Origin of the sequence: Massilia sp. ST3, assembly GCF_018119405.1 — a bacterium.
Taxonomy (GTDB): Bacteria; Pseudomonadota; Gammaproteobacteria; order Burkholderiales; family Burkholderiaceae_D; genus Telluria.
In genome coordinates this window covers 1-56,171 of sequence record NZ_JAGPWC010000017.1, presented here as the reverse complement: position 1 = coordinate 56,171, position 56,171 = coordinate 1, and the positions used below count along the sequence as shown (strand labels likewise).

Sequence of the window (56,171 nt, the reverse complement as noted above, 5' to 3'; positions counted from 1 at the left end):
CTGATCCTGTCGGCACTGCTCGTGTCCGGCTCCTCCTTCCTTGCCACACTGCCGGCCCACGCCACCGGCGCCGCGCCAGTCCCGACCCCGGTGGTCACCGGGCTGCCGGACTTCACCGACCTGGTCGACAAGGTCAGCCCGGCCGTGGTCAACATCCGCACCACCGAGCGCGTGCGCGCCGGCGGCGGGGTGCCGGGCGAGGAGGAGATGCAGGAATTCCTGCGCCGCTTCTTCGGCGGCCAGATTCCCCGTGGCGGCGGCCGCCGCGGGCCCCAGCAGGCGCCCGAGGAGCAGGAAGTCCAGCGCGGCGTCGGCTCCGGCTTCATCATCTCGGACGACGGCTTCGTGCTGACCAATGCCCACGTGGTCGAAGGCGCCGACGAAGTCACCGTCACCCTCAACGACCGGCGCGAATTCAAGGCCAAGGTGCTGGGCGCCGACCGCCGTTCCGACGTGGCCCTGCTCAAGCTGGCCGCCGGCAACCTGCCTTACCTGCGCACCGGCGACTCGAGCAAGATCCGGGTCGGCGAATGGGTGGTGGCGATCGGCTCGCCCTTCAACCTCGACAACACCGTCACGGCCGGCATCATCTCGGCCAAGTCGCGTGACACGGGCGAATACCTGCCCCTGATCCAGAGCGACGTGGCGGTCAACCCGGGCAATTCGGGCGGCCCCTTGATCAACATGCGCGGCGAGGTGATCGGCATCAATTCGCAGATCGCGACCCTGTCCGGCGCGTATAACGGCATTTCCTTCGCCGTGCCGATCGACGAGGTGATGCGTGTGGCCGACCAGCTCAAGAAGACCGGGCGCGTCACCCGCGGCCGCCTGGGCGTGCAGATCAGCGAAGTCACGCGCGACGTCGCCGAGTCGCTCGGCCTGGGCAAGGCGCGCGGCGCCGAGGTGTCGATGGTCGAGCAGGGCGGTCCGGCGGAGAAGGGCGGCATCAAGGTCGGCGACATCATCCTCAAGTTCAACGGCCAGCCGATCGAGACCACGCGCGACCTGCCGCGCCTGGTGGGCGCGTCGAAAGTCGGCAGCCGCGCCACCGTCACCGTGTGGCGCCGCGGCGCCCAGCTCGAGGTGCCGGTCACCATCGTCGAACTGCAGGACGAGAAATCGGCGCCGGCGCGCCCCGCGCCCAAGAAGCTGGCGCCGGGCGCCGCGCCGAACGCCCTGGGCCTGAACGTGTCCGGCCTCAGCGCCGAGCAGCACCGTGAGCTCGGTGTCGAAGGCGGGGTGCTGGTCGAGGAGGCGCAGGGCAATGCCGCCACCGCCGGCATCCGCCCGGGCGACGTCATCCTGCAGGTGAACAACACACCGGTGACGAGCGAAGCCCAGTTCAACGCCCTGGTCGGCAAGCTCGATCCCAAGAAACAGGTGGCCCTGCTGGTGCGGCGCGACACCGTCACCCAGTTCCTCGTGATCAAACCGCGCCAGTGATGGAGGCGATTCCGTTCACCCTGTACTCCCGGGTCTGGTGCCATTTGTGCGAGGACATGCTGGCGGCCCTCAAGGCCCTGGAGCAGCCCGGGCGGCCGTTCGCGATCACCGTGCTCGACGTGGATGCCGACCCGGCGCTGGAAGCCCGCTTCGACGAGCTGGTGCCGGTGCTGTACGGCGATCCGGACGGCGAAGAACTCTGCCATTACTTTCTCGATCGGGAGAAGGTCGAAGCCTATATTGCCGCGCAGATCGCCGAGGCGTAGGGTCGGCGGCTGCACCGCCGACGCGGTGATGGCTGCCGGCGAGATCATCCGGCGCGGTATCGAAGCCGCCACCTATCACCGCGTCGGCGGCAAAGCCGCCAACCCTACGCCTTGTTTCATGGGTTTCGGCCCGCAGATATCCCCGTCAGCGCCCCGGAAACCGGGCTTTCTGCCTCGAAATCCGGTAAAATGCCGGGTCGGAAAGCTTCTGCCCATGTGAGAACTGCTTTTCCCGCTTTCGATCAGGCGCTCGCCTGGGGACCGAACCGGCCCCGACGCGGCGCTTTTTTCCTATTCCGCTGCTTGATGGCAGCGCCCGGATGCCGGCCTTGTGCGGCCCTTTTGGTTTTGAGCTTTGTTAATGAACAACATACGTAACTTTTCCATCATCGCCCACATCGACCACGGCAAATCGACCCTGGCGGACCGCATCATCCAGCTGTGCGGTGGCCTGTCGGAGCGCGAGATGGACGCGCAGGTGCTCGACTCGATGGACCTGGAACGCGAGCGCGGCATCACCATCAAGGCCCAGACCGCGGCGCTGCAGTACAAGGCGCGCGACGGCCAGACCTACAACCTGAACCTGATCGACACCCCCGGCCACGTCGACTTCAGCTACGAAGTCTCGCGCTCGCTGTCGGCCTGCGAAGGCGCGCTGCTGGTGGTCGACGCCAGCCAGGGCGTGGAAGCCCAGACCGTGGCCAACTGCTACACCGCGCTCGACCTGGGCGTTGAAGTGGTGCCGATCCTGAACAAGATCGACCTGCCGCACGCCGACCCGGACAACGCCAAGAAGGAAATCGAGGACGTGATCGGCATCGACGCGTCCGACGCCACCACCTGCTCGGCCAAGACCGGCCTGGGCGTGGAAGACGTGCTCGAGACCCTGATCGCCAAGGTGCCGCCTCCCAAGGGCGACCCGGACGCGCCGCTGCAGGCCCTGATCGTCGACTCCTGGTATGACCCCTATGTGGGCGTCGTGATGCTGGTGCGCGTGGTCAACGGCACCCTGCGTCCGAAGGACAAGATCCTGCTGATGGCGACCGGTTCCGTGAACCTGGTCGAGAACATCGGCGTGTTCACCCCGCGCTCGGTCTCGCTGCCGGAACTGTCGGCCGGCCAGGTGGGCTTCATCATCGCCGGCATCAAGGAACTGACCGCCGCCAAGGTGGGCGACACCGTGACCCTGGCGAGCAAGCCGGCGCCCGCGCCGCTGCCGGGCTTCAAGGAAGTCCAGCCCCAGGTCTTCGCCGGCCTGTTCCCGGTCGAGGCCAACCAGTACGACGCGCTGCGCGACTCGCTCGAAAAGCTGAAGCTGAACGACGCCGCCCTGATGTACGAGCCGGAAGTCTCGCAGGCGCTGGGCTTCGGCTTCCGCTGCGGCTTCCTGGGCCTGCTGCACATGGAGATCGTGCAGGAACGCCTCGAGCGCGAGTTCGACATGGACCTGATCACCACCGCCCCGACCGTGGTTTACGAGGTCGAGATGCGCGACGGCTCGATCGTGCGCGTCGACAACCCGTCCAAGATGCCGGAGCCGTCCAAGATCAACGAAGTGCGCGAACCGATCGTCGACGTCAACCTGTACATGCCCCAGGAATACGTGGGCTCGGTGATGACCCTGTGTAACGGCAAGCGCGGCGTGCAGATGGATATGGCCTACCACGGCCGCCAGGTCAAGCTGCACTACGAGATCCCGATGGCCGAGATCGTGCTGGACTTCTTCGACCGCCTGAAGTCGACCTCGCGCGGCTACGCCTCGATGGACTACGAGTTCAAGGAAAACCGCGCCGCCGACGTGGTCAAGGTCGACATGCTGATCAACAGCGAGAAGGTCGATGCGCTGGCGATCATCGTGCACCGCGCCAACGCGCCTTACCGCGGCCGCCAGGTGGCCGCCAAGATGCGCGAACTGATCCCGCGCCAGATGTTCGACGTCGCGATCCAGGCCGCGATCGGCGCCACCATCATCTCGCGCGAGAACGTCAAGGCGCTGCGCAAGAACGTGCTGGCCAAGTGCTACGGCGGCGACGTCAGCCGCAAGAAGAAACTGCTCGAGAAGCAGAAGGCCGGTAAGAAACGCATGAAACAGGTCGGTTCCGTGGAGATTCCGCAGGAAGCCTTCCTTGCCATTCTCCAGGTGGAAGAAAAATAATGAACCTGCAACCCATCCTGGGCAACTTTGCCCTGATCCTGTTCGTCGCGATGGTCATCACGGGCGTTATCTGGTGCCTGGATGTGTTCTACCTGGCCAAGCAGCGCCGCCGCAAGGCTGACGCCGCCCTGGCCGAATACGATGCCCGCACCGCCAAGCTGGTGGCGGACGGCATCAAGGTCGACAGCAACGGCAGCCGCCACGCGATCGAGCAGGGCATCCTGCGCCAGCCGACCTGGATCGAGTACTCGGGCAGCTTCTTCCCGGTGATCGCCCTGGTCTTCGTGCTGCGCTCTTTCCTGTGGGAGCCGTTCAAGATCCCGTCCTCGTCGATGGTGCCGACCCTGCTGGTGGGCGACTTCATCCTGGTGAACAAGTACACCTATGGCATCCGCCTGCCGATCATTAACAAGAAGATTATCCAGATCAATGATCCCCAGCGTGGCGACGTGATGGTGTTCAAGTATCCGAAGGACATGAGCCAGGATTACATCAAACGCGTCGTTGGCGTGCCGGGTGATAAAATCACCTACGAGAACAAGCGCTTGACGGTGAACGGCAAGCCGGTCGAGTACACGCCGCTGGACGACTACCTGGACGACCAGCACCCGGTCTACCACAAGCAATTGGTGGAAAAGCTCCCGGGCAAGGAAGGCGAGACCGCGCACCGCATCCTGAACACCGAAAACCGGCCTACGCTCGATCTCGGCAATGTCGAGAACTTCCCGCATCGCGAAGCCTGTGACTATTCCTACGATAAATTTACCTGTATCGTACCGGAAGGCAACTATTTGATGTTGGGCGATAACCGAGACAACAGCCAGGACAGCCGCTACTGGGGCTTCGTTCCTGACAAGAACATCGTTGGCAAGGCGATCGTCGTTTGGATGAACTTCAGCCAGCCGAGCCGGGTTGGCGGCATCCGTTGACGCGGGGAGCGCAAACATGCAGGTAAGCAAGGTAAGCAGCAAGCAGTATGTCGTGGGCGCCGAGCGGGGCGTGTCCCTGACCGGCCTGATCCTGGTACTGGTCGTGATCGGCATCGTGGCGGTCTTCGCCCTCAAGTTGATCCCGGCTTATCTTGAATACAACGCGGTCAAGGACGCCATCGTCAAGGCCAAGGAAGCGGGCGGCACGGTGCGCGAGATGCAGGCGGCCTTCGACCGCAACGCCGGCATCAATGACGTCGACGCCGTGCGCGGCCGCGACCTGGTGATCACGCGCGACGGCGGCGAGCCGGAAGTCAGCTTTGCCTACGAAAAGCGGGTGCCGCTGGCGGGCAATGTCAGCCTCGTGATCGACTTCGCCGGGACCACCGACCCAAGCGGCGTGGCGGCGGCAGCCGACGCGCCCCAGTAAAAACACGAAAGGACCCGGCGCAGGCCGGGCGAGAGACGGCATCGACAATGAATCTTCAGTTATTGCAAACACGCTTGGGGTATACGTTTCGGGATGCCGGGCTGCTTCAGCAAGCCCTGACCCACCGTAGCCACAGCAGTTTGCATAACGAGCGCCTGGAATTCCTGGGCGACTCGATCCTGAACTGCGTCGTGGCATCGATCCTGTACGAACGCTTCACCACCCTCGACGAAGGCGATTTGTCGCGCCTGCGCGCCAACCTCGTCAAGCAGCAGGCGCTGTTCGAGATCGCCCAGAAACTGGAACTGTCGCAGTTCCTGCGCCTGGGCGAGGGCGAGCTCAAGTCGGGCGGCTTCCGCCGCCCATCGATCCTGGCCGACACCCTGGAAGCGCTGCTGGGCGCGATCTTCCTCGATACCGGCTTCGACGCCGCGCGCGACGTGATCCGCGCCTTCTACATTCCGCTGCTGGAAACGGTCGATCCGTCCACCCTGGGCAAGGACGCCAAGACCCTGCTGCAGGAATTTTTGCAGAGCAAGAAGATCTCGCTGCCGACCTATAACGTGGTCGCCACCCATGGCGCCGCCCACAGCCAGGAATTCGAAGTCGAATGCCTGGTGCCCAAGCTGAACATCCAGGTCTTCGGCCGCGGCGGCAGCCGCCGCGCCGGCGAGCAGGCCGCCGCGCGCCTCGCCCTCGAAGTCGCCCAGCAGGCCCTGAACAAGCCGGCCGGCGGCCGCAAGACCAAACCCCGCGCCGCCCAGCTCAAGCTGGCGGGCATCGCGACCGTCCAGAGCGACAGCCCGGCGCAAGCCGCGGCGCCACCAGAACAACCAGGAACCACCTCATGAGCAGCACCCAAGAAGCTTTCCGCTGTGGCTACATCGCCATCGTCGGCCGCCCCAACGTCGGCAAGTCGACCCTGATGAACGTGCTGATCGGCGCCAAGGTGTCGATCACCTCGCGCAAGGCGCAGACCACGCGCCACCGCATCACCGGCATCCAGACCCGCGACGACGCCCAGTACATCTACGTCGACACCCCGGGCTTCCAGACCCGCCATGCCAACGCCCTGAACAAGACGCTCAACAAGACCGTCTCGAACACGCTGACTTCGTCCGACGTGATCCTGTTCCTGGTCGAAGCCGGCACCTTCGGCCCGGCCGACGAGCAGGTGCTGAACCTCCTGCCGAAGAACGTGCCGGTGGTCCTGGTGATCAACAAGTCCGACCGCATCAAGGACAAGGCGGTGCTGATGCCCTTCGCGCAGAAGATCGCGGCGCTGCGCGACTTCGCCGCCGTGGTGCCGGTCTCGGCCAAGCTGCGCTTCCAGGTCGACGCCCTCGAAAACGAGATCAAGCGCCACCTGCCGGAGAACGAGCCGATCTTCGGGCCGGACGACATCACCGACCGCAGCGAGAAATTCCTGGCCGCCGAGATCGTGCGCGAAAAGGTGTTCCGCCTGCTGGGCGACGAGCTGCCCTATACCAGCACGGTCCTGATCGAACAGTTCGAGCAGGAAGGCAACCTGCGCCGCATCTTCGCCGCCATCCTGGTCGAGCGCGACACGCACAAGTCCATGATCATCGGTAACAAGGGCGCCCGCCTGAAGGAGATCTCGACCCAGTCGCGCCTGGACATGGAAAAGCTGTTCGGCGGCCCCGTGTACCTGGAGATCTGGGTCAAGGTCAAGTCCGGCTGGGCCGACAACGAAGCGGGCCTGCGCGCCTACGGCTACGAGTAAGCGCCGCAGGGGGACCGCCACGCACCCATGCCCACCAACGACGACCTCGACGACGCGCACGAACTGATGGCGCCGCCCGCGGCGGACGCACCTGTGCCCGCAGGACAGCCTGCGGCACAGACCGCCCAGCAGCCGGACCGGCGCATCAAGCCGCGCACCCCGGTGCGCGAGGGCAGGGTGGCGGGCCAGCCCGGCTTCGTGCTTCACAGCTATCCCTACAAGGAAACCAGCCTCATCGTCGACATGTTCACGCGCGACCACGGCCGCGTGGGCCTGGTGGCCAAGGGCGCCAAACGCCCGCTGTCGAAGCTGCGCGGCGTCCTGCAGACCTTCCAGCCGCTCTCGGTCTCCTTCAGCGGCAAGTCCGAGCTGCGCACCCTGATCGACGCCGAATGGGTGGGCGGCATGCTGCCCCTGGAAAAGACCGCGCTGCTGTGCGGCTTCTACCTGAACGAACTATTGGTCAAGCTGCTGGCGCGCGACGACAAGCATCCGGCCCTGTTCGACCACTACGTTTCTACCCTGAACCAGCTGGCCCACGGCGAACCCGCGCAAATCGTCTTGCGAAAGTTCGAAAGGGCCTTACTTAAGGAAACTGGCGTCGCCGCCGACCTGGGCCGTTGCACGACCACGCGCGCGCCGGTCGAGCCGGCCGGAAGCTACGTGATCGACCCCGAACGCGGTCCGCGCTCCGCGCTTGTCAGCGACGTCTGGCCCGTGGTGAGCGGAAAATGCCTGCTCGACATGGAGCGCGAAGACTACGAGGACCCGGCCACCCAGGCGCAAAGCAAGCAGCTGATGCGCTTCCTGCTGGCGCACCACCTGGGCGGGCAGCCGCTCAATACGCGCCAGATTTTGATCGATTTGATGCAGTTATAAACAATACTATGAGCTTCCTGCACCCCGCCGGCCCGGTAATCGACCTGGGCGTGAACATCGACCACATCGCCACCGTGCGCAATGCCCGCGGCACCGTGTATCCGGACCCGATCCGCGCCGCGCTGCTGGCCGAGCAGGCGGGCGCCGACCTGATCACCCTGCACCTGCGCGAGGACCGCCGCCACATCAAGGACGCCGACGTGCTGGCCCTGCGCCCGCAGCTGGCCACCCGCATGAACCTGGAAGCGGCGGTGACGCGCGAGATGATCGACTTCGCCTGCCAGGTGAAGCCCCAGGACGTCTGCCTGGTGCCGGAGCGGCGCGAGGAAGTCACCACCGAAGGCGGCCTGGACGTGGTGCGCCACTATAAGGAAGTCGAGGCGGCCGTCCGGCAGCTCAAGGCGGAAGGCATCCGCGTCTCGCTCTTCATCGACGCCGACGAACAGCAGATCGAGGCCTCGCGCGCGGTCGGCGCCACCGTGATCGAGCTGCACACCGGCCGCTATGCCGAAGCGGAGGGCGAGGAAGCCCTGCGCGAACTGGAGCGCATCAAGGCGGGCGTGCACGCCGGCGTCACGCGCGGCCTGCGCGTGAACGCGGGCCACGGCCTGCATTACACCAATGTGCAGCCGGTGGCCGCGATCCGCGACATCCACGAGCTGAACATCGGCCACGCGATCGTCGCTCACGCCCTGTTCGCGGGTTGGGAGAACGCGGTGCGCGAGATGAAGGCGATCATGGTCGCCGCCCGCCTCGGTGTTCAATATGCGGGAAAAGCGGGAGCCTGACGTGATCTACGGCATCGGCACCGACATCGTCCAGATCTCGCGTGTCGAGGCCGCCCTCGCACGCAGCGGCCCGCGCTTCGCCGAGAAGATCCTCGGCCCGCAGGAACTGGAAAAATACCACGCGCGCAGCGCCAAGAACGCCGTGCGCGGCCTGCGCTTCCTGGCCACCCGGTTCTCGGCCAAGGAAGCGTTCTCGAAAGCCATCGGCCTGGGCATGCGCATGCCCATGACCTGGCGCTCGATGCAGATGCTGAACGCCCCGAGCGGCAAGCCGATGATCGTCTGCAGCGGCGCCCTGGAAGAATTCATGCGCGCCAACCGCCTCAGCGCCCAGGTCTCGATCAGCGACGAAGCCGACTACGGCGTCGCCTTCGTGATCGTGACCCAGGCCCCAACCGAGTAGAACGCAAGTGACCAAGGAAGTACAGCCCCCAGTCCCGCCGGAGCAGCCGGCGCCATCCAAGGAAGTAGCGGAAGCGCCGGTCGCCTATGCGGCCGCCTCGGGCGCGGCCATGCCGGCCGTCCCCGCCAAGCCCGCACGCGCCGGCAAGGCCAAGGCCAAGGACGCCTCGGCGCCGCGCGTGCGTCCCGACGCATGGCAGGCGCGCAAGGAAGAAATGGCCGCCACCATCAGCAAGGACGCCAGCGAGGGCGTGCAGCCCAGCGCCTCGGCGCGCGAGCAGGTGCTGGCGACGGTCGCCAAGCTGCCAGACCTGCCGGGCGTCTACCGCTATCTCGACGCCAACCAGGGGGTGCTCTACGTCGGCAAGGCGCGCAACCTCAAGAAACGGGTGTCGAGCTACTTCCAGAAGACCCTGTCGAGCCCGCGCATCGCGATGATGGTGTCGCAGATCGCGAACCTGGAAACGACGGTGACCAGCAGCGAGGCCGAGGCCCTGATCCTGGAAAACAACCTGATCAAGACCCTCAAGCCGCGCTACAACATCCTGTTCCGCGACGATAAGTCCTACCCCTACATCAAGATCTCCGGCGGGGACGCGCCGCGCATGTCCTACTACCGCGGCGCGCTGGACAAGAAGAACCAGTACTTCGGGCCGTTCCCGAGCGGCTGGGCGGCCAAGGAATCGATGCAGCTGCTGCAGAAGGTGTTCATGCTGCGCACCTGCGAGGACAGCGTCTACAGCAACCGCACGCGTCCCTGCCTGCTGCACCAGATCGGCCGCTGCAGCGCGCCCTGCGTCAACCTGGTCGCCCCCGAGGACTACAAGCGCGACGTCGACAACGCCGCGCGCTTCCTGCGCGGGCGCCAGACCGAGGTGCTGCAGGACCTGGAGCAGAAGATGCAGGGCTTCGCCATGGAGCTCAAGTTCGAGAAGGCGGCCGCGATCCGCAACCAGATCCAGGCCTTGTCGAAGGTGCTGCACGCCCAGAGCATGGAGACTACCGGCGACGCCGACGTCGACGTGATCGCCGTCACCGTGCAGGGCGGCCGCGCGTGCGTCAACCTGGCCATGGTGCGCGGAGGACGCCACCTGGGCGACCGCGCCTACTTCCCGACCCATGTCGGCGAGTCGCTCGGGGAATGCCCGATCGAGGTCGAGGTGCTGTGCGCCTTCCTGGCCCAGCACTACGCGGGCCAGTTCATCCCCGGCACCCTGATCCTGAACATCGAGTTCGACCAGCCGGAGCTGATCATGGCCCTGGCCGAGCAGTGCGGGCACCGCATCAACCTGGTGTTCCAGCCGCAGGGCCAGCGCCGCCAGTGGCTGGAGATGGCCTGCAAGGGCGCCGAGATCGCACTGGCGCGGCTGCTGTCGGAACAAGGTTCGCAGCAGGCCCGCACCACGGCCCTGGCCGACGTGCTGGAAATCGAGAACGAGGACCTGGAAGCCCTGCGCATCGAATGCTTCGACATCAGCCACACGGCGGGCGAGGCGACCCAGGCCTCGTGCGTGGTGTTCCACCACCACCAGATGCAGAACGGCGAATATCGCCGCTTCAACATCAACGGCATCACCCCGGGCGACGACTACGCCGCGATGCGCCAGGTGCTCACCCGCCGCTATGAGCGCGTGGCCAACGGCGAGGGCGTGATGCCCGACATCGTGCTGGTGGACGGCGGCAAGGGCCAGGTCGAGATGGCGCGCCAGGTGTTCGAGGAGCTGGGCCTGGACATCTCGATGATCGTCGGCGTGGCGAAAGGGGAGGGCCGCCGCGTGGGCCTGGAGACCCTGATCTTCGCCGACGGCCGCGCGCCCAAGGAGCTGGGCAAGGAATCGGCCGCGCTGATGCTGGTGGCCATGATCCGCGACGAGGCGCACCGCTTCGCGATCACCGGCATGCGCGCCAAGCGCGCCAAGGCCCGCCAGGCTTCGCGCCTGGAAGAGATCGAAGGCATCGGCGCCAAGCGCCGCCAGAAGCTGCTGGCGCGCTTCGGCGGGCTGCGCGGGGTGATCGACGCCAGCGTGGAGGACCTGATGACTGTGGAGGGGATCTCGAGCACGCTGGCGGAGGAGATTTACCGGCAGCTGCATTGATGTCGGGGACCGGGGCGTATGCCCCGGTTTTTATTTGTCGGCTGCGCGACTAACCTGGGTCCCCGCCTGCGCGGGGATGACGGTTTCTAAGCTGTGGGCATGTACTACGTCCGTAGTCCGCTGCGTTCAAACGTCATCCCCGCGCAGGCGGGGACCCAGGTTTGCCAGCCCACCCACCCCGCATCCTTCCACCCCATACAGACGAGCTACCTAGTCCAACAAGCAATACCCATGTAGACTAGCGGCGCAAGCACTTTTCGCGGTATTCAGCCGTTACCATATGCCTTTCAACATCCCGATCCTCCTGACCTGGTTACGCGTCGCGCTCATTCCCCTGGTTGTTGGTGTCTACTACCTGCCCACCCACTGGCTGCCGCTGGCCGACCGCAACCTGGCCGCGACCCTGGTCTTCATCGTGGCCGCCGTCACCGACTGGTTCGACGGCTACCTGGCGCGCCGCTGGAACCAGACCTCGGCCTTCGGCGCCTTCCTCGACCCGGTGGCCGACAAGCTGATGGTGGCCGGTGCGCTGCTGGTGCTGGTCCAGCTGGACCGGGTCAACGCCATCATTGCCTTCATCATCATCGGCCGCGAGATCACCATCTCGGCCCTGCGCGAATGGATGGCCGAGATCGGCGCCCGCAAATCGGTGGCCGTCAGCTCGCTCGGCAAGATCAAGACCGCCGCGCAGATGACCGCCATCCCGATGCTGCTGTTCCACGACCGCCTGCTCGACACGCTCGACACCCACTACTGGGGCGAGTACCTGCTGTGGATCGCCGGCGTGCTGACGGTCTGGTCGATGCTGTACTACCTGCGCCGCGCCTGGCCCCTGATCAAGGAAAAAGCGGGGACCATGTAATTTGTTCCGTGGCATCCTTGACGTACAGAATAGAATCTCTATAATGCCTGCCTGTTGCGACAACATCGCAGCAGACGAAAGACAAAGCGGGAGTAGCTCAGTTGGTAGAGCGCAACCTTGCCAAGGTTGAGGTCGAGAGTTCGAGACTCTTCTCCCGCTCCAGATTGCAGAAGGCAGCAATCTTGAATAAATGTCAAAAGTCTGCGATAATCGGTGTCTTGTACGCGGGAGTAGCTCAGTTGGTAGAGCGCAACCTTGCCAAGGTTGAGGTCGAGAGTTCGAGACTCTTCTCCCGCTCCAGTTCAGGCTGGCGCTGCAATACAGTAAGACTCCAATGCGGGAGTAGCTCAGTTGGTAGAGCGCAACCTTGCCAAGGTTGAGGTCGAGAGTTCGAGACTCTTCTCCCGCTCCAAAGGTTTTACAAAAATACGTTGTACTCCTAAGCGGGAGTAGCTCAGTTGGTAGAGCGCAACCTTGCCAAGGTTGAGGTCGAGAGTTCGAGACTCTTCTCCCGCTCCAGAATTCCGAGAAGACTTTCACTTCTCCTGTTGATGCGGCACATAACCCGCCAGCTCAGCAGATCTACACTATCTTCTGGCGAGGTAGCAAAGCGGTTATGCAGCGGCCTGCAAAGCCGTCTAGACGGGTTCGACTCCCGTCCTCGCCTCCAGTTTAAACACATCCAGCTATTGGATGTTGATCCAAATCAGAATGAACAAATTGCCGGCTAATGCCGGCAATTTGCATTTCCGCTCCGGTATTTGAGTGCTGCTTATCCTCATGAATAGCAAAAGTCAGAGCGTCTGGGGAGCCGTCGCAATGATTGGCACTCAGCGTGAAGGTCGCTAGAACTTCGGTAGGACCGATCAGCCTGCTTCGCTTACGGTCAGAGTTTGTCCGGTGGCACCAGATTTTCAGGAACATTTCGCCCGCGCCGATGCTCGAGCGCCGAGGCCGAGCCGGCGGCCGGGGCAGGGACGACGCTTACCTGCGCGAACCGCAGGTTCTCATAGGTCTTGATCCGTCGCTTCAGTGGCCACCAGTCGTAGAGGAAGATCTGCACCGGGCGCCACATCGCCACCCAGCCGATGATGGTGAGGCTTTCGCGCGCAATCTTCCCGCCATGGCCGGGCACCAGGCCGGTGATCAGCTCGGCCAGCAGCAGGCAGGACGCGACGAAGCCGACGCCGATCGCGAGACTGGTCCGCCCCTGGCGCAGCAGCTGCCCAAGCTCACCTTGGACCAGTCCGATCTTGTAGGTGTAATAGTTATGCACGGCATCAGCGACCATCTCGCCGGCATCGTGCGGCAGGTCCGGATTCTCGACATGGATCGCCAGGCGCAGGTGGCTGTCGAGCGGCAGCGGCAGCGCCCAGCTCTCGATGAAGGCTTCGCACAGATGATCGAGGTCGCGGTTCAGGAAGGGTGCGGGATCGAGCGAATTGAACAGCTGCGCGAGCTCGCGCACGCGCAGGTCGAGCGTATGGGTGGGGTGCTGGGTGATGTGCATCGCTCAGGTCCAGCCGTGCGCCATGCTCGGCGGTCCCGCCGCTTAATGCGCCATCCAGAGCGGGATGGTCGAGGTCGCCAGGAGCGAGCGCGTCATCCCGCCGAGCATGATCTCGCTGAAGCGCGAGCGACCGTAAGCGCCCATGACGATCAGGTCCGCCTCCTTGGCGGCGGCAAAGGCTAGCAGCGCCCTGTCCTCGTCGCGTCCGGCCCCGGTGACGGTGACCTCGACCCGCAGGCCATGCTGCGCCAGGTAGGTGGCCATGTCCGCTCCCGGTTCCTGTCCATGCGCTCCGCGCGTGCTGACGGGATCGAACACGACCAGGTCGACCTGGCGCGCCTGTCGCAGGACGGGGAGGGAGCTTGCGATTGCCCTCGCCGCTTCCTTGCTGCCATTCCACGCCACCACCACCCGCGTGCCGGGAACGGCTCCGCTCCAGGCGCCCGGGAGGACCAGCACCGGCCCGACGGCGTTCAGCACCACGTAGTCGGGAAAGTCGCTGCGCTGGCGCGGCAGGAATTCATCGAGGGAGGCTTGGCTGATGACAACCAGGTCGCTGTAGCGCGACTGCAGGCTGATGGCGATGCCCGCATCCTCGTCCAAGCAGCGCCGTTCGACCGCGGTCACGCCCGCGCGCCGCGCCGCGGCCTCGAACAGGTCGAGCGAGCGTTCTGCCTGGCTGCGCACCTCTTCCAGCGGTACGATGTCCAGGGGGCCCGCGGCCACCATGCCGTCGGTGGGAAACAGATAGGCGGGAATCCCGGTCGTGGCGACGCCGATCAGCCGGGCATCGCTGGCCAGCGCCATGGCCGCTGCCACCTCGGTGCGCTGCGCCGAGCGGGCGGTTTCGTCGACGTGAACCAATATTGTCTTGTACATGGACTTCCTTTCTGTTGTGAAAGTGACGTCTGGACTGTACTTTGAGCGCCGCTGCGCAGTAATTGATGTGGATCAATTTAGGATCGCATCGGCCGCCGCATGCGTCAAGCCGCATGGCCCTCAATCGGCGCGCAGGGCCCGGATCAGCGGCTGGTCCAGTCCATAGATGTCGTCGGCGAACAAGGCGCGCCCGTCGCGGTCTGCGAGCGCGGTCGCGTAGAACAGGACCACCGACACCGGTGCGCGCAGCCTCACCGTGCGAGTCGGTCCCGGGCGCATCGCGTCGGCCACGCGCTCCGCGCTCCACTGTTCCGGATCGGCGAGTACGAATTGCGCCAGTTCCGCCGGACGCTCCACGCGGATGCAGCCGTGGCTCAGGTCGCGGCGTGTGCGGGCGAACAGCTCCTTCGAGGAGGTCGAATGCAGATAGATGTTCATCGGGTTCGGCATGGCGAACTTGACCTCCCCGAGCACGTTCGACGGGCCCGGGCGCTGCCTGGTGCGGGCGGTGCCGGCGCGCAGGCGGGCGAGCGCTTGGCTGCCCGCCGCCGGCAGCACCTGGCCGTCGGCCCCCACCAGCTCCATGTCGTGCTGTTCCAGGTAGGCTGGATTGCGCGCCAGCTTGGGGATGATTTCGCCAAGCTCTATGCTGCGCGGCACATTCCAGTAAGGGTTGAACTCGAGATAGCGCATCTGGCCGATGAACAGCGGGGTCGGCGTCCTGGCAGCCTTGCCGACGATGACCCGCATTTCGAGCGGGGCCGTCCAGGAGCGGCTGCCTAGGTCGAAGGCCCACAGGCGGTAGGCGGGCAGGTTGACCGCCACCAGCCGGCCGTCAGGCGGCGGCGGCATCCAGCGCAGGCGTTCCAGGGTCAGGCTAAGCTGGGCGACGCGGTGGGTGAGCGGCACCGACAAGGCGGCAAGGGTGCCCGGGCCCAGCACGCCGTCCTCGACCAGTCCGTGGCGCGACTGGAAACGCCGGACCGCGGCCGCAAGCGCGGGTGTGTAGGTCTGCTCGCCGTCGGGGGCGTCGTCCTCGCCGAGGTCGCCCAGCAGCTGCAGGCGTTCGCGCAGCAGCGCGCTGCCGGCGTAGGCGCTGCCGGCAGCGATACCTGCCTGGCCGGCGGGCGGCAGCGATGGCCATTCCGGATACAGCCGCGCCAGTTCCCGGTACTGTGCCAGCACCGACCTGACCCTGGCGTACAAGGGGATCGCCGGCGCGGCCTGGTCGACCGCCTGCGCCAGGCGCTTGGCGTCCAGCGCAAGGTGCAGCTGCAAGGCGGGGTCGAAGGCGGCCGCGGCGCCCGACGCGGGACGGTAGGGCGAGGCGGTGCGGCCGGCATGCAGGTCCGCCAGGTAGCGGCCCATTGCGGCGCCAAGGTCGCGCTCGAACGCCGTGGTGCCGGCGGAATCCTCCAGCATTTCCAGTGCGCCCAGCCTGCGCGTCAATGCGTCGGCGTCATAGTGCGCCGGGTCGAGGCCGTGCGAGGCGGCATCCAGCAGCAGGCGCAGCGCCTGGCGCGCCTGCTCCTGCCCGTTCGCCAGCCAGGGCAGCGGCAGGGCGGCGGCCGCGGCATGGATCAGCGAGAACAGGATGCCGCAAGCGATACGGCGGAAAGAGAAAGATGGCCGGGCCGAAGAAATGGAAAGCATGATACTGAGCAATCGTTGACGTCACTGCACGATAGAGGAGCGGTCCGCGCGCCGTCCTTGACCTAGGTCAAACCAGGGCGGAATCCTCCCGGAATGCCACCGGCTCCGTGCCGTCGCGGTCGCCGGCGACCCTGACACAGTTCCGGCCCGACTGCTTGGCGGCGTAGAGCGCCTCGTCCGCTTGCTTCAGCACCTCCTCCCATGTGGCGTGCGCGTCCTGCATGCGCGCCAGGCCGATACTGATGGTGACGCGCACAGTGCCGTCCTGGGCCGGGACTTCGAGCGCGGCGATGGCTTGCCGGATGCGTTCGGCGCAAAGGCGCGCGCTGGCGTCGGACGTCTGGGGGAAGATGCAGAAGAACTCCTCGCCGCCGAACCTGCCGGCATGATCGGTCTCGCGCAGGGCGCCCTGGATGGTGCGCGCCACGGCCTTCAAGACTTCATCGCCGGTCTGATGGCCGTAGGTGTCGTTGACGCGCTTGAAATGGTCGATGTCCAGCATGGCGAAGGCCAGCTCCGTCCTGTAGCGCCGGGACGACGAGAACGCCAGCGCAGCCGCTTGGCTGAGCCAGGCGCGGTTATGGATGCCGGTGAGCGGGTCGTGGCTGGCTTCCTGGACCAGCCTGGATTCGACCGCCAGCGCGTGGCGGCGGAGCGCGGCGGCGATGTGCATCTGCACGAAGGCCACGGCCAGCGCCGACGCGTACAGCAGGATGCCGCGCAGCAGTTCCGGCAGGGTGCAGGCAAGGGCGCTGCACGCCACGAACAGCAGGGCCGGGGGCGATACGATCTTGGCGAAGTGCGCGCTGCCGTTCGCGATGAAGGGCACCAGGAACAGGCCGATCACGATGCCGCCCACGCCCTGCACCAGACCGCCGTCGAGCTGGGCGCTGGCCAGGATGACACCGCTGGACAGCATCCAGTGCGCCCATGCCGCCCGCTGGTGCGCCGAGCAGTTGGGGACGGCGGGCCAGAAGGCGATGGCGGCCAGCGCGGCGAACGCCACCCGGGTCATGCCGGATTGCAGGACGTGTGCCGGGTCCAGCAGGAAGTCCCATGCCGTGTACACGATGAGCATGGCCGCCAGCACCGGGCCGACGCGCGGGAGCAGATGGCGCAGGTCGGCCTCGGCGCGCGCATGCAGGGTGAGCACGGAGGAAGGAGGGTTCGCGGGCGCTGGATTCATGGGCGGGCAAGCGCGCGGCGGCGCTCAGGGGCGGCCGCTTCCCAGCGCGCAAGCGCCGCTTCGTCCTGCTCGCGCGCCTCGACCCAGCGCGTGCCGGCCGCGCCGCATTCCTTCTTCCAGAACGGCGCGCGGGTCTTCAGGTAGTCCATGACGAATTCGCAGGCCGCGAAGGCGTCGCTGCGGTGCGGGGCCGCCACGGCTGCCAGCACGATCTGCTCGCGTGCCTGCAGGGCGCCGATGCGGTGCACGACCAGCACGTCCGTGACCGGCCAGCGGCGCATCGCCAGCGCGGCGATGCCTTCCAGTGCCGCTTCAGTCATGCCGGGGTAGTGCTCGAGCTCCATCAGCGTGACCACGCCGCCGGCTCCCAAGTCCCTGACCGTGCCCACGAAAGCGACCACGGCGCCGATTTCCGGGCGGCCGGCACGCAGCCGCTCCAGTTCGGCGTTCAGGTCAAAGTCTTCGTGCTGGAGACGTACCGGCATCGCTAGCCTCCCGTCACTGGCGGGAATACCGCCAGCTCGGCGCCGTCGTGGATGGCGCTGGCGAGGCCGCCCATGCGCTGGTCGACGGCGATCCGGTAGGCGCGCTCCGGCCCGAGCGCGGCGTCCCATGGGCTCCCGCGCCGGCGCAGCAGCGCCAGCACGTCGCCGGCCGTGGCGAGGTGCTGCGGTACCTGGATGCGCTCGCCCGACGTGCCCAGGGCTTCGCGCAAGCTTGCGAAGAAACGAAGTTGAATATGCATGGTGCGGTCCCGTAGTCGATGCTGGCGCCATTGTAAAGACGGCAAGCGGCGGGCGCAGTCGGCACGACGGACTAGAGAGACTAGGCATTCGGTACTAGATCGTCGGGAGGGCGGACGGCGCCGGCCGCGCTGTCTATACTCGGAGGGCGGCGACGTCGCCGCCAGGCAAAGGAAGAACCTATGCAAGACCCTCGCACCTCCCACGCGCTGCTTGCGCACCTGGCCGCGCGCCGCAACACGCTTCCGCGGCGCCTGGCGGCGCCCGGGCCGGACCAGGACGACCTGCACCGTATCCTGGAGGCGGCGGCCTGCGCCCCCGACCATGGGCGCCTGCTGCCATGGCGTTTCATCCTCATTCCGGACCACAAGCGCGCCGAGCTCGGCGCCGTGTTCGCCGCGGCGCTGGCCGAGCGCGACCCGGATTGCGGCGACGAGGCCCTCGCCGCCGCCCGCCAGCGCGCTTTCCACGCTCCCTGCCTGATAGCGGCGGTACTGGTCGATGATCCTGCCGCCGGAGCGCCTCCGCGTGCGGAAAAGCTGGTGTCGCTGGGCTGCGCGATCCAGAACATGCTGCTCGCCGCCCAGTGCCTGGACTTCGCCAGCGGCCTGGCCAGCGGAGGCGCGATGCACCACGCCGCGATGCGCGCATTGCTGGGCCTTGCATGCCATGAGGAAGCGGTGTGCTTTATCGCCTTCGGCACTCCGGCAACGGCAAAGGCCGCACCCGCAAGGGCGCAGCCGGGGCAATTCTATTCGGTCCTGTAAGGTCTAGTGCCCGCCGCACGAACCACAGCACCCGCCGCCTGAGTGCGGCGCGCTCGCAAGCAGCGGGAAACCCGAGCGGCTGACGCTGGTGCGGATCTCCTGCGCCGAGGTCAGGCTATCGTCGAACTGCACATAGACCCGGCTGCTGCCGGCCGTGGCTTCGACCGCGCGCACGCCCGGGACCGAGCGCAGGGTCTGAAACATTTTTTCCACGCCCGGATGGTCGAGCGTCGCGGAGAGTTGCAGGCTGTGTTCCATGTTGTTTCCTTGAGAAGTGAGGAGGAGCGATGGATTCATCTTAGCCGGACCGCGCGCCGCTTTCCTTGAACCAGTTTCAGGTTTCGGCAAGCGGCGCAGGAAGGGCGTCAGCCGCAGCTGCCGATGTAGTGGCATTCGGCGCAGCGCGCGCAGGCGTCGACCTTGTGCAGCGTCCTGGCTCCGCATTCGGGGCATTTTGCGGCGCTGCCGGCGTTAGGTCCTGGCACGGGCTGGGGCTCCGGCTGGTGCTGGACAGGCCCCTGGCCGCGCAGCGCGAGCTGCCGGTCCAGCTGCTGTACTGGGACCTGGTTGCCCCAGGCGTCGAGGAAGCCGCGCCGGATCAGGACACGCTGCAGCATGAAGGCGATCGCCGCGACTTCCGAGTCGTGGTAGACCGGGACCTGGACGCCGTCCTCGCGGGTCAGGAAGCCGCAGCGCACCGGGCCTTTTTCCCAGACTACTTCGCGCATGTCGGCCAGCGCCTTGGCGATCGAGCTGCCGGCGCGCGCGGCCAGCGACAACAGGCGCATGGTCGAGGTGATCCACTGCTGCCCGTCGCTGCGCTGGTTGGCCGGCATGAAGAACTCGAACGGCCGCTCGATCGCGACTTCGCGTCCGTCCAGTACCCCTTCGGCGCGGATGAAGCTGATGGTCAGGTAGACCGCTTTCTTGCCTTCCTGGGTCGTGTATTCAACCTTGGACGTCACCGACTCGAGTTCACCCAGGGGACGGCTCTCGAAGCGCTTGCGTAGCGGATCGACGTCGCCTGCAGCCGCGGGCTCTGGCGCCACGCTCAGCACGCTGCCGGTGACGCTGTTGGGGCGGTAGGTCGCCAGGCCCTTGAGGCCGGCGCGCCAGGCGTCGGTGTAGAGATCCTTGAACTGCTCGTAGGGATAGTCGGCGGGAACGTTGACGGTCTTCGAGATCGCGGTGTCGACGTAGGGCTGGACCGCCTCCATCATGCGCAGGTGGTCGTGGGCCGACATCGCGAGCGCGGTGACGAACTGCGGCGGCAGCGCGGCGTCGTCGCTCACGTCATGGCCGAGCTGGCGGTACAGGCGCCAGGCGTGGTCGGCCACTTCGTAGCTCCGCAGGCTGTCGTCCGGCATGCGCTTCTTGCGCTGGTAAACCCAGGAAAAGGCCGGCTCGATGCCGTTCGAGGCATTGTCGGCGAAGGCCAGCGAGATGGTGCCGGTCGGAGCGATCGACAGCAGGTGCGAGTTGCGGATGCCGTGGCGCGCGATCGCCGCGCGCAGCTCCTCGGGCAGGCGGCGCACGAACTGGCCCGCCAGGTAGGCGTCGGCGTCGAACAGCGGAAAGGCCCCTTTTTCCTGCGCCAGCGCGACCGAGGCGGCGTAGGCCGCATCGCGCAGTTCCTCGGCAATGCGGGCGGCCAACTGGCGGCCTTCATCGCTGTCGTAGCGCACCCCCAACATCACAAGGGCGCTGCCGAGTCCCATGAAACCGAGGCCGACGCGGCGCTTGCTGCGTCCTTCCTGTTCCTGCTGCGGCAGCGGCCATTGGGTGGCGTCCAGTGCCAGGTCGAGCATGCGCACTCCGATGCCCGCGACTTCGCGCATGGTGGCGAAATCGAAGTAGGCGCCCGGCGTGAAGGGCTCGCGCACGCAGCGCGTGAGGTTCACGGAACCGAGGTCGCAGCATCCGTAAGGCGGCAGCGGCTGCTCGCCGCAGGGATTGGTGGCGCACAAGCGCTCGGCGTAATAGAGGTTGTTCTCCGCGTTCATGCGGTCGACGAACAGCACGCCGGGCTCGGCATGGTCGTAGGTCGAGCGCATCACCTTGTCCCACAGGGCGCGCGCGCCTGTGCGGCGGTAGACCCACGTGCCGTCCTCGCGGCGCTCGGCGCCGGCGGCCAGCAGTTCCTCGCCCGGCTCGGCCTGGTGCCACAGCTCGACTTCAGCGTCGCCCAGCACGGCGTGCATGAAGTGGTCGGTGACACCGACCGACAGGTTGAAGTTGCTGAAGGCGCCGCCGTCCTTGGCGGCGATGAAGCGTTCGATGTCGGGGTGGTCGATGCGCAGCACGCCCATCTGCGCGCCGCGCCGCGCGCCGGCCGACTCCACCGTACGGCAGGAGGCGTCGAACACTTCCATGTAGGACACCGGTCCCGAAGCGCGCGAGCGGGTGCCCCGCACGGCGCTGCCGGCCGGCCGGATCGGACTGAAGTCGTAGCCGACCCCGCCGCCGCGGCGCATGGTTTCGGCTGCCTCGGCCACGGCGGTGTAGATGCCCGGCAGGCCGTCGTGCGCGCCGGTGATCGAATCGCCCACCGGCTGCACGAAGCAGTTCATCAGGGTCGCCTTGATGCCCAGGCCGGCGGCGGAATTGATGCGTCCGGCGGGTACGAAGCCGTGCTCCTGGGCCCACAGGAAGCGCTGCTCCATCTCGGCGCGCAACCCTTCGGGCTCGTAGGCGGCGAGGGCGCGCGCGACGCGGGCGCGCACCTCGGCGATAGTGGTCTCGTTTCCTTTCGCGTACTTCTCGCGCAGCACGTCGACGGATACCTCTTGCGCCGGCATCGTGGCTGCGAACATCTGGTCGTTTGCGTTCATGGTTCTCGGGTCAGAGGATCGCGTGGATCCGGTTGGGGAATGGTCTCGCCACTATCCGCCGGGTGCGGCGCGGGCGCATTAAACTGGTTCAAGCAAGCACGGTGCGAGGGCGGCGACACCCTCGGCCACCACATCCACCATCGCTTGCGCCTGCTCAGCCTCGAACCCCGCGTGATAGCGCTTGCGCACGCCGTGTTCGCCCAGCTGCCAGTGCAGGGTGGGGGCCACGCCGTGGCGCGCCAGGCAGCTCCTGGCGCACACCAGCGGGCAGCCGTCCACGACGACGACGGGACGTCCGGATTTCGCCAGCTTGACCAGCGAGGGCACGTCGCCGCCGACGCCGGCCACGCAGGACATCTCGGCCACGCCGAGGCGGTCCAGCTCGAGGGCGACGTGGTTCGCCATCTGGGCCGCGCTGGAGCAGCCAGAGCATGAATACACCAGGGGGAAACTGCTGCGGTCCTTGGCCACGGGGTCCTCCTTCAATGCCCGGTGGATGGGCGGCCGGGGCGGCGCGGCGGGAACAGCTTGCCGAGCACCCTGCGCGGCGCCAGCGCGGCCGGGTCGAACAGGGGCGCGTCGACCGCGTCCAGGGTGTTCTTGACCAGCAGGCCCAGCTCGGTGTCGCCTTCCATTACCAGGCGCCGGCTGAAGAACAGCGTGTCCGGATCCTCCTTGCGCCGGGCCAGCAGGGAAAAGTCGTGGGCACTGGCGCTGATGGTCAGGTCGGCGCCGGCGCCCGGCTTGACGGGACGGAAGGCGCGCCCGTCCCAGCTGAAGTCGACGGCGATGCCGGCGTCGCTGGTGCGCAGGCGCAGGCGCTTGCCGGCCAGCGTGGAGCGCACGTCCTCGGGCAGGTGGCGCACCACGGCCAGGTTCAGGGCGCAGGCGAACAGGCGCGAGCCGGGGTAGGCGGGAAGCAGGGAGAGCAGGCGGCCGAGCGGCGCCGGCAGGTGTTGCGCTTGTGTATGCATGAGCTGTCCTTTCGTGTACGGTCCGCCTTTCAGGCGGGGTGTTGTTCCAGTCCGGGCCGCCCGTGCCAGAAGCCGTCGCAGGCGGCGGCCGGCATCAGCGGCGCCATGCTGGCCGCGGCGTCGGCCGGGGCCAGCGCGCCGTCCACGGCGGCGCGCATCAGGGCCACGATCTCGCCCATGCGGGCGGACTGGGGACTGAGGCGCAGCACGTCGACACCGGCCGCGCGCATGGCCGGGATCTCGGCGGCCAGGTTATAGACCAGGGCCGACTGGGTCTGGATGCCGTTCAGCACCAGGAAGGGCTGCTTCTCCCGGGTTTCCATCAGGAGGCCATCGGGGTGGTCGATGCAGCTGAAGCGGCAGTCGTCCTTGGGCAGGTTGCGGTGGCGCGCGGTGAAGCAGCGCGCGGAGAAGGCGAGCGGCAGGCGGCCGTAGGCGAAGACCTCGGTCTCCAGGCCGGCAGGGCGCCGGGCCAGCACCTGCTCCAGGCAGGCGCGCGACATTTCCAGCGGCATGACCCAGCGCACTGCCCCTTCGCGTGCGACGATCGCCAGGGATGGTGCGTTGTACAGGTTCAGGTGGGGGCCGGCGACGAAGGGGCGCCCGGCCATGCACTGCAGCGCGCCCATGTCGTTGGCCTCGACCAGGTGGCGGCCGTTGGACGCGATGCGGCGCAGGGTGCCCAGGTCGGAGCCGGATTCGATCAGCACCTGGGTCGAGAGTACGACCTGCTTGCCGGCCTGCTCGAGGCGGTCGGCCAGCGCCAGCCAGTCGGGCAGGCGCAGTTCGTGGCGGCGCGAGCACACGGCTTCGCCGAGGTAGACGATGTCGACGGGAGCCGCGGCCATCTCCTCGTAGAAGGCGAAGACGGTGTCGCGCGGCCAGTAGTACTGGATCGGGGCGAGGGCGAGTTTCAAGTCGGTTGCTCCAGTCGGTTCATGTTCACTTCCAGGGGCGGTGATAGGCGCCGAGCGTGTGCTGCTGGCCCTCGGCCACCTTGTCCAGCTCGTTCATCCAGGCCGGCTTGACCGAGTAGCGCTGGTGTTCCGACAGGCAGCAGTCGATCGCCTCGCGCCACACGCGCGTGACCTGGGCCACGTAGGCCGGGCTGCGCTGGCGGCCTTCGATCTTGACGGCGCGGGCGCCCAGGGCGACCAGCTTGGGCAGGATCTCGAGGGTGTTCAGGCTGGTCGGCTCCTCGACCGCGTAATAGGTTTCGTCGCCTACGTCGAAGCGGCCTTTGCACAGAGTCGGATAACCGGCATGCTCGCCGTCGGCGTAGCGGTCGATCAGCACTTCGTTCAGGCGCGCTTCCAACCCTTTTGGCGTGGGCTGCCAGCGCACCGCCTTGGCGGGCGAGCACACGCCGTGGGTGTTGGGCGACTCGCCGGTGGCGTAGGAGGACAGCTGGCAGCGTCCTTCGACCATCACGCACAGGCTGCCGAAGCCGAACACCTCGATCTCGACCGGGGTGTTGCCGATCACCTGCTCGACCTGGGCCAGCGACAGGACGCGCGGCAGCACGGCGCGGGCGATGCCGAAGTGGCGGTGGTAGAAATTGATCGCCTCGGCATTGGTGGCCGAGCCCTGGACCGACAAATGCAGGCGCAGCTTCGGATAGGTGCGCGTGGCATATTCCATCAGTCCGGGATCGGCGAGGATTACGGCGTCGATGCCGAGGTCGGCGGCGTGGTCGACCGCGCCGCGCCATGTTTCCAGGGCGCCCGGCTGGGCATAGGTGTTCAGGGCCAGGAAGACCTGGCGGCCGCGCCGGTGGGCGTAGTCGATGCCGTCGGCGATGGCGCGTTCGCTGAAGTTCAGGCCGGCGAAGTTGCGCGCATTGGTGGCGTCGCGAAAGCCGAGGTAGACGCAGTCGGCGCCGTTGTCGACCGCGGCCTTCAGGGCAGGCAGGCTGCCGGCGGGGCAGACCAGGTCGAAGGCCGGCCTGGCCGCCGGGGCGGTGGTGGTATCGGTAAGGATGGAAGGCATGGATCTCCGTCTAAAAGGGGGAGCGGCATTCACCCTGGCCGGAGCATGGCCCCGGCGCCCGGGGAAGCGCCATGAACTGGTTCAAGAAGGGCGCGGCTAGTGGAATTGCACGGTCAGGCCATCGGGGTCGAAGGCCAGGAAGCGCTCGATGGCGCCGCGGTGGACCGCGTCGACCATCATGCGCAGCGCGCGCTCCACGTCGTTTTGCTCCGGGGTCTTGTCGTCGCGACCGGGCAGCGCGGCCACGAATACCATGTCCCAGGCTTGGCCGGTATGGCGCGATTCCGCCGCCAGCGCGGCGAAGCCGCCCAGGTCGGCAGGCGCCTTGTCGACGCACATGACCGGCGCCAGGGCGCCGCCGCGCCCGGCCTCGAAACGCTTCTTCTGGCCGGGAGAATGGGTCTGCGGAAGCTCGGCCACGGCGAACACGAACAGCAGCCGCTGCGGCTCGTCCTGCGAGCGGGCTGCGGCGAGGAAATCGGAAAAATCTGCGATCTGCATGGTGGGAAATGGCGCGTCAGCGCGCCAGATAGCGCCCCGGGCGGTGGTTGATCGCCAGGGACAGGTTGAGGACCGCGGTGCCGGCCAGCGACAGCAGCCAGGCGCGCAGCGGAATCACGGCCAGCGAGGCCAGCAGGATCAAGGCGTCCAGCGCCAGCTGCACCAGGCCGGCGCGCCAGCCGAAGCGCTCCTGCAGGTAGAGGCACAGGATGTTGAAGCCGCCCAGGCTGGCCTGGTGGCGGAACAGCATCAACAGGCCCACCCCGGCCAGGACCCCGCCCATCACGGCCGCGTACAGCGGATGCACGCGCTCCAGCTCCAGGGCGCGCGGCAGCAGCTCGCTGGCGAAGGAGAACAGCAGTACCGCGCCCAGGGTCTTGAGCGTGAAGCGCCAGCCCAGCTTGCGCAGGGCGAAGGCGTAGAAGGGCAGGCTGAGGGCGAAGAAGATTTTGCCGAAGCCGATGCCGCTCGCGTAATGCAGCAGCAGGCACAGGCCGGCGACGCCGCCGGTGACCAGGCCGGCCTTGCCCATCAGCCCGACGCCCAGCGACACCAGCATGGTGCCGGCCACGAGCGCCTGCAGGTCGTCGAGCACGGAATGCGGCGCCACGGGCGGGACGGGAAGCATCATGCGGGAATGCGCCATGGGACGGCCTACTGCACCAGCGGGGTGGAAGCGCCGTCCAGCGTGACGCCGCCGATCTCGGCGCGACCGACCAGCAGCTGCATGTACTGGTGGATGCCGCGCTGCCAGGCCGCCGTGCTCAGGTAGTCGGCGATCTGGGCGTGCACGGCGGCGAATGGCAGCAGCCTGCCTTCGACGCGACGCAGCACCTGCACGATGTGCAGGCCGAAGCGGGTTTCGACCAGGCGCGAAGCCAGTTCGCCTTCGCCCAGGCGGAACAGCAGCTTGTCGAACTCCGGCACGCACTGGCCGCGCGACAGCTGGCCCAACTGGCCGCCGACCGCGCCCGAGCTGCAGTTCGAGTATTGGCGCGCCAGTTCCTCGAAGCGTCCCGGCTCGGCCTTGAGGGCCTCCAGCACGCCTTCCGCGGTATCGCGCACCAGCTCCAGCGGCACGCTCGGCGTGACCTGGAACAGGATGTGGCGCGCTTCCAGCATCTCGCCGCTGGTGAAGCGCTGCGGATGCTGGCTGTAGAAGCGCGCGCAGGCGGCTTCGTCGGCCGGCGGCACCCGCACCTCGCGCTCGAACAGCGCCTCGATGAGGGCATCCTCATCCCGCCCGTCCAGGCCCAGTCGGCGCGCTTCCTGCAGCAGTACGGTGCGCAGCACGACTTCGTGCACCGTTTCCTTGAGCGGATTGGCGCTGCCCTGGTGGTGCGGCAGTTCCTGCGCGATCGCGCTGTCGTCGATGTCGACGCCGTTGACGGACAGTCCCATGATAGTCTCCTTGCTCGATCAACGTGGACGGACCAGCTGGAAGGCGCGGCCCAGGTAGGCGACGGCGCCGAAGCCGCTCCACACGTGCACCAGGCGGGTGAACGGGAAGATCACGAACAGCGACATGCCCATGAAGAGGTGCAGCTTGAACACCAGCGGCGCATCGAGGATGAAGTCGGGGGCGTCGCCGCGGAAGGTCACGATGTGCTGGGCCCACTGCATCAGCTGGACCATGGTGTGGCCGTCGAGGTGGTCGGCCGAGACCACGATGGAGTACAGGCCGAGCAGCAGGGTGGCCAGGATCCACAGCAGCACGATCTTGTCCTTGAAGCTGGTGACCTTGCGCAGGCGGTCGCTGGCGAAGCGGCGCGCCAGCAGCAGCAGGATGCCGATCAGGCACAGCGTGCCCATGACGCCGCCCGCGACCATCGCGAACAGCTGCTTGGCGCCGTGCGGCACGCCCAGCGTGTCCCAGACCCAAACCGGGGTCAGCAGGCCGGCGGCGTGGCCGAAGAACAGGCCGATCACGCCGATGTGGAACAGGGTGCTGCCCAGGCGCAGGCTGCCGCGGTGCAGCACCTGGCTCGATTCCGACTTCCAGGTGTACTGCTCGCGGTCGAAACGGATCAGGCTTCCCAGCAGGAAGATCGCCAGCGCGATGTAGGGATAGATCCCGAAGGTGAAGTGGTGCAGGTAGTTCATGGTGGTCTCCTAGTGCTGGGCGGCGGCCGCGCGGTGCGTGCCTTTCGGGTAGAAGTTGATCGGCTGCAGGCCCCCGGCCTGGGGCTTGAGCAGCGGTTCGACGCCGTCCACGCCCGGGCCGAAGGTTTCCAGGGCCTCGTCCATGTCCTTGACCGGCGGCTCGCTGAGCGCCTCGGCCGCGACCGGGCTGAGTCCTTCCAGCACCTCGAACACGCAGGCGTAGACGCTGCCGTTGGCGGACAGCTTGCGGCCGATGTGGGCCAGAACGTGCACCGCGTCGCCCAGCAGGCGCCCGGCGGCGTCCTCGGTCGGCAGCTGGGACAGGAATTCCAGGAACAGCGGCACGTAGTCGGGCAGTTCGTCCTCGGTCATGGCCAGGCCGTGCTTCTTGTATTCCTCCATCAGGTCGACCATGGCCTGGCCGCGGTCGCGCGATTCGCCGTGGATATGCTCGAACAGGTGCAGCGAGTGCGAGGGCGTACGGTCGAAGGTCTGGACGTAGACCTGCTGCAGGGTGATCAGGTCTGCGCGCGCCAGGTGCTCGAACACCGGGCGCAGCACGGCCAGCATGCGCGGGTTGTGTTCGAGGCCGGCCTCCAGCTCGGGCAGCGCGGCCACCAGTTCAGGCTCGGGATAGAGCAGCAGGGCCGACAGGATTTGAAAGTGTTGCATAGTGGTTCCTTGGACGGTGGCCGGGCTTACGCCTGCTCGGCTTCTTTTTTCTTGCGCGACTTGGGCATGGAGACGAACGTCACCGAACCCTGCTTCCTCTTGCCGAACAGGGAGGCGTCGCTGACGCCGTCCGAGCAGCCGTTGCCGAACGAGAAACCGCAGGAGCCCTTCTCGTTGAAGCTGTCCTCGGCCATCTCCTTGTGGCTGCTCGGGATCACGAAGCGGTCTTCGTAGTTGGCGATGGCCATGATGTGGTACATGTCCTCGACCACCGCCTGGCTCAGGCCCACCTGTTCCAGCACCTTCAGGTCGCCGGCGCCGTCCACCGACTTGGCGCGCATGTAGGCGCGCATCGCCAGCATGCGGTCGAGCGCATGGACCACCGGCGCCTCCTTGCCCGCCGTAAGCAGGTTGGCCAGGTAGCGCACCGGGATGCGCAGGCTGCGGGTGTCCGGCAGGATGCCGTTCATGCCCATCTTGCCGCTTTCCGCGGCGGCCTGGATCGGCGACAGCGGCGGGATGTACCAGACCATCGGCAAGGTGCGGTATTCCGGGTGCAGCGGGAAGGCGATCTTCCACTCGACCGCCATCTTGTACACCGGCGAGCGCCTGGCCGATTCCAGCCAGGCGTCGGGAATGCCCTGGCGCCGCGCCTCCTCGATCACCTTCGGATCGTGCGGGTCGAGGAACAGGCCAAGCTGGGCCTCGTACAGGTCCTGCTCGTCGGCCACCGAGGCCGCGGCCTCGATCTTGTCCGCGTCGTAGAGCAGCACGCCCAGGTAGCGGATGCGGCCCACGCAGGTTTCGGAACACACGGTCGGCTGGCCGGCCTCGATGCGCGGGTAGCAGAAGGTGCACTTCTCGGCCTTCCCCGAGGACCAGTTGTAGTAGATCTTCTTGTAGGGGCAACCAGAGATGCACATGCGCCAGCCGCGGCACTTGTCCTGGTCGATCAGCACGATGCCGTCGTCCTCGCGCTTGTATACCGAGCCGGACGGGCAAGACGCCACGCAGGCCGGGTTCAGGCAATGCTCGCACAGGCGCGGCAGGTACATCATGAAGGTGTTCTCGAAGGTCGAGTACATCTCCTTCTGCACGTTGTCGAACAGCTTGTCCTTGCTGCGCTTGGCGAATTCGCCGCCCAGGTCGTCCTCCCAGTTCGGGCCCCACTCGATCTTGTCCATCTTCTTGCCGGTCAAGACCGAGATCGGGCGCGCGGTCGGCGGCGTCTCCGACAGCGGCGCGTTCTGCAGGCGCTCGTAGTCGTAGGTGAAGGGCTCGTAGTACTCGTCGATCGCCGGCAGGTTGGGATTGGCGAAGATGTTCGCCAGGATCTTCAGGCGCGAACCCTGGCGCGGCTCGATCTTGCCCGAGGGGAGGCGTTTCCAGCCGCCGTTCCACTTGTCCTGGTTTTCCCATTCCTTCGGATAGCCGATGCCCGGTTTGGTCTCGACGTTGTTGAACCACGCGTACTCGACGCCGTCGCGGCTGGTCCAGACGTTCTTGCAGGTCACCGAACAGGTGTGGCAACCGATGCACTTGTCCAGGTTTAACACCATGCCGATTTGTGCTCTGATCTTCATATTGACTCCTGATTGATTCTCATGCGCCCTTGGGCGACGGCGCGAGGGCGATGGCGGGTTCGGTCTCGGCCGCCCTGGCCGGCTTCCTGGCCGCGTTCACCGCGCGCAGCGGACCCTGGCCGGTCTTCACATCGCCGTTCGGGCGCGATTCGTCGCGCGCGCCTTCCATCCAGTCGATGTCGCGCATCTTTCGCACCAGGACGAATTCGTCGCGGTTCGAGCCCACCGTGCCGTAGTAGTTGAAGCCGTAGGACAGCTGGGCGTAGCCGCCGATCATGTGGGTCGGCTTGGTCACGGCGCGGGTGACCGAGTTGTGGATGCCGCCGCGCTTCTTCGAGGTCTCGGCGCCCGGCACGTTGACGATCTTTTCCTGGGCGTGGTACATCAGGGTCATCCCTTCCGGCACGCGCTGGCTGACCACGGCGCGCGCGGTCAGGGTGCCGTTCACGTTGAACACCTCGATCCAGTCGTTGTCCTCGATCCCGGCCGCTTTGGCGTCGATCTCTGACAGCCACACGTGGGGGCCGCCGCGCGACAGGGTCAGCATGCGCAGGTTGTCCGAGTAGGTCGAGTGGATGCCCCATTTCTGGTGCGGAGTGATCCAGTTCAGCGCGATCTCCTTGTTGCCGTTCGGGCGGGCATTCAGCATCGCCTCCGTGGTCTTGGTGTTGATCGCGGCCTTGTACACGCACAGCCCCTCGCCGAAGTCGCGCATCCAGGCATGGTCCTGGTAGAACTGCTGGCGGCCGGTGAGGGTGCGCCATGGGATCAGTTCGTGCACATTGGTGTAGCAGGCGTTGTAGCTGACTTCCTCGCTCTCCAGGCCCGACCAGGTGGGCGAGGAGATGATCTTGCGCGGCTGGGCCTGGACGTCGCGGAAGCGCACGCTGTCGTGCTCGCGCGGGATCGCCAGGTGGGTGTGGTCGCGGCCCGTGATCTTGGACAGCGCGTCCCAGGCCTTGACCGCCACGTGGCCGTTGGTCTCGGGCGCCAGCGACAGGATCATCTCGGCGGCATCGATCGCCGTATCGAGGCGCGGCTGGCCCTTGGATACGCCTTCCTCGAGCACCGTGCGGTTGATGCCGCGCAGGATCTCGACCTCGTGTTCGGTCTTCCAGCCGATGCCCTTGCCGCCGTTGCCCGCTTTCTCGAGCAGCGGGCCGACCGAGGTGTACTTCTTGTAGACGTCGGCGAAGTTGCGCTCGACCACCGTCATGGCCGGCATGGTCTTGCCCGGGATCGGCTCGCACTCGCCGGCGCGCCAGTCCTTGGGATCGAAGGGTTGGCCCAGTTCGCCCGGGGTGTCGTGCATCAGCGGGGTCAGCACCAGGTCCTTGCCGGTGCCCAGGTAGGCGCCGCCGATCTCCGAGAACTTGGCGGCGATGCCCTTGTAGATCTCCCAGTCCGACTTCGACTGCCACAGCGGCTGCACGGCTTCCGACAGCGGGTGGATGAAAGGGTGCATGTCCGAGGTGTTGAGGTCGTCCTTCTCGTACCAGGTGGCGGTCGGCAGCACAATGTCGCCGTACAGGCAGGTGGTGGACATGCGGAAGTCCAGCACCACCAGCAGGTCGAGCTTGCCCTCGGCGGCCGGACGCACCTTGATGTCGCGCGGCTTGATGCACTCGTCCTCGTCGCTCATCAGGGCGTTCTGGGTGCCCAGCAGGTACTTCAGGAAGTATTCGTGGCCCTTGCCCGAGCTGCCCAGGATGTTGGAGCGCCACACGAACATATTGCGCGGGAAGTTGGCGGGGTTGTCCGGGTCGTCGCAGGAGAAGTTCAGCTTGCCTGTCTTGATCTGCTCGACCGCGTACTTGACCGGATCCTGGCCGGCGGCTTCGGCCGCCCGCACCACCTCGAGCGGATTGGTCTCGAGCTGAGGCGCGGACGGCAGCCAGCCCATGCGCTCGGCCTTGGCGTTGAAGTCGATCAGGGACATCTCGCCCAGTTCGCCGTCGGCGGTGGGGCAGAGGATCTCGTCGGTGTGCAGCTTCTCGTGGCGCCACTGGCTGGTGTGGGCGTAGAAGAAGGAGGTCGAGTTCATCTGGCGCGATGGACGGTTCCAGTCGAGCGCGAAGGCGAGCGGGGTCCAGCCGGTCTGGGGACGCAGCTTTTCCTGGCCAACGTAGTGGGCCCAGCCGCCGCCGCTCTGGCCGATGCAGCCGCACATCATCAGCATGTTGATGATGCCGCGGTAGGTCATGTCCATGTGGTACCAGTGGTTCAGCGCGGCGCCGACGATGACCATCGACTTGCCCCTGGTGCGGTCGGCGTTGTCGGCGAACTCGCGCGCCACGGTGATCACGTCGGCGGCCTTGACGCCGGTGTGCTTGACCTGCCAGGCCGGGGTATACGGGACGTCGTCCTCGTAGCTCTTCGCCGCGTTCGGGCAGATGCCGCGGTCGACGCCGTAGTTGGCCATCGAGAGGTCGAACACGGTGGTGACCAGGGCTTCGCTGCCGTCGGCCAGGGAGATTCTCTTCACCGGCACGTTGCGCAGCAGGAGGTCGTCGGCGTCCTTGCCGCCGAAGTACGGGAAGCCGACCGGGACCACGCCGTCATTGGCCTCGATCAGGGACAACTGCGGGTCGATGGCGGCGCCGCTCGTGCCTTCCTTCTGTTCCAGGTTCCACTTGCCGGATTCTCCCCAACGGAAGCCGATCGAGCCGCTCGGCGCGACGATGCGGCCGCTGGCCTGGTCGAGCACCAGGGTCTTCCACTCCGGGTTGTTGGTTTCGTCCAGGCTGTTCGCCAGGTGGGAGGCGCGCAGGAAGTAGTCGGGCACCAGGGTGCCGTCGCGTTCCTTGAGCAGGACCAGCATGGGGAAGTCGGTGTACTGCTTGGCGTAGGCGTTGAAGTAGGCCGACTTGCCGGTAGCGTGGTACTCCTTCATGATCACGTGGCCCATGGCCATCGCCAGCGCGGCGTCGGTGCCCTGCTTGGGCGCCAGCCAGATGTCGCCGAACTTGGCCATCTCGCCGAAGTCCGAGGACACGGCGACGGTCTTGGTGCCCTTGTAGCGCACCTCGGTGTAGAAGTGGGCGTCCGGGGTGCGGGTCATCGGCACATTCGAGCCCCACACCATCAGGTAGGTCGAGTTGTACCAGTCCGCCGATTCCGGCACGTCGGTCTGTTCGCCCCAGACCTGCGGGCTGGACGGCGGCAGGTCACAGTACCAGTCGTAGAAACTCATGGCGACGCCGCCGATCAGGCTCAGGTAGCGGGTGCCGGCGGCGTAGCTGACCATCGACATGGCCGGGATCGGCGAGAAGCCGATGATGCGGTCCGGGCCATACTTCTTGATGGTGAAGGCGTTCGCGGCGGCGATGATCTCGTTGACCTCGTCCCAGCTGGCGCGCACGAAGCCGCCCTGGCCGCGCACCGACTTGTAGCTGCGGGCGCGCTCCGGGTCCTGGCTGATGTACTCCCAGGCGCCTACGGGATCGCGGGTGATGCGCGCCTCGCGCCACATCTGCATCAGGCGGCCGCGCACCATCGGGTGCTTGACGCGCTGTGCCGAATACACGTACCAGGAATAGCTGGCGCCGCGCGGACAGCCGCGCGGCTCGTGGTTGGGCAGGTCGGGGCGGGTGCGCGGGTAGTCGGTTTGCTGGGTTTCCCAGGTGATCAGGCCGTTCTTGACGTAGACCTTCCAGCTGCACGAGCCGGTGCAGTTGACGCCGTGGGTCGAACGCACGATCTTGTCGTGCTGCCAGCGCTGGCGGTAAGCGTTTTCCCAGGTACGGTCTTCCTGGACGACGGCGCCGTGGCCGTTCGAAAAGGTTTGCTTGGGGGTGCCGAAGAACTTCAGGCGGTCCAAAAAGTGGCTCATGGTTTCTCCATCGGTGCGCCCGCCAGGGGGCGGGGCGCATTCAGAATTACGGTGCGTGCAGCTGGAGCCAGTGTAGGATCCGGGCTCCCGGTTGAGTATTCGCAGGAAGTCGGTCCCGGTCCCGCATTGGGACTAGGCCGACTAGTCATTTGGAACTAGCAGGGCATCTCGGCGCCCTTGCGCGCATAGCACCACCAGGTGATGGCGATGCAGGTGGTGTAGAAGCCGATGAAACACCACAGGGCCGCGCCCGGGCCGCCGGTGAGGGCGATCGAGGTGCCGTAGCTCTTCGGGATGAAGAAGGCGCCGTAAGCAGCCACCGCCGAGGTAAAGCCCAGCACCGCGGCCGCTTCCTTGTTGGCGTTGGCGACGGCCTGGGCTTGGATCGCGGCCGGCTTGCCGGCGCAGGCGCGCTGGTGCAGGGTCAGGAAGATCACCGGGATCATGCGGAAGGTAGAAGCGTTGCCCACGCCAGTGCAGGCGAACAGGACCATGAACATCCAGAAGAAGCCCCAGAAGCTGCCGGCCGTGCCGGCGGCGGGCAGGAAGTGCAGCACGCCCAGCACCGCGGCGATCATGGCGACGAAGGTCCACAGGGTGACCACGGCGCCACCCAGGCGGTCGGAGATCCAGCCGCCGGCCACGCGCGCCAGGGCGCCGACCAGCGGGCCGAGGAAGGCGTACTGCAGCGGGTTCACGTCCGGGAACAGGGTCTTGGTCAGCAGCGGGAAGGCGGCCGAGTAGCCGATGAAGGAGCCGAAGGTGCCCACATACAGCCAGCACATCAGCCAGTTGTGCTTGCGCTTGAAGATCACGGCCTGCTCGGCGAAGGAGGCCTTGGCCGAGGCCAGGTCGTTCATGCCGAACCAGGCGGCGATCGCGGTCACGGCGATGAACGGAACCCAGATGAAGCCCGCGTTCTGCAGCCACATGTGCTTCGTTTCTTCACCTTTGATCCAGGTCTGCGGATCGCCCCCGAACACCGCGGCGGTGATCACCAGGGGCACCACAAACTGCACCGCAGACACGCCCAGGTTGCCCAGGCCGGCGTTCATGCCCAAGGCGTAGCCCTTCTGCGACTTGGGGAAGAAGAAGCTGATGTTGGCCATCGAGGAGGCGAAGTTGCCGCCGCCGAAGCCGCACAGCAGGGACAGCAACAGCATGGTCGGGTAGCCGGTGGACGGGTCCTGCACCGCGAAGCCGATGCCGGCCGCCGGGATCAGGAGCGAGGCGGTGGAGATGGCGGTCCACTTGCGGCCGCCGAACACCGGCACCATGAAGGAATAGAAGATGCGCAAGGTGGCGCCCGACAGCCCGGGCACGGCGGCCAGCCAGAACAGCTGGTTGGTGCTGTAGGTGAAGCCGATGTTGGGCAGGTTGACCACCACCACGCTCCACACCATCCAGACCGCGAAGGCCAGCATCAGGGCGGGGATCGAGATCCACAGGTTGCGGTTGGCCGTGGACTTGCCCCGGCTTTGCCAGAAAGCGGGAACCTCGGGTTCCCAGGTCGAGATGAGATAGCGGCTCACGTTGTTTCTCCAGTCAGGTTAGGTTGAATCGCATCAGGCCGCGCGCTTGAGCGGCGCGGCGCCGGCGGGGGTAGCGAGGCCTTGCGGCTTGAAGGAGTAGTGCATCCAGATCAGCGAGACGCAGACGGTGCCGTACAGAAGCATGAAAGAGCTGGAACGGATGCCGGTGAAGTCGACGATGGCGCCGAACATGATCGGCAGGATGAAGCCGCCCAGCCCGCCGGCCAGCCCGACCACACCGGACACGGCGCCGATGTTGTCGCTGAAGTCGTCGGCGATGAACTTGAAGACCGAGGCCTTGCCGACCGCCATCGCCACGCCGACCACGAACAGGAGGACGGTGAAGCTGACCGGGCCCAGGCCGAGCGCCAGGTCCATGCCGCCGTCGACGGTCTGCACCCTCATCGTGGTCTGCGGATACGACAGGATGAAGAAGCAAACCCAGCACACCCACATCACCCACCAGGTGACCTTGTAGGCGCCGTACTTGTCCGAGATCCAGCCGCCGAGCGCGCGCAGCACGCCGCCGGGCAGCGAGAAGCAGGCGGCCAGCAGGGCGGCGTGTTTGAGGTCGAAGCCGTATTCGCCGACGTAGTACTTGGTCATCCACAGGGCCAGCGCGACGTAGCCGCCGAAGACCACCGAGTAGTACTGGCAGTAGCGCCACACGCGCGGATCCTTGAGCACCGCCAGCTGCTGGCTGAAGGTGGAGCCGCCGGCGCTGCGGTGCGAGGGGTTGGAGTAGGAGAACAACCAGAACAGCACGGCGGTGCCGAGCATCAGGGCGGCGTAGGACTGGGGCAGGGCTTGCCAGCCCCAGGCCGCGATGATGGCGGGCGCCACGAACTTGGTCAGGGCCGATCCCGAATTGCCGGCGCCGAACACGCCCATGGCGAAGCCGCGGCGCTCCTGCTTGTACCAGCGCGCCACATAGGGCGTGCCGACCGAGAAGGAGCCGCCGGCCAGGCCGACGAACAGGCCGAGCGCCAGGAAATGCCAGTACTGGGTGGCGTAGCCGATCAGCCAGATCGGCAGCACGCAGGCCAGCATCAGGCTGAAGAAGACGATGCGTCCGCCGAAGCGGTCGGTCCAGATCCCGAGAGGCACCCGGGTCAGGGCGCCGGTCAGGACCGGCGTGGCGACCAGCAGGCCGAACTGGGTCTCGTTCAGGCCCAGCTGGGTCTTGATCGGGATGCCCAGCACCGCGAACATCATCCAGATGGCGAAACAGATCGTGAAGGCGAAGGTGCTGCTGGCGAGGACCGAAAACGGCCTCCTGTCGGTTCCCATGTGATTCTCCTTGTCGTAGGTCGCGATACCTGCAAGCCTACGGGGCGCGCCTCAGCCCGGCCATTCGCCGGAGGGTGAAGCGCAGCAAAGGAATCGGCCTAGGCACGGCTCGCCGGATGGGCTAGGCCGGCGCGAACGCCTAGTCACAATGGCTTAGGGAGTGTCAGGCGAGGAGGGAGGCGAAGGACAGGTAGGGGACGGCGTCGCCGCGCGCGATGGACTGGCCGGGCGCGCGCAGCACCAGGCCGTCCGCGCCGACCACGGAGCCGAGGATGGCCGAGCCCTGGTGCGGCAGCAGTTCGAGCGCGCCGGCGGCGTTGACGCGCGCGCGCAGGAATTCCAGGCGCTGGTCGGGACGGTCGACCTGGAAATCGGCGCGCAGCATCAGCGGCGCCGGCCGTACCTCGCGCGCGCCCTGCAGGCGCAGGATGAAGGGGCGCGCGAACACCAGGAAGCCGATGAAGGCGGCCACCGGGTTGCCTGGCAGGCCGAGGAAATGGGCGCTTCCGACGGACCCGAAAGCCAAAGGCTTCCCGGGCTTCATGGCGATCTTCCACAAGGCGATGCTGCCTTCGGCGGCGACCGCCGCGCGCACGTGGTCTTCCTCGCCGACCGAGGCGCCGCCCGATGTCAGGACCAGGTCGTGGCCGGCCGCGGCGTCGCGCAGCGCCGCGCGGGTGGCGTCGAGGCGGGGCCCCCCCCGGGGGGGGGGGGCCCCCCCCCAACCCCTACCAGGCCGCCAGCCACTCGGCCGTCCAGGCCGTCATCTGCTCATGCCATTCGCGGCGCGAGCAGGTGTGGTCGGCCTTGGGCAGGGTGCGGCGCGCGAAGCGCGGCGTCGCCAGCAGGGTGCGCCAGTGCGGCGCCTCGGCCACCACCGAGAATTCCTGGGCCGTCAGGTCGGCCCCGCTCAGCAGCACCAGCACCTTGCCGGGGAAGCGCGACAGCGACGCATGCAGGCGCTCGGGCAGGGCCGCGCCGCACTGCGCGGCCTCCTGGGGAGGACGCAGGGCCGAGCGCGCCACGCCGACGAAGGAGCGGGCGGCGCCCAGCAGGTCGAAGCGGCCGCTGGCGATCTTTTTCCACAATCCCGCGTCGAGCAGGCGGCCGCGGTAGTAATGCTTGAGGGTGGCGCGCGCCGCGCCTTCATCGGTGCGCACCCAGGGGTTGAGCAGCACCAGGCCACGGACCCGCGCGTCGCGCGGCGCGTACAGGGCGCCGGCGGCGGCGCCGTCGCACAGGCCCCACAGCACGATTTCCTCCAGGCCGGGCACTTCCTGCTGGAAGCGGTCGATGGCGGCGCGCACGTCCTCGTCCACGCTGTCGAAGCCGCGCATGGCGCCTTCGCTGTCGCCCATGCCGCGGTAGTCGAAGCGCAGCACCGGGGTGCCGGCGGCGGCCAGCGCCCGCGCCAGCAAGGTGAACTGGCGGTGGCTGCCCGTGCGTACCTGGGGCCCGCCGACCACGACCAGCACGCCGCGCCGGGATACCGATGGCGCCGCGGGCAGGCTCAGGATGCCGAACAGGGCGTCGCCGCCGCAGTCGAAGCCGATCGCGCGTTCCTCATAGCGCATGGGTGCTCTCCAGGTAGAGGGCGGCGGTGGCGTCGAGCAGCAGGGGCGCTTCCTCGATTTCCTGGGCGGTCCAGAATTGCGGGCCGGCGACGGCCTGCTGGCGCAAGTCCGCACCCTGGTCGCGCCACATGCCGGCCACGCGTGCGGCGGCCGGCGGCGCGGCGCGGCCGCTTTCGGCCACCACTTCGAACCAGTCGACCGGGCAGCGCGGCGCGGGCAGCTTGCCGGCATCGACGCCGTCGAGCGCCAGCGCCAGCGCCGGGTGCAGTTCGTAGCCGGCGATTTCCAGGGTCTCGCCGGCGCGCAGGCGCGCACGCAAGGCTTCGCTGCCACCCTTGCCCTTGCCGGCGCTGTCGGCGCCGTCGGCGGGACCGTCCTGCAGCAGCTCGCCGGCCAGGCGCAGGCGCAGGAACTGGGTCAGGCAAGCCGCGCCGCCGAGCGTAGGCTGCCACAGCAGCAGGCGCGCCGGCGGCGCCACGGCCCCGGCGGCGTAGTCGAGCGCCAGCAGGGCGCCCAGGCGCAATCCCCACAACCCCGGTTCGACGCCCAGGCGCGCGCGCAGCCAGTCGAGGCCGGCCCGCACGTCGTCCTTCCAGCCGTCCCAGCGCGCATCGCCGAATTCGCCGCCGCTGTCGCCGCAGCCGTGCAGGTCGAGCTGGAGTACGCCCACGCCCTGAGCCGCCAGCCGGCGCGCCGCCAGCGCGGCCATGCGGCGCGACTTGTTCATTTCTTCGGCGAAGGGATGCAGGTAGAGCAGGGCGGCGCGCGCCGGCCCGGTGGGAGGATGGAACAGGCAGAAACGCGGCCCGCCAGGCCCGCCGGACGTCTTCAGGAAAAACGGCTCGGCCCGCGGCGCTGTCATCTAGGCGGCTTTTTGCTCGACGAAGGCGGCCAGGCTGCCGAGGGTGGCGAAGGTGCTGGCGCTGATGTCGTCGTCGTCGATGGCGATGCCGAAATGCTCTTCCAGCGCGCCGATGAGGGTGACCACCGCCATCGAATCCAGCTCGGGCAGGCTGCCCAGCAGCGGGGACCCGGCGTCCAGCGCCGCGCCGGCGGGACCGAGGTTCAGCACATCGGTCAGGAGGGTTCGTACTTGGTCGAGGGTTTGCTCGGAATTCATGCTTGCTTCCTTCATTGCGTCGCCGGGCCGCTTTCGGCGCGCTTGCCGCGCGCTTCCAGCATCGCATGCAGTCGCCGCAATCCTGGCCAACGGTAATAGTTAATATGGTACATAGTGCGCACCTCGTCCGTCCAGCGCAGGTGCCATTCCATCACGCGGCCGTAGAATTCCAGGCGCTGGAAGCGTCCTTCGTCGAACAGGCGCTGCACGGCTTCCTCGCGCATCAGCAAGGTGGGCGACAGGCTGGACGGGATGCTTTCGTCGTAGCTGGTCTTGAGCACCACGATGCTGTCGCCGTCCTCGACGCACAAGTCCATCGCGGCCAGCCGCTCGCCCACATGATACCGGTAGACGCTGGCGGCGTTGCGGGCGGCCAGGTTTTCCAGCATCGCGCGGTAGTAGCGGCCCTGGGCGTTGCCGGCATGGACGGCGGTGCCTTCCTTGCCTTTCCAGCCCGAGCTCTCCAGGCGGCCGTAATCCTCGACCGCCTGCGCCATGTCGGCGGGCCGGCGCAGGACGTCCAGGCGCGTGGCCACGCCTTCGCGCTCCAGGCGCGCGCGCTGCTTCTTCAGGTTGGCGCGCAGGTTCTTGCCGCGTCCGTTCCAGTAGGCGGCGAAACCGCCGGCCAGGGTCACGCGCGCGGTATCGATGTAGTCGAGGGTGCGCAGGCCGGCGCCGTCCTGGGGACGCGGCATCAGCATCGGGTCCACCTGGGTCAGGCCGAACACCAGCGGAAAGCCGGGCAGGGCGCGCAGCAGGCCGCCCAGCAGCCGTTCGGGGTGTTCGCCCGGGCGCTGCAGCCACAGGCCGAGCGGCGCCTGGGCCGGCTGGAAGGTGGCCCAGGAACCGCGCCCGGCTGGCGCGACGATCGCCATCGCGACCGTTTCGCCGCCGCGGTCGCACCAGGCCAGCAGCTCGGCGCCGCCGGCGAACTGCGCGACCAGGGGCGCGACGAAGTCGGCCGCCAGCAGGCAGGAAGCCGGGCCTTGCGCATGCAAGGCCTGCCAGCGCGCGGCGTGTTCGGCCTGCTCGAGAAAACAGCGCGCGGGGACGAGGTGCCACTTCATGCGCGCAGCGCCCCGCTCACGGTGGCGATCATCCAGTCCAGTTCCTGCGCGCTCAGCTCCTGGTGGCAGGGCAGGGACAGCACGCTGGCCGACAGGCGCGCCGCGTTCGGGCAGACGCTCGCGTCCACGCCCTGCCACAGCGGACGACCGAAGCCGACCACCGGCACCCCGGCGGCGCTCAGGCGCGCGGCCAGTTGCGGCGCGTCGTCGGCCAGCAGCGGATAGACCCAGGGGCAGACCCCGTCCGGCAGGCTGTCGAACATCGGGCGCACGCCGGGCAGGCCGCGCAGCGCCGCGTCCAGGCGCAGCCAGTTGGTGCGTCGCTGCGCCGCGATGCGCCCGGGCGAGGCCAAGCGCAGCATGGCGCGCGCGAACAGCGAAGAGCGCTTGTCGACCCAGCGCGGATCGAAATCGAAGCTGCTGTCCGAGGACGATGGCGCCAGGGCCGGCGCCGGCGCGCCGCCGGGGCGGGCGCGCAGTCGCCAGAGGGCATCCTTCAGGGCCATCGGCAGCCACAGGGCGGCGCGCAGCGCCGGCAGGCGGCCATAGTCGAAGCCGCGCTCGAGCGAATTGAGGGCGATCTTGGCCTCGAAGGCCGGACCGGCCGAGCGCAGGCGCACCGAACGCAGGTCGTGGCGGCGCGATACCAGCACGCCGCCTTCGTAGATCGGGAAGAACTTCATGCTGCTGGCGATCGCATAGTCGCCCCAGGCGCCGAGGGGACGTCCCGCGTGCTCGCCGATGAAGGCATGGGCGCAGTCCTCCAGCAATCCCAGGCCGAGGCGGTCGCACAGGGCGCGCAGCGCGGGCAGGTCCTGGTGGAAGCCGAAATAATGGGTGACCATCAGGACCTTCGCGCCCGCCGCCTTGGCGGCGATGTCGTCCAGGTCGGCCGCGCCATCCGGGCCAAGGCGGTAGAACACGGGCGTGGCGCCGCGCCACAGCACCGGCGGGATCATCGACGGACTGTGCCAGGCCGGCACCAGCACCGTGTCGCCGGGACCGGCCGCCATCTCGCGCAGCGCCAGCGCGATCGCCACCCGGCCGCTGGTGACGAAGCGCGCGCTGCCGGCGTCGAGCACCGAGGGCAGACGCGCATCGTCCGCCCTGGCGCCGCCGCGGCGGAAGGAGGAAGCCGAGAGGATCGGTGCGATGGGAACCCGGGGGCGCATGGGAAGGAGGGCGGACGGCATGGAACGAGTATATCCCGTGGCGTGCAATTTTTGCCACGAATCCTCGTTTTAGGGGAGGGCTTCCAAACTCGGTGCGCGCGCAAACTGATAAGATTGCGCCCTGCGCGGCAGGCCGGCCGGCGCCCTCGAGAGAACCCCATGCTAGAGCTGATCCACGACTTCATTTTCGACTCCGCACGCCGCACACCGGGCGCCAGCGCGCTGGTGTACGGCGCGCGCCGCCTCGACTATGCGGCCCTGGCCCTCGAGGTCGAGGAGGCCGGCGGCGCGCTGCTGGCGGCCGGCGTGCAGCGGGGCGAACGGGTCGCGGTCTACCTCGAGAAGCGCATCGAGAACGTGGCCGCGATGTTCGGCGCGGCCGCCATCGGCGCCGTGTTCGTGCCGGTCAACCCGCTGCTCAAGGCCGAGCAGGTGGCCTACATCCTGGCCGACTGCAATGTGCGCGTGCTGCTGACCTCCGCGGAGCGCCTGGCCCAGCTGGCAGATGCGCTCGAAGCCTGTCCGGACCTGCGCACCGTGTTCGTCACCGGCGACAAGCTGCCGGAACAGCGCCCGGCCGGCCCGGCCCTGGCGCTGTGGGAGGCGGCGCGCCAGGCCCCCGGCGCCGGCGTGCTGGCCGCGCGCCGCGCCATCGACGCCGACATGGCGGCCATCCTCTACACCTCGGGCAGCACCGGCAAGCCCAAGGGCGTGGTGCTGTCGCACCGGAACATGGTGGCGGGCGCGCGCAGCGTCGCCGGCTACCTGGAGAACACGCCGCAAGACCGCATCCTGGCGGTGCTGCCGCTCAGCTTCGACTACGGCCTGAGCCAGCTGACCACCGCCTTCCTCACCGGGGCCACCGCGGTCCTGATCAACCACCTGTTCCCGAAGGACATCCTGAAGGCGGTGCTCGAGGAGCGCATCACCGGCCTGGCGGCGGTGCCGCCGCTGTGGATCCAGCTCGCCGCGCTCGACTGGCCGCGCGACTGCAGCCTGCGCTACCTGACCAATTCCGGCGGCGCCATGCCGGTGCCGGCCGTGGCGGCCCTGCGCGCCGCGCTGCCCGCGGCGCAGCTGTTCCTGATGTACGGGCTGACCGAGGCCTTCCGCTCGACCTACCTGCCGCCCGCGGAGCTCGACCGCCGTCCCGATTCGATGGGCCGCGCGATCCCGAACGCCCAGGTGATGGTGGTGCGTCCCGACGGCACGCCCTGCGCGCCGGGCGAGCCGGGCGAGCTGGTGCACCGCGGCGCCCTGGTCTCGCTCGGCTACTGGAACGACCCGGCCAAGACCGCCGAGCGCTTCCGCCCGGCGCCCGGCCAGGACCCGGCCCTGCCGCTGACCGAGATGGCGGTGTGGTCGGGCGACACGGTGCGCATGGACGAGGAAGGCTTCCTGTACTTCATCGGCCGCAGCGACGACATGATCAAGGTCTCGGGCTACCGCATCAGCCCGAGCGAGGTCGAAGAGGCGGCCCATGCCTCCGGCCTGGTGCGCGAAGCGGCGGCCTTCGGCGTGCCCCATCCCACCCTCGGCCAGGCGATCGTGCTGCTGGCCGTGGCGCGCGATCCCGAAGCGACGCCGGCCCTGCTGCTGAAGGAATGCCAGCGCCGCCTTCCGGCCTACATGGTCCCGGCCCACATCGACCTGCGCAGCGAAGCCTTCCCGCGCAACCCGAACGGCAAGTTCGACCGCAATCTGCTGCGCCAGTCCTATTCCTCCCTGTTTGAAAGCGCCACCCCATGAGCAGCAAGCCCGTCCACGCCGACCAGATCCTGTTCCCCGTCGTCGACAACTGCCTGCAGGTCGGCGGCATGCCCTTGCCGCGCCTGGCGCAGCGGGTCGGCCGCACGCCCTTCTATGCCTACGACCGCGCCCTGGTGGCCGAGCGCGTGCGCCAGCTGCGCGCCGCGCTGCCTGCGCAAGTCGAGCTGCACTACTCGATCAAGGCCAACCCGATGCCGGCCCTGGTGCAGCACCTGGCCGGCCTGGTCGACGGCCTGGACGTGGCCTCGGGCGGTGAAATGAAGGTGGCGCTGGACGCCGGCATGCGCCCGGCCGATATCAGCTTCGCCGGCCCTGGCAAGGGCGATGCCGAGCTGGCCCAGGCGGTGGCCGCGGGCGTGTGCGTGCATGCCGAATCCGAACGCGAGATCCGCGCCCTGGCGCGCATCAAGGAAGAACTGCGGATCGAGCCGCTGCTGGTCCTGCGCATCAACCCGGACTTCGAGCTGAAGGGCTCGGGCATGCGCATGGGCGGCGGCGCCAAGCAGTTCGGCATCGACGCAGAGGACGCGCCGCGCCTGCTGGCGCTGGCCGGGGAACTCGGCCTGGACGTGCTGGGCTTCCATATTTTCAGCGGCTCGCAGAGCCTGAAGGCGGAGGCGATCGCCGAGACCCAGGCCCGCACCGTGGAGCTGGCGATCGCGCTGGCCGCGGCCAGCCCAAGCCCGGTGCGCATGCTGAACATCGGCGGCGGTTTCGGTATTCCCTACTTCCCTGGCGAGGCGCGACTCGACCTGGCGCCGATCGGCGCCAACCTGGCGGCGCTGCTGCCGCGCGTGAAGGAAGCCCTGCCGCAGGCGCGCGTGTCGATCGAGCTGGGGCGCTACCTGGTGGGCGAGGCGGGGGTGTACGTGGCGCGGGTCGTCGACCGCAAGGTCTCGCGCGGCCAGGTGTTCCTGGTGACGGATGGAGGCCTGCACCACCACCTGGCGGCATCCGGCAATTTCGGCCAGGTGATTCGCAAGAACTACCCGGTCGCGATCGGCAACCGGGTCGAAGGAGACCGCGAAGCGGTGTCGGTGGTGGGCCCGCTGTGCACCCCGCTCGACCTGCTGGCCGAGCGCATGGACTTGCCGCGCGCCGAGGTGGGCGACCTGGTGGTCGTGTTCCAGTCCGGCGCCTACGGCCTGTCGGCCAGCCCGGGCGGCTTCCTCAGCCACCCGGACGCCATCGAGGTCCTGGTCTAGTCCTTCTTCAGGTCAGCCGACGCCTGTCACCCAATGTTTTTGGCGGTCTCGAGATGCTGTTCCAGCATCAGGGCGTCCATGAAGAACTTGGTGGCCCAGTTCGGGTAGCGGTAGGTCATGTAGCCGCCATTGATCGGATGCGATCCCTTGAGCGCGCCGCGCACGTTGAGGTCGCCGGTCTCGAGATCCTGGATGCTCATGTTGAAGCGGTTGGCGCGCACCGCGTGGTGCTTGAGCTCGCGGTCGCCCGTGATCTGCACCAGGCGCAGCCAGTTGATCGCCATCTGCGAATTGCCCGTGACGCAGGTCCAGTCCGTCACCGTGGTCCAGTCCGGGATGTAGCGGGCCGGCAGGGCGCCGTCCTCGCGCTGGTGCTTGGCCACGTGGCGCGACATTTTCAGCGCGTGTTCGACCAGGTCGGCGCGGCCCGAGGCGGCGCCGATCTCGAGCAGGCCGCGGATCGAATACGCGATGGTGTGGGTCAGCGCGCTGTTGTTCGGCAGCTGCAGCAGGCAGTTGTCCGGCAGCCAGCCGTTGGCTTCCGCACGGCTCACCGCCCAGTCGGCGTTCTTCACCGCCGCCGCCAGATAGCGCTCGATGCCGGTCGCTTCGTAGGCGCGCACCAGGCCGAAGGCCGAGCGCGTGTTGTAGCTGTTCAGCTTCGAGGTGGTGAAAGGCGAGGCGAAGCGGCGCCATGCGCCATCCTCGTCCATGGCGTCGACCAGCCAGTCCGAGGCGCGCACCAGCGAGGTGTGGAAGCGTTCTTCCTTGGTCTCGAGATAGGCCTTGGCCCAGCCGAACAGGACCTGGCCGGTGTTGAAGATGGTCGGCGCCACGACCTCGGCCGACATGGTGCCGGCGCGCACGCCGCCATCCTCGAGCTGGATGTCGCTTTCCCAGATGGTCATGCGGCGCGCCGCTTCGGCGTACTGCGGCGCGTCGTACAGGCGCGCGTAATCGTAGAGCGTCGGGATCACGTAGCCGGTGGTTTCCGGATACGAGGCGTTCCAGGACTTGGTCTTGATGTCGTAGCTGTGCGCCACGCCGTCGTCCGGCGTGGCTTTTTGCGCCACCAGCAGCCAGTCGGCTGCGCTTTTCAGGTGGGTTTCGATATCGCGCGGCTTGGAAACGGTGGAGCCGATTTTATCTTTGATGAGCTGTTTGATGTGGTTCATTGCTGTTCGCGTTCTGGTAGACGGGCAGTGCCTGTGCTGGCAAGCATTTCGTTAATATACTGCAAATTTTATTTATGGCATCGTTCGTTAGTGCTGAAGAGAAAGGCAGGCCGACCAGCTTCCTGGCGGCGGCGACCTGCGGGCTGTCCGGCTCGCCGGGGACGACCGCGTTCAGGTAGCCCAGGCGCGTGTCCACCCCGGCCTTGGCCAGCTCGGTGCGCAGGCGCGCCAGGTCGGCGTGGGGCGGCAGCGCGACCATGATGCGCGACAGGTAGCGGCCGGGCGCGTACTGGGGCAGGCTGACGCCCGGCACGGCCGCCAGGGCGTGCTGGTAGGCCTCGGCCACGCGCACTTTCTCACGCCGCATCGTGTCGAGCCGCGCGAATTGTTCCAGCGCGATCGCCGCATCGAGGTTGCCGATGGCGGCCATCGACGGCGCCGCGCGGCGCGCGCGGCCGAACAGCCCGCGCAGGCGCGACAGGTAATAGCCGCTGTTCCCGGTCAGCGCCTTCCACTGGTAGTTCCACACGAAGTCCAGCAGGGCGCCGAGCCGTCCCGCGGCGGGCGGCAGGGCCGCGCAGACCGCCCTGGCCGCCGGGTCCAGCTCCGGGTTGTTGACCAGCAGGACGCCGCCCGAGCCGCGGATGCCGGTCACCACCGCCTTCGACTGCGCGAAGCTGACGATCCCGGCGTCGCCGAAGGTGCCGAGCAGGCGCCCGTTGCGCCGTTCTCCTACGACCTGGGCGGCGTCGTCGACCAGGTAGACGCCGGCTTCGCGGCACAGCTGTTCGAGCTCGTCCACCGCGGCCGGGCAGCCGAACATGTGCGGCGCCACCACGGCCAGGGTGTCGGGACCGATGGCGGCGCGCACGGCGCCGGTGTCGATATTCAGGTCGCGGCCGACCTCGGCGGCTTTCGGCACCAGCCCGGCGGCGCGCACGGTATCGACCACGCTGGGACAGATGTAGCCGGGGACGATCACGGTCTTGCGGTCCGGCCGGCGCGCCTGGAACACGTCCAGCGCGATGCGCAGGGCCGTATGTCCGAAGTTGAGCGCATAGGCCGTGGACGGCGCATAGTAGTCGTTCAGGCGCCGCGCCAGCGCTTGCGCCTGCGGTCCCGCCGCGACGCGTCCGCGCACGGCGCAGGCCGTGGCGGCCGCGTACTCGCGCCAGGACCAGTCGGCGTAGCGCAGGCGGAACCGTTTCATGCAGAGCGTCCGAGTTTGGCGCCGAGGCGGCGCGCCACCATGTCGATCCAGGGTTGCGGGTCGTTCCAGCGCCAGTAGGCGTCGCGCACCGCGTGGCCCTGCGAACGGGCGTCGAGCTGGCCGCCGTTTTCCTGGAAGGACCAGCGGTCGGTGATCGGCTCGCGCCAGATCTGCGGCGTGGCGACCGGCTGCACCGGCAGGGCCGGCAGGCCCATTTCGTAGCGGTAGGCCGCGGCCGGGATGTTCACGCCATTGAGCGACGCCACTTCTTCCTGGAAGTCGGTGCGCGCCACGGTCGGCTCGACCATGTAGAAGCGGCCGTCGCGCGCGTCGCGCTTGTATTCCATGCTGCCCATGCCGACGAAGCCGACCTGCCGGAAGAAGGCGGCGGTGGTTTCCGCCAGCTCGTCCGCCACTTCCCAGGCCGCCGTGCAGCTGGCGGTGCCGCCGATGCGGGGCGGCCAGGAGCGGATCTTGCGGCCGCTGAAGGAGCTGACCACCTCGCCGTCCTTGCCCACGTACTGGAGGCAGAAGTACACGTCGCCGTCGCTGCCCTCGATCCACTCCTGCACCACCATGTCGGCCAGCACCGGGAAGATCTCCTCGTACAGCGCGGCCGCTTCTTCCGGCGAGCTCACCTTGTAGGCCTTCTTGAAGCGCGCGCCATAGCCGTAGTCCTTCTTCGAGGGCTTGAGCACGCAGGGGTATTTCAGGCCGCCGATGCGCGCCAGGTCGGCCTTGCTTTCCAGCCTGACCGTGCGCGGCACGGGCGCGCCGACCGACTCGGCCAGTTCCTGGAAGCCCTGCTTGTGCATCAGCGCCATCAGGCGCTCGTGGCCGGGCTGGCGCAGGCGGAAGGCGGGCGCCAGCTGTTCGCGGTAGGCCGACACCGTCTCGACGGTCTTTTCTTCGGTCGCGAACAGGACCAGTGGTTCCGGATAGCGCCGCGCCATGTCGAGCATGAAATCGACGAAGCTCTTGCCTTCGAGCGAAGCGCAGAGCAGCTTGCGGCCATAACGCGAGCGCATGGCGGGGGACTTGGGATCGGTATCGACCACGATGACCGGGATGCCCGCGGTGCCCAGGCTGCGCACCACGCCGAGCGCATTCAGGCCGCCGCCGGCGACGACCGCCGGCAAGGAATTGCTTTTCTGGTTATTCATTGTTTACTTCGGCTTCACTTCGGTTACGGATGGACTGCGCGGTTGAACGGCCAGCGTTCGAGGCGCTGCTTGGAAATGCCGAGATCCAGCATGACCTGGCGGATTTCGCCGAGGCCGCGGCGGTCGAACTGGATGATCCAGCCGACATAGACCACGGCGCCGGTCAGGATTTCGGCGACCAGGAGCGGCATCGCCGGCAGGCCGAGCGCGAGCAGCGCCATGCGCACCGCGAACACGGCGGCGGCCATGGCGGCGGTGGCGGTGGCCACCGGCAGCAGGCACTCGTAATAGGCGCGCATCGACAGGCCGGTGGCGGCCGACACCAGGTACAGCAGGCGGACCGACAGCAGCGGATAGACCACGACCCAGGCCACCGAGACGCCGTGCAGGCCGTCGAGCAGGGCGCCGGCGATGATCGCGGCGGTCATGACGATGCCGCAGGTGAGCGTGTAGCCGCTCAGCTGCTTGGCGCGGCCGGTCGAGATCAAGACCTGCGACAGCAGCGGATCGACCGAGCGCACCAGGCCCATCAGGCACAGGGCGCCGAAGGGCACCAGCATCGGCATCCACTCCTTGCCCAGCAGGACGGCGATCAGCTCGTTCGCGCACATCAGCATGCCGATCACGGCGGGATAGGTGACGTAGGCGATGCCGCGCGTGAAGTGCAGGATGAAGGCCTGGAGCTGGGGCCGGTCGTTCTGCAGGCGCGAGAACAGCGGCGAGGACACGTTCGTGGCCAGCGAGGTGATCTGGCTGGTGGGCAGGGTCGCCAGCGACAGCGCCATGTCGTAGATACCCAGCGGCCGGTTGCCGAGCACCTTGCCGATGACGACCTTGTCGGCATTGTTGTACAGGTACCAGAAGATGCGCGTCATGGTCACCTGCAGGCCGTAGCGCACCAAGCCGAGCGCGGCGCGCAGGCCGCGCAGCGAGCTGGGACGCCAGCTGGACAGGTAGAAGGCGCCGACCGACTGGAACAGCGACGAGGCGACGAAGGCCCACACCAGCGACCAGGCGCCGAAGCCGTTCCAGGCCAGCACCAGCGCCAGCGCGCTTTGCAGGAACAGGCCGGAGATGTTGATCCCGGCGACCGCCTTGAAGTGCATTTCCTTGCGCAGGAAGGCCAGCGGCACCGTGCCGATGGCGCCGAACACGAAGTTCGAGGCCAGCACCGCGATCATCGGCTGCAGCGCCGGATTGTTGAAGAAGTCCGCGGCCGGGCCGCTCAGGAGCGCGGTGAGCGCGAACAGCACCAGGCTGGCCAGGATGGAAAAGCTGAAGCAGCCGTTGACTTCGGTCTCGGTCAGGTCGGTCTTCTGGACGATGGCGGCGCCGATGCCGACTTCGTTGAAGAAGCCGATGAAGCCGACCAGCACCATCGCCATCGACATCAGGCCATAGTCGGCGGGGCTCAGCAGGCGCGCCATCACCAGGGTCGAGGCGAGCGAGATCACCTTGCCGAGGGCGCCCCCGAGGCCGAGGTGGCCGATGGCCTTGACGGTTTTCGAACGCAGGTCCTGGTTCATGGCTTGTTGATCTCGACATCGGAGACCAGCACGCCGCTGGGCTTGGCGCTGGTGCGTTCGAACACGCTGGCCAGCTCGCGGGTGCGGCCGACGCGCGAGGAGGACGCGATCAGCGCCTCGCTGGCGACATGGGCCTGGCCGCTGCGCACCTGGCCGACGAACCCGTCCAGCACCGCGGCGATCTGGGCGCGGTCGTCCATGGCCGCCAGGCTGGCGAAGCCGGCGGCGCGCAGGACCTGCGCGGTTTCGCCGGCCGGATCGACCAGGGCCAGGATCGGCTTGCGCGCGCGGAAGTACTCATAGACCTTCGCGGGAATCTGGTTGTTGAACTGGGTGCCCTGGAAGATCAGCAGGCCGTCGGCGTTGAGCATTTCCTGGAGCGCTTCGCGGTAGGGAACCGAGGCCGCGACCTCGACGATGTCCTCGACCCCGGACTCGCGCACCAGCGCTTCCATCCGGTCCATGTCGCCCGGTGCGCGCAGGATGACGCGCAGGGCGCCGGCATCGACCTTGCCTTGCTGCTTGAGATCGGCGATCGCCTGCAGGAAGCGCGACGGATCGCGTCCGGTCTGGTACAGCACGCCGCTGTGGACCAAGGTCAGGCGGCCGGACGGCTGCGCCGTGTCGGGTTTGGCCTGGCCGAAGCTTTCCTCGTCGTAGCCGTTCTCGATGACGGCGAACTTGTCGGCCGCCACTTCCGGGAAGCGCGCGCGGTAGACCTGCATGGCGCTGTGCGTGGTGAACACGGCGGTGTGGCAGCGCTGGATGGTCTGGCGCTCGATCCAGCCCCAGATCCGGCGCTGCAGGCCGGAGGCCGGGTAGGCCGGCTGCAGCATGGGGTCGCGGAAATCGGCGATCCACGGCAGGCCGGTCAGGCGATGCAGGGTGAGGCCGATCAGGTGCGCGGTGGCGATCGGGAAGGTCGACCAGATCACCTGGGGACGGTGCTTGCGCACCAGCGACAGGGCGGCCGGCACGGCGCCCAGCCACCAGGTTCCCCAGCGGTCGGGCAGGGCCAGCAGTTCCGAGTAGCGGCCCTTGACGCCGAGGTGGTGCTTGGCGTCGAGCGCGAACACGCGGCGGACCTGGAGTTCCGGCGGGATGCTGGCGAGCTGGGATGGATTCTGCGCATCGTAGGCCCGGGGGTGGGCGGAAATCACGATCGGTTCCCAGCCGTGCTTGCCGAGGTGCTTGGAAAAATTCAGGGTCCGCTGGATCCCACTGCTCGCCGCCTGCGGCGGGAAGTGGAACGCGATCATTAATACTCGTTTCATCGTTGTTTCTTTCAAATTCAAGGGCAGCGCTGCGCTGGCGCGGCAGGGCTGGATGGTGCGCGCGGTGTCAGCGCGGCGGGCCTTGCGCCATCCAGCTCAGCAGCCTCAGGCCGAACATGAAGGGAGTGCGGTCCCAGGGCCGGCTGCGCGGCAGCTGGAAGCGGTCCTGGTCCTTCGTGATGGCGCCGACCGCCGTGGTGAACGCGGCGGCGAATCCCGCGCGGCGCACCATCTCGACGTGGCGCGCATCGTAGTCCTTGCCGACCTTGCCGTTCGGGTAGGCGAACAGCTGGACCGGCTTGTCGAGCAGCTCCTCCAGCTGCTCCTTGCTGGACGTGATTTCCGACTGGGCGCTCTCGTCATCCATGCTGGTCAGGATGGGATGGGTCACGGTATGCGCGCCGATCTCGATGCCGTTGCGGTCGAGGGCGCGCACCATGTCCGGCGTCAGCATCTGGCCCGGCACCAGGTTTTCGCCGGCCATCTCCTCGAGCTGGCGGATCAGCGCGTGGCGCTTGGACGGCGGCAGGTACTTCGAATGCTCGGTCAGGACGCCGATCGTGGCCAGGCGCTCGTCGGTGTTGCGCAGCGAATAATTGGCCAGGCCCAGGCTGCGCAGGTCCAGGCGTTCCGAGCGCAGCGACTGGACGGCTTCGATGATGCGGTCGTTCCACATCGTGTTCTGCCCCAGGTGGCCGCTGGTCACGAACACGGTGGCGGGCAGGTTGAAGCGCTGCAGGACGGGCAGCGCCAGCTCGTGCACCGCGCTGTAGCCGTCGTCGAAGGTGATGCAGACCGAACGCGGCGGCAGGGTGCCCGCATCCATCAGGGCCAGCGCCTGGCGCAGGGGCAGCACGTTGAAGCAGCGCGCCAGCAGTTCCATCTGCCAGCGGAAGGTGGCGACGTCCGGTTCCGAGGGCAGCAGCGGATGCGGAGTCTGGAGCACCCGGTGGTAGTTGATAACGCATATCCTGCCGGCGGCGCGGCTGCGCGCCAGCAGGTTGCCGGCCGTCTGCAGCATGCATTGAACCGGTAGCGAGTGAGTGGGGATCGTCGTCATTGGATGGAGGGCTTGCCTGTCCGGGGGTTCACAGGAAGGACGTCAGACAAAGGATGTCGCGGCACGGCTGGATGCGGGCACGGCAGGTTCATGGCTTCCAATCCGTGAGACGGCTTGCGGCAGCAGGCGTTGCTCGACCACCAGGACCAGGCCGAACAAGGCGAAGATCAGGTCGAAGTAGGCGAAGCTCAGCGCCGCCGCACCCAGCGCGAACGCGAAGATGCTCAACTGTAGCATGGTCGCCAGCAGCGGCAGCCAGGGCGCCGCGCCCAGCGCGCGGGCGCGCTTGCCGATCCGGGCCGCCTTGAAGAAGCCGACCGCCAGCATCGAGACGTACAGCCCCAGGCCGACGAAGCCGTGTTCGCCCAGCACCTGGAAGTAGAGGCTGTGGGCGGCGCGCGGGTGGGTCGGGTTGGGCAGCGCCTCGCCGGTATAGAACCAGGAATAGGACGAGAAGTTGTTCGCCAGCGCGATCCAGTTGGGCACGTACTCCATCGACTTGAAGCCGCCACCGAAGATCGGGTGGTTGACCGCCATCATGAAGCTCATTTTCCAGGCCACGACGCGGCCCATGAAGGAGCTGTCCTCGTCGGCCGCCTCGATCGTGTTGATGCGCGCCACCCATTCGTTCGAGGCCAGGTGGGCCACGACGATCACCAGCGCGGCGATCATCAGGCCCATCACGATCTTGCGCTCGCTCTTGACGAACATGTAGCCGCCCAGCACGGTCAGCGCGATGAAGCCGCCGCGCGACTGGGTGCCGATCACGGCGATCACCAGCAGGGCGATGGTGCCGAGCAGGCCGAGGCGGGCAAGCCGCCAGCGCGACCCGTATTCGTGCAGCAGGTAGTAGCAGATCGGCAGGGTCATGACGAAGGAGATCGCCAGTTCGTTGCGGTCGCTGAGGACGTGGCCCCACATGCCGGCGATCTTGTGGTGGCCGCCGCTGGCGATGAACTTCAGCCCTTCGACGTTGGCGTAGAAACCGACCGACAGCACCACGCACCACAGCATGAAGTCGACATGGAGTTTCTTCTCGAGCACCAGCACCACGAACACGAACAGCAGCACGATCTTGGCCAGGCGGCCCCAGATGTCCCATACCACCACCGGCAGGCCGACCGTGAAGATCGAACTGATCGTGGTCCACACGAAGAAGATGATCACCAGCCCCCCGAGCACGCCGAAATGGACCTTCGGCTTGGGCTTCCAGGCCAGGTATCCCAGGATGGCCAGGCCGGCGAACAGCAAGTTGTAGCGCACGCCGGAGGCCATGCCGTAGACCCAGGCATTCGGATAGAACAGCGAGGTCCACAGCCACATGCCGACCGCGACGAAGGGCCGCTTGGACATCGCGTACAGCAGCACCGGCAGCAGGGCGAGCAGGAACAGGTCACGCATGCTTCATTTTCTCCCGCGTTCGTTCTTGTCCTGTTCCTTGTCTTCGCGCACGGCCCAGAAGCACAGGAAGGCGAGGAACACCAGATTGATCACCCACAGAGCGGATTCCATCGTCGTCCCCTTATGCGCGCCACATCATGCCGCGTGCGCGGCGGTCAGGCGGCCGTAGATCTGCTTGTAGCGCGAGACGCTGACCGACCAGTTGCGTTCGACTTCCACGTACTGGCGGCCGGCCGCGCGCAGCGCCGGCCACTGTTCCTGCTGTTCCAGCAGGGTGCCCACCTTGGCCGCCAGCGAGGCCGGATCGTCGGCCTTGAACAGCACGCCGGTCTTGCCGTCGGCGATCAGCTCGAGGTGGCCGCCGACGTCGGAGGCGGCCAGGATGCGGCCCTGGGCCATGGCCTCGAGCGGCTTGAGCGGGGTGACCAGGTCGGTGAGGCGCATCGACAGGCGCGGATAGACCAGCACGTCGAGCAGGTCGTAGTACTTCTGCACCTGGTCGTGCGGCACGCGGCCGGTGAACACGACCTTGTCGGCGATGCCGAGGTCCTTGGCCATCTGGCGCAGCTGGGCGTCCTGGGGACCGCCGCCGACCAGCAGCACGCGCAGGTCGGGCAGGCGGCGGCTCAGGTCGGGCACCGCGCGCAGCAGGATGTCCAGGCCTTCGTAGGCATAGAAGGAGCCGATGAAGCCGATCAGGCGCGAGCCCTGCAGGCCCAGCTTGGCCTTCAAATCCTGGTCGGCGCTGCCGCCCACCGAGAACTTGTCGATGTCGACCGCGTTCGGGATCACCGTGACCTTCTCGGCCGGGATGCCGCGCGCGACGATGTCCTTGCGCAGGCCCTCGCAGATGGTGGTGACGGCGTCGGCGCGCTTGAGCGCATAGGTTTCCAGGGCGCGGGTGGCGCGGTAGCGCAGGCCATTCTCGGTGCTGGTGCCGTGGTCGACCGCGGCGTCTTCCCAGAAAGCGCGCACTTCGTAGACCACCGGGATGCCGAACTTCTTGCCGGCGCGCAGGGCGGCGACCGCGTTCAGGCTGGGCGAGTGCGCGTGCAGCACGTCGGGCTTGATCTGCGGGATGATCTCGGCCAGGCGTTTGGTGAGGCCGTCGATGACTTCCTTCTGGTTCAGCACCGGCAGCCTGGACAGGGCACTCTTCGATTCCGGCGTGCGGTAGAAGTGCAGGCCGTCGACGGTTTCTTCCAGCATGTCGCCGGAATGCTGCTTCGAGCCGGTGACGTGGAAGGTCTCCCAGCCGAGCGCGCGCTGTTCGCGCAGGATCGAGCGGGTACGGAAGGTATAGCCGCTGTGCAGCGGAATCGAGTGGTCGAGGATGTGAAGGACGCGCATGATTCTGATGACTCCGTTGTTTCTCTCTATTATTCGTTACGCGGCGCTGGCGCCGTTCTTGCGCAGGAAGGCGTCGAACATCAGCACCGACCACAGGGTGACGGCGTGGTCCTTGGTGCCGGCCTGGTGCTCGTCGACGATCTGCTTCAGGTAGGCGGGATTGAAGATGCCGGTGTCGAGCAGGGCCGGGTTCAGCACCGCGCGCCGCATCGCCTCCCGCAGCGGACCGCGCAGCCAGGCCGCCAGCGGGATCGAGAAGCCCTGCTTCTTGCGGTACAGGATGTCCTGCGACAGGTAGGGCTCGAGCGCCTTCTTGAAGATGTGCTTGCCTTCGCCGTTGCGCAGCTTGGAGGTCGAGGGCAGGCCCGAGACCCATTCCACGAACTGGTGGTCCAGCAGCGGCACCCGCACTTCGAGCGCGTGCGCCATGCTGGCGCGGTCGACCTTGGTCAGGATGTCGCCGGGCAGGTAGGTCTTCATGTCCAGGTACTGGATCAGGGACAGCGGATCGTCGGTCGGCGCCTGCTCGGCATAGCCGCGCATCACCTCGACCGCGCGGTAGCCCTGCAGGCGCTGCTGGAACGAGGCAGAGAATAGCTGCTTGCGCACGCGGTCGTTGTTCACCGAGACGCCGTGGAAGTAGCCCTCGGTCAGGTCGCGCGCCAGCGCCTCGAAGGTGGTCTTGGCGCGGAACATGCGCGGCGCCCAGTCGGCCTTCGGATAGGCCTTGCCGAGCAGGCCGAACACGGGTTTGCGCACCGTCAGCGGCAGCAGCGAGCGCACCCGCTCCTCGCCCATCGCCATGCGGTGGCGGCGGTAGCCGGCGAAGTTCTCGTCGCCGCCATCGCCCGACAGGGCCACGGTGACGCGTTTACGCGCCAGCTGGCAGACGCGGTAGGTCGGGATCGCCGAGCTGTCGGCATACGGCTCGTCGTACAGGGCGGCCAGGGTGTCGAGCAGGCCGTAGTCGTCGGTGCCGACGGTCTCGCACTGGTGGTTGGTCTTGTATTGCTCGGCCACCTGGCGCGCGTACTCGGACTCGTCGAAGGCCGGGTCGTCGAAGGCGATCGAGCAGGTGTTCACCGGCTCCTGGTTGATCCCGGCCATCATGGCCACCACCGCGCTCGAATCGACGCCGCCCGACAGGAAGGCGCCCAGCGGCACGTCGGCGATCAGGTGGCTCTCGACCGCTTCGCGCAGGCGCACCACCAGCTCGCCCTCGATGTCGCGGTCGGTCATGCCCACGTGCGGCACGAAAGGCACGTCCCAGTACTGCTTCGAGGCCGGCAAGGGCTGGCCGGCGCGTACGGTCAGGGTATGGCCCGGCAGCAGCTTGCGCGCGCCGCTGAAGATGGTGCGCGGCTCCGGCACGTAGCCGTAGGCGAAATAGTCCTCGACCGCCAGCGGGTCGATCTCGCGCCGGAAGCTCGGGAGAGTCAGCAGCGACTTGAGCTCGGAGCCGAAGGCGAAGGTGCCGTCCGGCAGGGCGGCGTAATGCATCGGCTTGATGCCGAGGCGGTCGCGCGCCATGAACAGGGTTTGGCGCGGACGGTCCCAGATCGCGAAGGCGAACATGCCGCGCAGGTGGTTCACGCAGTCCTCGCCCCACTGCTCGTAGGCGTGGACGATGGTCTCGCTGTCGGACGGCGTGCGGAACGCGTGGCCCAGGCCTTGCAGCTCGGTGCGCAGTTCGCGGAAGTTGTAGATCTCGCCGTTGAACACCAGGGCGATGCTCTCGTCCTCGTTGAACAGCGGCTGCAGCCCCGCTTCCAGGGCGATGATGGACAGGCGGCGGTGGCCGAAGCCCAGGCCAGGTTCCAGGTGCAGGTCGCCTTCCACCGGACCGCGGTGGAACTGGCTCTCGTTCATCCGGTGCAGGAGCTCGCGGTCGATCGCGCGCGCGCCGCCCTGCATGTCAAAAATTCCAACTATTCCGCACATGGTGTGATCGCTTTTTCGGGTTTCATCTTGGTGTTGCACAGGCTGTCGTACAGGCCGACATAGGTGGCCAGCATGGCCTGCATGCTGTAGCGGCGCTCGACGTGGGCGCGGCCGGCGGCGCCGT

50 protein-coding genes, 5 tRNA genes and 1 pseudogene (1 of these 56 running past the window's edge) are annotated in these 56,171 nt (G+C 67.6%); 20 read left to right on the top strand and 36 right to left on the bottom strand.

Going from position 1 to position 56,171, the window contains the following annotated elements; all coding sequences use genetic code 11:
* The 17 genes from KBW98_RS08065 to KBW98_RS07985 form a co-directional block, all read left to right on the top strand.
* On the top strand, positions 1 to 1,443 hold the 3' portion of the coding sequence (locus KBW98_RS08065) for a DegQ family serine endoprotease (RefSeq protein ID WP_211519608.1). The gene continues 21 nt to the left of window position 1, outside the view; 1,443 of the gene's 1,464 nt are visible here — the last part of the coding sequence; its start codon lies beyond the left edge, outside the window; it ends in the stop codon at positions 1,441 to 1,443.
* Complete coding sequence (locus KBW98_RS08060; RefSeq protein WP_211519607.1) at positions 1,443 to 1,709, top strand: glutaredoxin family protein; 267 nt, start codon at positions 1,443 to 1,445, stop codon at positions 1,707 to 1,709. The genes KBW98_RS08065 and KBW98_RS08060 overlap by 1 nt, the downstream gene beginning before the upstream one ends.
* Before the next feature lie 361 nt (positions 1,710 to 2,070).
* Positions 2,071 to 3,864: a translation elongation factor 4 gene (lepA, locus tag KBW98_RS08055; protein WP_211519606.1), complete on the top strand. Its 1,794-nt coding sequence runs from the start codon at positions 2,071 to 2,073 to the stop codon at positions 3,862 to 3,864.
* Complete coding sequence (gene lepB, locus KBW98_RS08050) at positions 3,864 to 4,793, top strand: signal peptidase I (RefSeq protein ID WP_211519605.1); 930 nt, start codon at positions 3,864 to 3,866, stop codon at positions 4,791 to 4,793. Before lepA ends, lepB begins: the two co-directional genes overlap by 1 nt.
* 16 nt (positions 4,794 to 4,809) lie before the next feature.
* Entirely contained in the window at positions 4,810 to 5,223 is a 414-nt protein-coding gene (locus KBW98_RS08045) for a DUF4845 domain-containing protein (protein WP_211519604.1), read from the top strand.
* 47 nt (positions 5,224 to 5,270) lie between these two features.
* Positions 5,271 to 6,074, top strand: a complete 804-nt coding sequence (rnc, locus tag KBW98_RS08040; RefSeq protein ID WP_211519603.1) for a ribonuclease III — start codon at positions 5,271 to 5,273, stop codon at positions 6,072 to 6,074.
* Positions 6,071 to 6,967 carry a GTPase Era gene (era, locus tag KBW98_RS08035; protein WP_211519602.1) on the top strand — a complete coding sequence of 299 codons (897 nt, stop codon included), beginning with the start codon at positions 6,071 to 6,073 and terminating at the stop codon, positions 6,965 to 6,967. Before rnc ends, era begins: the two co-directional genes overlap by 4 nt.
* A gap of 27 nt (positions 6,968 to 6,994) precedes the next feature.
* Positions 6,995 to 7,846: a DNA repair protein RecO gene (gene recO / locus KBW98_RS08030; protein ID WP_211519601.1), complete on the top strand. Its 852-nt coding sequence runs from the start codon at positions 6,995 to 6,997 to the stop codon at positions 7,844 to 7,846.
* 8 nt (positions 7,847 to 7,854) lie between these two features.
* On the top strand, positions 7,855 to 8,634 hold the full coding sequence (locus KBW98_RS08025) for a pyridoxine 5'-phosphate synthase (RefSeq protein ID WP_211519600.1): 780 nt from the start codon (positions 7,855 to 7,857) through the stop codon (positions 8,632 to 8,634).
* A 1-nt stretch (position 8,635) separates the two neighbouring features.
* Positions 8,636 to 9,037: a holo-ACP synthase gene (acpS, locus tag KBW98_RS08020; RefSeq protein WP_211519599.1), complete on the top strand. Its 402-nt coding sequence runs from the start codon at positions 8,636 to 8,638 to the stop codon at positions 9,035 to 9,037.
* A 214-nt stretch (positions 9,038 to 9,251) separates the two neighbouring features.
* Complete coding sequence (gene uvrC, locus KBW98_RS08015) at positions 9,252 to 11,132, top strand: excinuclease ABC subunit UvrC (protein ID WP_229429054.1); 1,881 nt, start codon at positions 9,252 to 9,254, stop codon at positions 11,130 to 11,132.
* Between the two features lie 280 nt (positions 11,133 to 11,412).
* A complete protein-coding gene (gene pgsA, locus KBW98_RS08010) occupies positions 11,413 to 11,994 on the top strand; it encodes a CDP-diacylglycerol--glycerol-3-phosphate 3-phosphatidyltransferase (protein ID WP_211519598.1) in 582 nt (193 codons plus the stop codon).
* An 86-nt stretch (positions 11,995 to 12,080) separates the two neighbouring features.
* Positions 12,081 to 12,156 (top strand) — tRNA-Gly (locus KBW98_RS08005).
* Between the two features lie 62 nt (positions 12,157 to 12,218).
* A tRNA-Gly gene (locus tag KBW98_RS08000) sits at positions 12,219 to 12,294 on the top strand.
* A 36-nt stretch (positions 12,295 to 12,330) separates the two neighbouring features.
* Positions 12,331 to 12,406: transfer RNA gene (locus tag KBW98_RS07995), tRNA-Gly, on the top strand.
* 31 nt (positions 12,407 to 12,437) lie between these two features.
* A tRNA-Gly gene (locus KBW98_RS07990) sits at positions 12,438 to 12,513 on the top strand.
* Between the two features lie 77 nt (positions 12,514 to 12,590).
* Positions 12,591 to 12,664, top strand: a tRNA-Cys gene (locus KBW98_RS07985).
* A gap of 216 nt (positions 12,665 to 12,880) precedes the next feature.
* On the opposite strand, the gene KBW98_RS07980 is transcribed toward KBW98_RS07985, so the two are convergent.
* The 6 genes from KBW98_RS07980 to KBW98_RS07955 all read right to left on the bottom strand — a co-directional run bounded on the left by KBW98_RS07980 (position 12,881) and on the right by KBW98_RS07955 (position 17,967).
* Positions 12,881 to 13,504: a hypothetical protein gene (locus KBW98_RS07980; RefSeq protein WP_211519597.1), complete on the bottom strand. Its 624-nt coding sequence runs from the start codon at positions 13,502 to 13,504 to the stop codon at positions 12,881 to 12,883.
* A gap of 42 nt (positions 13,505 to 13,546) precedes the next feature.
* Positions 13,547 to 14,383 (bottom strand): universal stress protein, encoded by an 837-nt coding sequence (locus tag KBW98_RS07975; protein ID WP_211519596.1) that lies wholly within the window; start codon positions 14,381 to 14,383, stop codon positions 13,547 to 13,549.
* 120 nt (positions 14,384 to 14,503) lie between these two features.
* Positions 14,504 to 16,036 carry a murein L,D-transpeptidase gene (locus KBW98_RS07970; protein ID WP_211519595.1) on the bottom strand — a complete coding sequence of 511 codons (1,533 nt, stop codon included), beginning with the start codon at positions 16,034 to 16,036 and terminating at the stop codon, positions 14,504 to 14,506.
* Between the two features lie 67 nt (positions 16,037 to 16,103).
* Entirely contained in the window at positions 16,104 to 17,222 is a 1,119-nt protein-coding gene (locus tag KBW98_RS07965) for a GGDEF domain-containing protein (protein WP_211519594.1), read from the bottom strand.
* Complete coding sequence (locus KBW98_RS07960) at positions 17,219 to 17,707, bottom strand: molybdenum cofactor biosynthesis protein MoaE (protein WP_211519593.1); 489 nt, start codon at positions 17,705 to 17,707, stop codon at positions 17,219 to 17,221. Before KBW98_RS07960 ends, KBW98_RS07965 begins: the two co-directional genes overlap by 4 nt.
* Before the next feature lie 2 nt (positions 17,708 to 17,709).
* Positions 17,710 to 17,967 carry a MoaD/ThiS family protein gene (locus KBW98_RS07955; RefSeq protein ID WP_211519592.1) on the bottom strand — a complete coding sequence of 86 codons (258 nt, stop codon included), beginning with the start codon at positions 17,965 to 17,967 and terminating at the stop codon, positions 17,710 to 17,712.
* Positions 17,968 to 18,147: 180 nt separating this feature from the next.
* Here KBW98_RS07955 and KBW98_RS07950 point away from each other — a divergent pair, with 180 nt between their 5' ends.
* Positions 18,148 to 18,732: a nitroreductase family protein gene (locus KBW98_RS07950; protein ID WP_211519591.1), complete on the top strand. Its 585-nt coding sequence runs from the start codon at positions 18,148 to 18,150 to the stop codon at positions 18,730 to 18,732.
* Between the two features lie 3 nt (positions 18,733 to 18,735).
* Here KBW98_RS07950 and KBW98_RS07945 read toward each other — a convergent pair whose 3' ends face one another.
* The 21 genes and pseudogenes from KBW98_RS07945 to KBW98_RS07845 all read right to left on the bottom strand — a co-directional run bounded on the left by KBW98_RS07945 (position 18,736) and on the right by KBW98_RS07845 (position 40,993).
* On the bottom strand, positions 18,736 to 18,990 hold the full coding sequence (locus tag KBW98_RS07945; protein WP_211519590.1) for a heavy-metal-associated domain-containing protein: 255 nt from the start codon (positions 18,988 to 18,990) through the stop codon (positions 18,736 to 18,738).
* A 107-nt stretch (positions 18,991 to 19,097) separates the two neighbouring features.
* Positions 19,098 to 21,563, bottom strand: a complete 2,466-nt coding sequence (locus KBW98_RS07940; RefSeq protein ID WP_211519589.1) for an adenosylcobalamin-dependent ribonucleoside-diphosphate reductase — start codon at positions 21,561 to 21,563, stop codon at positions 19,098 to 19,100.
* A gap of 78 nt (positions 21,564 to 21,641) precedes the next feature.
* Positions 21,642 to 22,034, bottom strand: coding sequence for a putative zinc-binding protein (locus KBW98_RS07935; RefSeq protein ID WP_211519588.1), 393 nt, complete (start codon positions 22,032 to 22,034; stop codon positions 21,642 to 21,644).
* A gap of 11 nt (positions 22,035 to 22,045) precedes the next feature.
* A complete protein-coding gene (locus KBW98_RS07930) occupies positions 22,046 to 22,537 on the bottom strand; it encodes an SCP2 domain-containing protein (RefSeq protein ID WP_211519587.1) in 492 nt (163 codons plus the stop codon).
* A gap of 29 nt (positions 22,538 to 22,566) precedes the next feature.
* Positions 22,567 to 23,454, bottom strand: coding sequence for a U32 family peptidase (locus tag KBW98_RS07925; protein WP_211519586.1), 888 nt, complete (start codon positions 23,452 to 23,454; stop codon positions 22,567 to 22,569).
* Between the two features lie 25 nt (positions 23,455 to 23,479).
* Positions 23,480 to 24,526: a peptidase U32 family protein gene (locus KBW98_RS07920; protein ID WP_211519585.1), complete on the bottom strand. Its 1,047-nt coding sequence runs from the start codon at positions 24,524 to 24,526 to the stop codon at positions 23,480 to 23,482.
* Positions 24,527 to 24,622: 96 nt separating this feature from the next.
* Positions 24,623 to 25,027, bottom strand: a complete 405-nt coding sequence (locus KBW98_RS07915) for a hypothetical protein (RefSeq protein ID WP_211519584.1) — start codon at positions 25,025 to 25,027, stop codon at positions 24,623 to 24,625.
* Positions 25,028 to 25,043: 16 nt separating this feature from the next.
* Entirely contained in the window at positions 25,044 to 25,658 is a 615-nt protein-coding gene (locus KBW98_RS07910) for a YitT family protein (RefSeq protein WP_211519583.1), read from the bottom strand.
* 23 nt (positions 25,659 to 25,681) lie between these two features.
* Positions 25,682 to 26,428 carry a peptidylprolyl isomerase gene (locus tag KBW98_RS07905; protein WP_211519582.1) on the bottom strand — a complete coding sequence of 249 codons (747 nt, stop codon included), beginning with the start codon at positions 26,426 to 26,428 and terminating at the stop codon, positions 25,682 to 25,684.
* A gap of 18 nt (positions 26,429 to 26,446) precedes the next feature.
* The gene (gene narI, locus KBW98_RS07900; protein WP_211519581.1) at positions 26,447 to 27,130 is read right to left on the bottom strand and encodes a respiratory nitrate reductase subunit gamma; all 684 of its coding nucleotides are present in this window, start codon (positions 27,128 to 27,130) and stop codon (positions 26,447 to 26,449) included.
* Positions 27,131 to 27,139: 9 nt separating this feature from the next.
* Entirely contained in the window at positions 27,140 to 27,802 is a 663-nt protein-coding gene (gene narJ, locus KBW98_RS07895) for a nitrate reductase molybdenum cofactor assembly chaperone (protein WP_211519580.1), read from the bottom strand.
* A 26-nt stretch (positions 27,803 to 27,828) separates the two neighbouring features.
* Complete coding sequence (gene narH / locus KBW98_RS07890; protein ID WP_211519579.1) at positions 27,829 to 29,385, bottom strand: nitrate reductase subunit beta; 1,557 nt, start codon at positions 29,383 to 29,385, stop codon at positions 27,829 to 27,831.
* A gap of 19 nt (positions 29,386 to 29,404) precedes the next feature.
* Complete coding sequence (locus KBW98_RS07885) at positions 29,405 to 33,217, bottom strand: nitrate reductase subunit alpha (RefSeq protein ID WP_211519578.1); 3,813 nt, start codon at positions 33,215 to 33,217, stop codon at positions 29,405 to 29,407.
* Positions 33,218 to 33,372: 155 nt separating this feature from the next.
* Complete coding sequence (locus KBW98_RS07880) at positions 33,373 to 34,749, bottom strand: NarK family nitrate/nitrite MFS transporter (protein WP_211519577.1); 1,377 nt, start codon at positions 34,747 to 34,749, stop codon at positions 33,373 to 33,375.
* Between the two features lie 33 nt (positions 34,750 to 34,782).
* Positions 34,783 to 36,039, bottom strand: a complete 1,257-nt coding sequence (locus KBW98_RS07875; protein ID WP_211519576.1) for a nitrate/nitrite transporter — start codon at positions 36,037 to 36,039, stop codon at positions 34,783 to 34,785.
* A gap of 163 nt (positions 36,040 to 36,202) precedes the next feature.
* Positions 36,203 to 36,727 (bottom strand): annotated as a pseudogene (locus KBW98_RS07870) (molybdopterin-binding protein); the annotation flags it as partial.
* Between the two features lie 40 nt (positions 36,728 to 36,767).
* The gene (locus tag KBW98_RS07865) at positions 36,768 to 37,613 is read right to left on the bottom strand and encodes a hydrolase 1, exosortase A system-associated (protein WP_211519575.1); all 846 of its coding nucleotides are present in this window, start codon (positions 37,611 to 37,613) and stop codon (positions 36,768 to 36,770) included.
* Positions 37,603 to 38,475, bottom strand: coding sequence for a hydrolase 2, exosortase A system-associated (locus tag KBW98_RS07860; RefSeq protein WP_211519574.1), 873 nt, complete (start codon positions 38,473 to 38,475; stop codon positions 37,603 to 37,605). Before KBW98_RS07860 ends, KBW98_RS07865 begins: the two co-directional genes overlap by 11 nt.
* Entirely contained in the window at positions 38,476 to 38,733 is a 258-nt protein-coding gene (locus tag KBW98_RS07855; RefSeq protein ID WP_211519573.1) for an acyl carrier protein, read from the bottom strand.
* Positions 38,734 to 38,744: 11 nt separating this feature from the next.
* Positions 38,745 to 39,800, bottom strand: a complete 1,056-nt coding sequence (locus tag KBW98_RS07850) for a GNAT family N-acetyltransferase (RefSeq protein WP_211519572.1) — start codon at positions 39,798 to 39,800, stop codon at positions 38,745 to 38,747.
* Positions 39,797 to 40,993: a DegT/DnrJ/EryC1/StrS family aminotransferase gene (locus tag KBW98_RS07845; protein ID WP_211519571.1), complete on the bottom strand. Its 1,197-nt coding sequence runs from the start codon at positions 40,991 to 40,993 to the stop codon at positions 39,797 to 39,799. The genes KBW98_RS07850 and KBW98_RS07845 overlap by 4 nt, the downstream gene beginning before the upstream one ends.
* A 138-nt stretch (positions 40,994 to 41,131) precedes the next feature.
* On the opposite strand from KBW98_RS07845, the gene KBW98_RS07840 reads away from it, so the two are divergent.
* Positions 41,132 to 42,721 (top strand): acyl-CoA ligase (AMP-forming), exosortase A system-associated, encoded by a 1,590-nt coding sequence (locus KBW98_RS07840; protein WP_211519570.1) that lies wholly within the window; start codon positions 41,132 to 41,134, stop codon positions 42,719 to 42,721.
* The gene (locus tag KBW98_RS07835) at positions 42,718 to 43,947 is read left to right on the top strand and encodes a pyridoxal-dependent decarboxylase, exosortase A system-associated (protein WP_211519569.1); all 1,230 of its coding nucleotides are present in this window, start codon (positions 42,718 to 42,720) and stop codon (positions 43,945 to 43,947) included. The genes KBW98_RS07840 and KBW98_RS07835 overlap by 4 nt, the downstream gene beginning before the upstream one ends.
* A gap of 26 nt (positions 43,948 to 43,973) precedes the next feature.
* Here the strand turns inward: KBW98_RS07835 and KBW98_RS07830 are convergent, their stop codons facing one another.
* The 9 genes from KBW98_RS07830 to KBW98_RS07790 all read right to left on the bottom strand — a co-directional run bounded on the left by KBW98_RS07830 (position 43,974) and on the right by KBW98_RS07790 (position 56,047).
* On the bottom strand, positions 43,974 to 45,122 hold the full coding sequence (locus tag KBW98_RS07830) for a hypothetical protein (RefSeq protein WP_211519568.1): 1,149 nt from the start codon (positions 45,120 to 45,122) through the stop codon (positions 43,974 to 43,976).
* On the bottom strand, positions 45,091 to 46,332 hold the full coding sequence (locus KBW98_RS07825) for a DegT/DnrJ/EryC1/StrS family aminotransferase (protein WP_211519567.1): 1,242 nt from the start codon (positions 46,330 to 46,332) through the stop codon (positions 45,091 to 45,093). The genes KBW98_RS07830 and KBW98_RS07825 overlap by 32 nt, the downstream gene beginning before the upstream one ends.
* Positions 46,329 to 47,495, bottom strand: a complete 1,167-nt coding sequence (locus KBW98_RS07820) for a carboxylate--amine ligase (RefSeq protein WP_211519566.1) — start codon at positions 47,493 to 47,495, stop codon at positions 46,329 to 46,331. Before KBW98_RS07820 ends, KBW98_RS07825 begins: the two co-directional genes overlap by 4 nt.
* 23 nt (positions 47,496 to 47,518) lie before the next feature.
* On the bottom strand, positions 47,519 to 49,021 hold the full coding sequence (locus tag KBW98_RS07815; protein WP_211519565.1) for a lipopolysaccharide biosynthesis protein: 1,503 nt from the start codon (positions 49,019 to 49,021) through the stop codon (positions 47,519 to 47,521).
* Positions 49,018 to 50,280, bottom strand: coding sequence for a glycosyltransferase (locus tag KBW98_RS07810; protein WP_229429051.1), 1,263 nt, complete (start codon positions 50,278 to 50,280; stop codon positions 49,018 to 49,020). The genes KBW98_RS07815 and KBW98_RS07810 overlap by 4 nt, the downstream gene beginning before the upstream one ends.
* A gap of 82 nt (positions 50,281 to 50,362) precedes the next feature.
* Positions 50,363 to 51,316 (bottom strand): polysaccharide deacetylase family protein, encoded by a 954-nt coding sequence (locus tag KBW98_RS07805; protein WP_211519563.1) that lies wholly within the window; start codon positions 51,314 to 51,316, stop codon positions 50,363 to 50,365.
* A gap of 81 nt (positions 51,317 to 51,397) precedes the next feature.
* Positions 51,398 to 52,756 (bottom strand): putative O-glycosylation ligase, exosortase A system-associated, encoded by a 1,359-nt coding sequence (locus KBW98_RS07800; protein ID WP_211519562.1) that lies wholly within the window; start codon positions 52,754 to 52,756, stop codon positions 51,398 to 51,400.
* Positions 52,757 to 52,891: 135 nt separating this feature from the next.
* Positions 52,892 to 54,106, bottom strand: a complete 1,215-nt coding sequence (locus tag KBW98_RS07795) for a TIGR04063 family PEP-CTERM/XrtA system glycosyltransferase (protein WP_211519561.1) — start codon at positions 54,104 to 54,106, stop codon at positions 52,892 to 52,894.
* 36 nt (positions 54,107 to 54,142) lie between these two features.
* The gene (locus KBW98_RS07790) at positions 54,143 to 56,047 is read right to left on the bottom strand and encodes an XrtA/PEP-CTERM system amidotransferase (RefSeq protein ID WP_211519560.1); all 1,905 of its coding nucleotides are present in this window, start codon (positions 56,045 to 56,047) and stop codon (positions 54,143 to 54,145) included.
* Positions 56,048 to 56,171 lie beyond the last annotated feature (124 nt).

Bases quoted from the DNA above. Each gene is read 5' to 3' on its own strand.
- KBW98_RS07840 (WP_211519570.1), top strand. From the start codon at position 41,132: ATGCTAGAGCTGATCCACGACTTCATTTTCGACTCCGCACGCCGCACA.
- rnc (WP_211519603.1), top strand. From the start codon at position 5,271: ATGAATCTTCAGTTATTGCAAACACGCTTGGGGTATACGTTTCGGGAT.
- narH (WP_211519579.1), bottom strand. From the start codon at position 29,385: ATGAAGATCAGAGCACAAATCGGCATGGTGTTAAACCTGGACAAGTGC.
- KBW98_RS07910 (WP_211519583.1), bottom strand. From the start codon at position 25,658: ATGATGCTTCCCGTCCCGCCCGTGGCGCCGCATTCCGTGCTCGACGAC.
- pgsA (WP_211519598.1), top strand. From the start codon at position 11,413: ATGCCTTTCAACATCCCGATCCTCCTGACCTGGTTACGCGTCGCGCTC.
- recO (WP_211519601.1), top strand. From the start codon at position 6,995: ATGCCCACCAACGACGACCTCGACGACGCGCACGAACTGATGGCGCCG.
- narI (WP_211519581.1), bottom strand. From the start codon at position 27,130: ATGAACTACCTGCACCACTTCACCTTCGGGATCTATCCCTACATCGCG.
- KBW98_RS07945 (WP_211519590.1), bottom strand. From the start codon at position 18,990: ATGGAACACAGCCTGCAACTCTCCGCGACGCTCGACCATCCGGGCGTG.
- KBW98_RS07830 (WP_211519568.1), bottom strand. From the start codon at position 45,122: ATGAACCACATCAAACAGCTCATCAAAGATAAAATCGGCTCCACCGTT.
- KBW98_RS07875 (WP_211519576.1), bottom strand. From the start codon at position 36,039: ATGGGAACCGACAGGAGGCCGTTTTCGGTCCTCGCCAGCAGCACCTTC.
- KBW98_RS07795 (WP_211519561.1), bottom strand. From the start codon at position 54,106: ATGCGCGTCCTTCACATCCTCGACCACTCGATTCCGCTGCACAGCGGC.
- KBW98_RS07810 (WP_229429051.1), bottom strand. From the start codon at position 50,280: ATGATCGCGTTCCACTTCCCGCCGCAGGCGGCGAGCAGTGGGATCCAG.
- KBW98_RS07920 (WP_211519585.1), bottom strand. From the start codon at position 24,526: ATGCCTTCCATCCTTACCGATACCACCACCGCCCCGGCGGCCAGGCCG.
- KBW98_RS07965 (WP_211519594.1), bottom strand. From the start codon at position 17,222: ATGAATCCAGCGCCCGCGAACCCTCCTTCCTCCGTGCTCACCCTGCAT.
- KBW98_RS07980 (WP_211519597.1), bottom strand. From the start codon at position 13,504: ATGCACATCACCCAGCACCCCACCCATACGCTCGACCTGCGCGTGCGC.
- KBW98_RS07915 (WP_211519584.1), bottom strand. From the start codon at position 25,027: ATGCAGATCGCAGATTTTTCCGATTTCCTCGCCGCAGCCCGCTCGCAG.
- KBW98_RS07930 (WP_211519587.1), bottom strand. From the start codon at position 22,537: ATGCATACACAAGCGCAACACCTGCCGGCGCCGCTCGGCCGCCTGCTC.
- KBW98_RS07815 (WP_211519565.1), bottom strand. From the start codon at position 49,021: ATGAACCAGGACCTGCGTTCGAAAACCGTCAAGGCCATCGGCCACCTC.
- KBW98_RS07800 (WP_211519562.1), bottom strand. From the start codon at position 52,756: ATGCGTGACCTGTTCCTGCTCGCCCTGCTGCCGGTGCTGCTGTACGCG.
- era (WP_211519602.1), top strand. From the start codon at position 6,071: ATGAGCAGCACCCAAGAAGCTTTCCGCTGTGGCTACATCGCCATCGTC.
- KBW98_RS07820 (WP_211519566.1), bottom strand. From the start codon at position 47,495: ATGAATAACCAGAAAAGCAATTCCTTGCCGGCGGTCGTCGCCGGCGGC.
- KBW98_RS07940 (WP_211519589.1), bottom strand. From the start codon at position 21,563: ATGAACGCAAACGACCAGATGTTCGCAGCCACGATGCCGGCGCAAGAG.
- KBW98_RS07975 (WP_211519596.1), bottom strand. From the start codon at position 14,383: ATGTACAAGACAATATTGGTTCACGTCGACGAAACCGCCCGCTCGGCG.
- KBW98_RS07955 (WP_211519592.1), bottom strand. From the start codon at position 17,967: ATGCATATTCAACTTCGTTTCTTCGCAAGCTTGCGCGAAGCCCTGGGC.
- KBW98_RS07860 (WP_211519574.1), bottom strand. From the start codon at position 38,475: ATGACAGCGCCGCGGGCCGAGCCGTTTTTCCTGAAGACGTCCGGCGGG.
- KBW98_RS07950 (WP_211519591.1), top strand. From the start codon at position 18,148: ATGCAAGACCCTCGCACCTCCCACGCGCTGCTTGCGCACCTGGCCGCG.
- narJ (WP_211519580.1), bottom strand. From the start codon at position 27,802: ATGCAACACTTTCAAATCCTGTCGGCCCTGCTGCTCTATCCCGAGCCT.
- KBW98_RS07865 (WP_211519575.1), bottom strand. From the start codon at position 37,613: ATGCGCTATGAGGAACGCGCGATCGGCTTCGACTGCGGCGGCGACGCC.
- uvrC (WP_229429054.1), top strand. From the start codon at position 9,252: ATGGCCGCCACCATCAGCAAGGACGCCAGCGAGGGCGTGCAGCCCAGC.
- KBW98_RS07835 (WP_211519569.1), top strand. From the start codon at position 42,718: ATGAGCAGCAAGCCCGTCCACGCCGACCAGATCCTGTTCCCCGTCGTC.
- lepA (WP_211519606.1), top strand. From the start codon at position 2,071: ATGAACAACATACGTAACTTTTCCATCATCGCCCACATCGACCACGGC.
- KBW98_RS07855 (WP_211519573.1), bottom strand. From the start codon at position 38,733: ATGAATTCCGAGCAAACCCTCGACCAAGTACGAACCCTCCTGACCGAT.
- KBW98_RS07905 (WP_211519582.1), bottom strand. From the start codon at position 26,428: ATGGGACTGTCCGTCAACGGCGTCGACATCGACGACAGCGCGATCGCG.
- KBW98_RS08060 (WP_211519607.1), top strand. From the start codon at position 1,443: ATGGAGGCGATTCCGTTCACCCTGTACTCCCGGGTCTGGTGCCATTTG.
- KBW98_RS07970 (WP_211519595.1), bottom strand. From the start codon at position 16,036: ATGCTTTCCATTTCTTCGGCCCGGCCATCTTTCTCTTTCCGCCGTATC.
- KBW98_RS07850 (WP_211519572.1), bottom strand. From the start codon at position 39,800: ATGAAGTGGCACCTCGTCCCCGCGCGCTGTTTTCTCGAGCAGGCCGAA.
- KBW98_RS07805 (WP_211519563.1), bottom strand. From the start codon at position 51,316: ATGCTGCAGACGGCCGGCAACCTGCTGGCGCGCAGCCGCGCCGCCGGC.
- KBW98_RS07790 (WP_211519560.1), bottom strand. From the start codon at position 56,047: ATGTGCGGAATAGTTGGAATTTTTGACATGCAGGGCGGCGCGCGCGCG.
- KBW98_RS07885 (WP_211519578.1), bottom strand. From the start codon at position 33,217: ATGAGCCACTTTTTGGACCGCCTGAAGTTCTTCGGCACCCCCAAGCAA.
- KBW98_RS07845 (WP_211519571.1), bottom strand. From the start codon at position 40,993: ATGCCGTCCGCCCTCCTTCCCATGCGCCCCCGGGTTCCCATCGCACCG.
- KBW98_RS07825 (WP_211519567.1), bottom strand. From the start codon at position 46,332: ATGAAACGGTTCCGCCTGCGCTACGCCGACTGGTCCTGGCGCGAGTAC.
- lepB (WP_211519605.1), top strand. From the start codon at position 3,864: ATGAACCTGCAACCCATCCTGGGCAACTTTGCCCTGATCCTGTTCGTC.
- KBW98_RS08025 (WP_211519600.1), top strand. From the start codon at position 7,855: ATGAGCTTCCTGCACCCCGCCGGCCCGGTAATCGACCTGGGCGTGAAC.
- KBW98_RS07960 (WP_211519593.1), bottom strand. From the start codon at position 17,707: ATGCCGGTACGTCTCCAGCACGAAGACTTTGACCTGAACGCCGAACTG.
- KBW98_RS08045 (WP_211519604.1), top strand. From the start codon at position 4,810: ATGCAGGTAAGCAAGGTAAGCAGCAAGCAGTATGTCGTGGGCGCCGAG.